At 57.9% G+C, this 57,329-nt stretch carries 50 protein-coding genes and 7 pseudogenes (2 of these 57 only partly in view); 17 read left to right on the top strand and 40 right to left on the bottom strand.

Annotated elements, in window-relative coordinates:
- On the top strand, window positions 1–197 hold the final stretch of the coding sequence (locus RHSP_RS17370) for a hypothetical protein (protein WP_240535456.1). Its footprint begins 751 nt before the window's first position; 197 of the gene's 948 nt are visible here — the last part of the coding sequence; the start codon falls outside the window, past its left edge; it ends in the stop codon at window positions 195–197.
- Window positions 198–810: 613 nt separating this feature from the next.
- Here the strand turns inward: RHSP_RS17370 and ssuD are convergent.
- From ssuD to RHSP_RS17340, 6 genes are all read right to left on the bottom strand, one after another.
- The gene (ssuD, locus tag RHSP_RS17360; protein WP_004119972.1) at window positions 811–1,980 is read right to left on the bottom strand and encodes an FMNH2-dependent alkanesulfonate monooxygenase; all 1,170 of its coding nucleotides are present in this window, start codon (window positions 1,978–1,980) and stop codon (window positions 811–813) included.
- A gap of 213 nt (window positions 1,981–2,193) precedes the next feature.
- Window positions 2,194–2,643, bottom strand: a complete 450-nt coding sequence (locus RHSP_RS35620; protein WP_135488289.1) for an FAD/NAD(P)-binding protein — start codon at window positions 2,641–2,643, stop codon at window positions 2,194–2,196.
- A 586-nt stretch (window positions 2,644–3,229) separates the two neighbouring features.
- On the bottom strand, window positions 3,230–3,373 hold the full coding sequence (locus RHSP_RS35970; RefSeq protein WP_157385366.1) for an FAD/NAD(P)-binding protein: 144 nt from the start codon (window positions 3,371–3,373) through the stop codon (window positions 3,230–3,232).
- A gap of 64 nt (window positions 3,374–3,437) precedes the next feature.
- The gene (locus RHSP_RS17350; protein ID WP_004119965.1) at window positions 3,438–4,700 is read right to left on the bottom strand and encodes an SfnB family sulfur acquisition oxidoreductase; all 1,263 of its coding nucleotides are present in this window, start codon (window positions 4,698–4,700) and stop codon (window positions 3,438–3,440) included.
- Between the two features lie 7 nt (window positions 4,701–4,707).
- A complete protein-coding gene (locus RHSP_RS17345) occupies window positions 4,708–5,976 on the bottom strand; it encodes an SfnB family sulfur acquisition oxidoreductase (RefSeq protein ID WP_004119961.1) in 1,269 nt (422 codons plus the stop codon).
- Between the two features lie 27 nt (window positions 5,977–6,003).
- Window positions 6,004–7,413, bottom strand: a complete 1,410-nt coding sequence (locus tag RHSP_RS17340) for an LLM class flavin-dependent oxidoreductase (protein WP_004119959.1) — start codon at window positions 7,411–7,413, stop codon at window positions 6,004–6,006.
- A gap of 383 nt (window positions 7,414–7,796) precedes the next feature.
- On the opposite strand from RHSP_RS17340, the gene RHSP_RS17335 reads away from it, so the two are divergent.
- The 3 genes from RHSP_RS17335 to RHSP_RS17325 all read left to right on the top strand — a co-directional run bounded on the left by RHSP_RS17335 (window position 7,797) and on the right by RHSP_RS17325 (window position 11,004).
- Window positions 7,797–9,137 (top strand): ABC transporter substrate-binding protein, encoded by a 1,341-nt coding sequence (locus RHSP_RS17335; protein ID WP_004119956.1) that lies wholly within the window; start codon window positions 7,797–7,799, stop codon window positions 9,135–9,137.
- 362 nt (window positions 9,138–9,499) lie between these two features.
- A complete protein-coding gene (locus RHSP_RS17330) occupies window positions 9,500–10,192 on the top strand; it encodes a carbohydrate ABC transporter permease (RefSeq protein WP_004119953.1) in 693 nt (230 codons plus the stop codon).
- On the top strand, window positions 10,189–11,004 hold the full coding sequence (locus RHSP_RS17325; protein WP_004119950.1) for a carbohydrate ABC transporter permease: 816 nt from the start codon (window positions 10,189–10,191) through the stop codon (window positions 11,002–11,004). The genes RHSP_RS17330 and RHSP_RS17325 overlap by 4 nt, the downstream gene beginning before the upstream one ends.
- A gap of 508 nt (window positions 11,005–11,512) precedes the next feature.
- Here the strand turns inward: RHSP_RS17325 and RHSP_RS33755 are convergent.
- The 9 genes from RHSP_RS33755 to msuE all read right to left on the bottom strand — a co-directional run bounded on the left by RHSP_RS33755 (window position 11,513) and on the right by msuE (window position 20,718).
- Window positions 11,513–11,728: a response regulator transcription factor gene (locus tag RHSP_RS33755; RefSeq protein ID WP_240535459.1), complete on the bottom strand. Its 216-nt coding sequence runs from the start codon at window positions 11,726–11,728 to the stop codon at window positions 11,513–11,515.
- A gap of 703 nt (window positions 11,729–12,431) precedes the next feature.
- Window positions 12,432–13,679, bottom strand: a complete 1,248-nt coding sequence (locus tag RHSP_RS17320) for an SfnB family sulfur acquisition oxidoreductase (protein ID WP_004119945.1) — start codon at window positions 13,677–13,679, stop codon at window positions 12,432–12,434.
- Window positions 13,680–13,711: 32 nt separating this feature from the next.
- The gene (locus RHSP_RS17315; RefSeq protein ID WP_004119942.1) at window positions 13,712–14,506 is read right to left on the bottom strand and encodes an ABC transporter ATP-binding protein; all 795 of its coding nucleotides are present in this window, start codon (window positions 14,504–14,506) and stop codon (window positions 13,712–13,714) included.
- Between the two features lie 89 nt (window positions 14,507–14,595).
- Entirely contained in the window at window positions 14,596–15,930 is a 1,335-nt protein-coding gene (locus RHSP_RS17310) for an ABC transporter substrate-binding protein (protein ID WP_004119939.1), read from the bottom strand.
- A 96-nt stretch (window positions 15,931–16,026) separates the two neighbouring features.
- A complete protein-coding gene (locus RHSP_RS17305) occupies window positions 16,027–17,070 on the bottom strand; it encodes a branched-chain amino acid ABC transporter permease (protein ID WP_004119936.1) in 1,044 nt (347 codons plus the stop codon).
- Window position 17,071: 1 nt separating this feature from the next.
- Window positions 17,072–17,968: a branched-chain amino acid ABC transporter permease gene (locus tag RHSP_RS17300; protein WP_004119933.1), complete on the bottom strand. Its 897-nt coding sequence runs from the start codon at window positions 17,966–17,968 to the stop codon at window positions 17,072–17,074.
- On the bottom strand, window positions 17,968–18,879 hold the full coding sequence (locus tag RHSP_RS17295; RefSeq protein WP_004119930.1) for an ABC transporter ATP-binding protein: 912 nt from the start codon (window positions 18,877–18,879) through the stop codon (window positions 17,968–17,970). Before RHSP_RS17295 ends, RHSP_RS17300 begins: the two co-directional genes overlap by 1 nt.
- Window positions 18,880–19,001: 122 nt before the next feature.
- Window positions 19,002–20,111, bottom strand: coding sequence for a dimethylsulfone monooxygenase SfnG (sfnG, locus tag RHSP_RS17290; protein ID WP_004119927.1), 1,110 nt, complete (start codon window positions 20,109–20,111; stop codon window positions 19,002–19,004).
- A 31-nt stretch (window positions 20,112–20,142) separates the two neighbouring features.
- Window positions 20,143–20,718 (bottom strand): FMN reductase, encoded by a 576-nt coding sequence (gene msuE, locus RHSP_RS17285; protein WP_028755187.1) that lies wholly within the window; start codon window positions 20,716–20,718, stop codon window positions 20,143–20,145.
- A gap of 1,038 nt (window positions 20,719–21,756) precedes the next feature.
- Here msuE and RHSP_RS17280 point away from each other — a divergent pair.
- Window positions 21,757–22,806 (top strand): class I SAM-dependent methyltransferase, encoded by a 1,050-nt coding sequence (locus tag RHSP_RS17280; protein ID WP_004119923.1) that lies wholly within the window; start codon window positions 21,757–21,759, stop codon window positions 22,804–22,806.
- Window positions 22,807–23,237: 431 nt separating this feature from the next.
- Here the strand turns inward: RHSP_RS17280 and RHSP_RS17275 are convergent, their stop codons facing one another.
- The 3 genes and pseudogenes from RHSP_RS17275 to RHSP_RS17260 all read right to left on the bottom strand — a co-directional run.
- Complete coding sequence (locus tag RHSP_RS17275; protein WP_004119921.1) at window positions 23,238–23,639, bottom strand: twin-arginine translocation signal domain-containing protein; 402 nt, start codon at window positions 23,637–23,639, stop codon at window positions 23,238–23,240.
- 325 nt (window positions 23,640–23,964) lie between these two features.
- A pseudogene (locus RHSP_RS35965) lies at window positions 23,965–25,382 on the bottom strand (M10 family metallopeptidase C-terminal domain-containing protein); the annotation flags it as partial.
- Window positions 25,383–25,768: 386 nt separating this feature from the next.
- Window positions 25,769–26,197: pseudogene (locus tag RHSP_RS17260) on the bottom strand (beta-barrel domain-containing protein); the annotation flags it as partial.
- Window position 26,198: 1 nt separating this feature from the next.
- On the opposite strand from RHSP_RS17260, the gene RHSP_RS33095 reads away from it, so the two are divergent.
- On the top strand, window positions 26,199–26,879 hold the full coding sequence (locus tag RHSP_RS33095) for an argininosuccinate synthase domain-containing protein (RefSeq protein ID WP_004119915.1): 681 nt from the start codon (window positions 26,199–26,201) through the stop codon (window positions 26,877–26,879).
- Between the two features lie 3 nt (window positions 26,880–26,882).
- Here RHSP_RS33095 and RHSP_RS17250 read toward each other — a convergent pair.
- A pseudogene (locus tag RHSP_RS17250) lies at window positions 26,883–28,028 on the bottom strand (ISAs1 family transposase).
- 519 nt (window positions 28,029–28,547) lie between these two features.
- Here RHSP_RS17250 and RHSP_RS17245 point away from each other — a divergent pair.
- The 5 genes and pseudogenes from RHSP_RS17245 (at window position 28,548) to arsK (ending at window position 31,652) form a co-directional block, all read left to right on the top strand.
- Window positions 28,548–28,826: a hypothetical protein gene (locus RHSP_RS17245; protein WP_004119911.1), complete on the top strand. Its 279-nt coding sequence runs from the start codon at window positions 28,548–28,550 to the stop codon at window positions 28,824–28,826.
- A gap of 279 nt (window positions 28,827–29,105) precedes the next feature.
- A complete protein-coding gene (locus RHSP_RS17240; RefSeq protein ID WP_004119910.1) occupies window positions 29,106–29,456 on the top strand; it encodes a DUF3088 domain-containing protein in 351 nt (116 codons plus the stop codon).
- Between the two features lie 91 nt (window positions 29,457–29,547).
- Window positions 29,548–29,763, top strand: a complete 216-nt coding sequence (locus RHSP_RS17235; protein WP_004119909.1) for a hypothetical protein — start codon at window positions 29,548–29,550, stop codon at window positions 29,761–29,763.
- A gap of 450 nt (window positions 29,764–30,213) precedes the next feature.
- Window positions 30,214–30,420 (top strand): annotated as a pseudogene (locus RHSP_RS33735) (arsenical resistance protein ArsH); the annotation flags it as partial.
- Window positions 30,417–31,652, top strand: a complete 1,236-nt coding sequence (arsK, locus tag RHSP_RS17230) for an arsenite efflux MFS transporter ArsK (protein WP_004119907.1) — start codon at window positions 30,417–30,419, stop codon at window positions 31,650–31,652. The pseudogene RHSP_RS33735 and the gene arsK, both read left to right, overlap by 4 nt.
- A gap of 255 nt (window positions 31,653–31,907) precedes the next feature.
- Here arsK and qatD read toward each other — a convergent pair whose 3' ends face one another.
- The 4 genes from qatD to RHSP_RS17210 all read right to left on the bottom strand — a co-directional run bounded on the left by qatD (window position 31,908) and on the right by RHSP_RS17210 (window position 36,653).
- Window positions 31,908–32,648, bottom strand: coding sequence for a Qat anti-phage system TatD family nuclease QatD (qatD, locus tag RHSP_RS17225; RefSeq protein ID WP_004119906.1), 741 nt, complete (start codon window positions 32,646–32,648; stop codon window positions 31,908–31,910).
- Entirely contained in the window at window positions 32,645–33,880 is a 1,236-nt protein-coding gene (qatC, locus tag RHSP_RS17220; protein WP_240535453.1) for a Qat anti-phage system QueC-like protein QatC, read from the bottom strand. Before qatC ends, qatD begins: the two co-directional genes overlap by 4 nt.
- 35 nt (window positions 33,881–33,915) lie before the next feature.
- Window positions 33,916–34,512: a Qat anti-phage system associated protein QatB gene (gene qatB / locus RHSP_RS17215; RefSeq protein ID WP_240535452.1), complete on the bottom strand. Its 597-nt coding sequence runs from the start codon at window positions 34,510–34,512 to the stop codon at window positions 33,916–33,918.
- 290 nt (window positions 34,513–34,802) lie between these two features.
- The gene (locus RHSP_RS17210) at window positions 34,803–36,653 is read right to left on the bottom strand and encodes a KAP family P-loop NTPase fold protein (protein WP_004119903.1); all 1,851 of its coding nucleotides are present in this window, start codon (window positions 36,651–36,653) and stop codon (window positions 34,803–34,805) included.
- A gap of 152 nt (window positions 36,654–36,805) precedes the next feature.
- Here RHSP_RS17210 and RHSP_RS17205 point away from each other — a divergent pair, with 152 nt between their 5' ends.
- Window positions 36,806–38,437, top strand: coding sequence for an ATP-dependent nuclease (locus tag RHSP_RS17205; RefSeq protein WP_004119902.1), 1,632 nt, complete (start codon window positions 36,806–36,808; stop codon window positions 38,435–38,437).
- Window positions 38,434–39,573: a UvrD-helicase domain-containing protein gene (locus tag RHSP_RS17200; protein ID WP_004119901.1), complete on the top strand. Its 1,140-nt coding sequence runs from the start codon at window positions 38,434–38,436 to the stop codon at window positions 39,571–39,573. Before RHSP_RS17205 ends, RHSP_RS17200 begins: the two co-directional genes overlap by 4 nt.
- Before the next feature lie 85 nt (window positions 39,574–39,658).
- Here the strand turns inward: RHSP_RS17200 and RHSP_RS17195 are convergent, their stop codons facing one another.
- From RHSP_RS17195 to RHSP_RS17135, 13 genes and pseudogenes are all read right to left on the bottom strand, one after another.
- On the bottom strand, window positions 39,659–40,894 hold the full coding sequence (locus tag RHSP_RS17195; protein WP_004119898.1) for a type II toxin-antitoxin system HipA family toxin: 1,236 nt from the start codon (window positions 40,892–40,894) through the stop codon (window positions 39,659–39,661).
- Window positions 40,887–41,477 (bottom strand): helix-turn-helix domain-containing protein, encoded by a 591-nt coding sequence (locus RHSP_RS17190; protein WP_015341966.1) that lies wholly within the window; start codon window positions 41,475–41,477, stop codon window positions 40,887–40,889. The genes RHSP_RS17195 and RHSP_RS17190 overlap by 8 nt, the downstream gene beginning before the upstream one ends.
- A 152-nt stretch (window positions 41,478–41,629) precedes the next feature.
- Window positions 41,630–42,088 carry a hypothetical protein gene (locus RHSP_RS17185; protein ID WP_240535451.1) on the bottom strand — a complete coding sequence of 153 codons (459 nt, stop codon included), beginning with the start codon at window positions 42,086–42,088 and terminating at the stop codon, window positions 41,630–41,632.
- Complete coding sequence (locus RHSP_RS17180; RefSeq protein ID WP_004119892.1) at window positions 42,085–42,705, bottom strand: hypothetical protein; 621 nt, start codon at window positions 42,703–42,705, stop codon at window positions 42,085–42,087. Before RHSP_RS17180 ends, RHSP_RS17185 begins: the two co-directional genes overlap by 4 nt.
- 23 nt (window positions 42,706–42,728) lie before the next feature.
- On the bottom strand, window positions 42,729–43,454 hold the full coding sequence (locus RHSP_RS17175) for a DUF5677 domain-containing protein (RefSeq protein ID WP_240535450.1): 726 nt from the start codon (window positions 43,452–43,454) through the stop codon (window positions 42,729–42,731).
- Window positions 43,455–43,712: 258 nt separating this feature from the next.
- Window positions 43,713–44,702 (bottom strand): hypothetical protein, encoded by a 990-nt coding sequence (locus RHSP_RS17170; protein ID WP_004119888.1) that lies wholly within the window; start codon window positions 44,700–44,702, stop codon window positions 43,713–43,715.
- A gap of 6 nt (window positions 44,703–44,708) precedes the next feature.
- Window positions 44,709–45,212 (bottom strand): hypothetical protein, encoded by a 504-nt coding sequence (locus tag RHSP_RS17165; protein ID WP_004119886.1) that lies wholly within the window; start codon window positions 45,210–45,212, stop codon window positions 44,709–44,711.
- 22 nt (window positions 45,213–45,234) lie between these two features.
- The gene (locus RHSP_RS17160; protein ID WP_004119883.1) at window positions 45,235–46,335 is read right to left on the bottom strand and encodes a helix-turn-helix domain-containing protein; all 1,101 of its coding nucleotides are present in this window, start codon (window positions 46,333–46,335) and stop codon (window positions 45,235–45,237) included.
- A gap of 12 nt (window positions 46,336–46,347) precedes the next feature.
- Window positions 46,348–46,971 (bottom strand): hypothetical protein, encoded by a 624-nt coding sequence (locus RHSP_RS17155; RefSeq protein WP_004119881.1) that lies wholly within the window; start codon window positions 46,969–46,971, stop codon window positions 46,348–46,350.
- Window positions 46,972–47,056: 85 nt separating this feature from the next.
- A pseudogene (locus tag RHSP_RS17150) lies at window positions 47,057–48,133 on the bottom strand (RHE_PE00001 family protein); the annotation flags it as partial.
- Window positions 48,134–48,393: 260 nt separating this feature from the next.
- A complete protein-coding gene (locus RHSP_RS17145; protein WP_004119876.1) occupies window positions 48,394–49,323 on the bottom strand; it encodes a TRADD-N-associated membrane domain-containing protein in 930 nt (309 codons plus the stop codon).
- A gap of 71 nt (window positions 49,324–49,394) precedes the next feature.
- A complete protein-coding gene (locus RHSP_RS17140; RefSeq protein ID WP_004119873.1) occupies window positions 49,395–50,321 on the bottom strand; it encodes a hypothetical protein in 927 nt (308 codons plus the stop codon).
- On the bottom strand, window positions 50,318–50,695 hold the full coding sequence (locus tag RHSP_RS17135) for a Rap1a/Tai family immunity protein (protein ID WP_004119872.1): 378 nt from the start codon (window positions 50,693–50,695) through the stop codon (window positions 50,318–50,320). Before RHSP_RS17135 ends, RHSP_RS17140 begins: the two co-directional genes overlap by 4 nt.
- Window positions 50,696–51,205: 510 nt before the next feature.
- Here RHSP_RS17135 and RHSP_RS34690 point away from each other — a divergent pair.
- From RHSP_RS34690 to RHSP_RS17115, 4 genes and pseudogenes are all read left to right on the top strand, one after another.
- Window positions 51,206–51,565, top strand: coding sequence for a hypothetical protein (locus tag RHSP_RS34690; RefSeq protein ID WP_028755196.1), 360 nt, complete (start codon window positions 51,206–51,208; stop codon window positions 51,563–51,565).
- 592 nt (window positions 51,566–52,157) lie between these two features.
- The gene (locus RHSP_RS17125) at window positions 52,158–53,075 is read left to right on the top strand and encodes a recombinase family protein (protein WP_004119867.1); all 918 of its coding nucleotides are present in this window, start codon (window positions 52,158–52,160) and stop codon (window positions 53,073–53,075) included.
- Window positions 53,076–53,360: 285 nt separating this feature from the next.
- Window positions 53,361–53,813 (top strand): annotated as a pseudogene (locus RHSP_RS17120) (Fic family protein); the annotation flags it as partial.
- A 140-nt stretch (window positions 53,814–53,953) separates the two neighbouring features.
- Entirely contained in the window at window positions 53,954–54,157 is a 204-nt protein-coding gene (locus RHSP_RS17115; RefSeq protein WP_004119863.1) for a cold-shock protein, read from the top strand.
- Here RHSP_RS17115 and RHSP_RS35605 read toward each other — a convergent pair.
- The 4 genes and pseudogenes from RHSP_RS35605 to repA form a co-directional block, all read right to left on the bottom strand.
- Window positions 54,106–54,691: pseudogene (locus RHSP_RS35605) on the bottom strand (GNAT family N-acetyltransferase). The gene RHSP_RS17115 and the pseudogene RHSP_RS35605 overlap by 52 nt on opposite strands.
- 114 nt (window positions 54,692–54,805) lie before the next feature.
- Window positions 54,806–56,020 carry a plasmid replication protein RepC gene (gene repC / locus RHSP_RS17110; RefSeq protein ID WP_004119862.1) on the bottom strand — a complete coding sequence of 405 codons (1,215 nt, stop codon included), beginning with the start codon at window positions 56,018–56,020 and terminating at the stop codon, window positions 54,806–54,808.
- 161 nt (window positions 56,021–56,181) lie between these two features.
- Window positions 56,182–57,156 carry a plasmid partitioning protein RepB gene (repB, locus tag RHSP_RS17105; protein WP_004119861.1) on the bottom strand — a complete coding sequence of 325 codons (975 nt, stop codon included), beginning with the start codon at window positions 57,154–57,156 and terminating at the stop codon, window positions 56,182–56,184.
- Window positions 57,157–57,215: 59 nt separating this feature from the next.
- Window positions 57,216–57,329: the 3' portion of a plasmid partitioning protein RepA gene (repA, locus tag RHSP_RS17100; protein ID WP_028755142.1), read on the bottom strand. The gene runs 1,107 nt beyond the window's last position; 114 of the gene's 1,221 nt are visible here — the last part of the coding sequence; the start codon falls outside the window, past its right edge — the gene reads right to left on this strand; it ends in the stop codon at window positions 57,216–57,218.

Here is a 57,329-nt window from a genome sequence, read left to right as displayed (position 1 = left end):
AGGCAATCGCGGAGCGCCTTCCCGACCTGATCATGAACTACGAGGGCATTCGGCCGGTCTCCCCTACTTTTTACCGGGATGTGGTCACCACCTGCGCCCGCGCCTGCCAAACCCCTCAAGCGAATGTCCGGGAGATGACAGAATTCGCGAAACGGTATGAACGGCACTGGATTGATTGCGCGTGGCTACCGGATTGAATTTTCTGGTAGCACGTGAGCTCTGATGTTTGAGCGCGTTCGAACATACCAGCCTGGTTTCTTTGCACCCCTCCTTCCATAGGGAAAATGGAAGGTGCCGCTTTAACTCATCGTTTTCCGCGACCGTACAGCTCGATGTCAGCGACGGCGTCAGTCTTCCTTGCCTGGATGTTATCGCCATTTCCGTCAGCAAGGCGCTTTTGTGGCATACGGTCGAGGCCCGGTCTGGCAATCGAATCTACGACCTGGCCTGCCTTGGAGAAGAGGCAGCCCGGCTAGCGGCTGATCTCTACAGCTTCTTGAACCATCACCTCTTCGAATTGATCGGCTCAGACGTCGGTCATTTGAGCGAGGTGGACACGAGACTACAGTCTGTTGTCGAGGGTAGCCCGCAGGCAATATTTAGCGCAAGCCGACCTTTCCCATGCGATTTGGGGCGTTAGAGTCAATCACTCTTCTGAAACGGCCGTCTCCTCCTAAATAACGAGGTCTAATGAAAGATCCCAACGGGGCCCGTGGATCGACTTCTCCGCCCGCGTCGGTTTCTGGTTCGGCTCCCAGCGGCAGCCATTGTGCGCTCCTTCCAGACAGGAGGAGCTCGCCGGTAAATTCTTCAGGAGGCGGATGCGATCTTCACGTTTCCGCCATGTCCGCCTCCCCCAAAGACCCGGTGTTCGCCGAATGCGGAGCGGATCTGCCCATGAGGGCCGGGCAGGCCTATTTCGGGGAAGAGCAACTCGCAAACCCGGTAGGCTTCTTCCAGGTGCGGATAGCCGGAGGCGATGACGGTATCGATCCCGAGCTCCTGATATTCCCGGAGACGTTCCGCGATGGTCTTCGGAGATCCGACCAGTGCGGTCCCCGCACCCGTGCGGACGAGACCAATCCCCGCCCAGAGATTGGGAGAGACTTCGAGCTTTTCGCGGCGTCCCTGATGCAGGGCGACCATGCGCGCCTGGCCGACCGAATCCGAGCTCTTCGCGAACACTTCCTGCGCTGCGGCAATCGTTTCGTCGGAAAGCTTGGAAATCAGCCGGTCGGCCGCGGCCCAGGCCTCTTCATCGGTCTCGCGAACGATGAAGTGAAGACGGATGCCGAAGCTGACGTGCTTGCCCTTCGCCGCGGCGGCCTGGCGGACCTTGGCAATCTTCTCTGCCACTTGCGCCGGCGGTTCGCCCCAGGTCAGGTACTTGTCGGTGATACCGCCGGAAAACGCAATTGCAGCGTCGGACGATCCGCCGAAATAGAGCGGAGGGCGCGGTTCCTGTATAGGCGGCAGGCCAAGTCTCGCATCGATGGCCTTGATATACTTGCCGTCGAGGTTGGCCTTTCCGGTCTCGACCAGCGAGTTGAACACCTGGAAGAACTCGCCCGCATGATCGTAGCGTTCGTCATGCGGCAGGAAAATGCCGTCACCGGCGAGCTCCTGGGCACTGCCGCCGACCACGATGTTAATCAGCAGGCGGCCATTGGAAACGCGGTCGAGCGTCGCGGCAAGGCGCGCATAATAAGCCGGCGATGCCGTACCCGGCCGAATGGCCACCAGAAATTTCAGTCGCTCGGTATGGGCGGCGAGATCGGCGGCCAGAATGAAGGATTCTTCGCACGCCGCCCCCGTTGGGATAAGCACGCCGGAATATCCCAGCCGGTCGGCAGCCTTCGCGATTTCGCGGAAATAGGCGGGATCCGCCGGGCGGCTGAGATCGTCCGACCCCAGATACGCACCGTCACCGGACGAAGGGATGAACCAAAGAAAGTCGAGAGGCCTATCGATTACCGTCATTCCCATTCCTGTCAAAAGCGGCAGAACCGTTACAGATTTTCTCGATATTATTAAATTCTATAGTTTTCATAAGCAATTTTCTTCCAACTATCGTGCGGCTTTCGAAAAGATCGGTTCTCTTGCGGCGGTCTTAGTGACCGAAGTGATCAGTAAGTGTCTGTCTGATACGGTTCGCACCGAACACGGCGTGTTCGGTGACCTGGGGCAGACCCATCAGTTCACCAGAGGTTCCTCGGCCAAGGGGCCGGCAATGAGCACATTAGACACGGCTTCACTCCCTCGAGAGATCGAATGTGCTTTACCATTGCAGGCGATACCGAGCCACGTCGGGCAGGGCTGCAGGAGGCCGGCGACGCTAAGGTCGCGTAAAAAGTCCTGGCTCTCGAGAATAGCGCCATGCCCCGGCCCTGTTGTCACGACGATGGCCTCGACCATGATTTCCCGACTATCTCGCCTGTGCCGTTGTCGTAGGCTCACCTTGAAGCTGGAGCCGGTTCTCTCAACCGCCGCTACTGAAGCGGCGAGGATCTCAAGTTTGCCGCTGGAGAGCTCATCATTGATGACATCCTCCACCTGCGGCGGATGCGGAAGCGGTGGACGTCCCAGAACGGCCTGACATGGCGGGCGATCGGCCGGCGTTCGGCCATCGGCAAAGCGGCCCACACTTCTTGTCCCTGCAAGCGAACAGCATCGAGCACACAGTGCCAGGACAGTCCCTTGGCCTCAGCCTTCCTGTCCGCTGTGCGCACGTGCCGCAAGAGGCGGCTCGCCGTCATTGCGGGTTCCGTCACGAGATCGCCCAGCGCCTCCTGTCCGGCCGGCTGTGCCCGCGCGAACGAAGACCGCGCCGAGAGATGGATGATGTGGCCATAACGTCCGCGACGCTTCAGCGATGCCACGACGTCTGCCCGGTCCGTCCGTTCCCGATAATCAGCACATGGTCGGTCGCCGCGATGGGGCCAGCGCACCAGCGACCGTGACATCCATGACGAGTTTGCCGTCTCCGCGCAACGGCACGAGGACGTGGGCAAAGCCGGCGGCGGATGGCTGACGGCAAGGACCAGGAAATCGGCTCGAATCTCGGATCAGTCGGCAGCCTGCAAGCGATATTCCTGACCGTCTCGGCCAACTGTCTGGATTGTGGCTCGGCAGTGCACGATCCGACCCTCTGCGATCAAGGGGCGCAGTCGGGCAGCCACATAGTCACCGAAAACGGAACGCCAGGGATAAGGCAGGCCATCTCGACCGATCAGTCTTTCGTCGGCAACCTCGGTCGAACACTCTGCGAGCAGTTCAGGAAATCGTCGGGTCGCTCCGGAAAGAGTGTCATCTTACCTGCGGAGACGTTTATCCGGTGCGCAGGGTCGTTTGTACCATAGGCCAGACCCGTCACCGATATCAGAGCGCCAAGGCGATCTCATTCGGATCTCCACAGAATTCGATAGGTAATCTGAAAATCAGAGGGCGCCATGCCGCGGGGGCAGGATGCCATTCAGATAGAAGTTTCCGATATGGTGATATTTCCAGCGCACCGGATCATGCAGGGAATGCGTGCGGGCATTACGCCAAAAGCGGTCGAGCCCATAGCCTTCGAGCGTCGAGCGCGCACCACCGAACTCGATAAGCTTGGTGGCGGCAAGCTGTGCCACTTCCGTCCCGAGCGCCTTAACCTCCGCGACAGCAACGGATGCCTGCGCTACGCTCGCCGCCGTCGGTTCTGCGATGGCGCGGTCGATGATCCGCCCCGCCCTTTTGAGCAGCGCGTCGGCCGCATGCACTCTGATCGCGACGTCGCCGACGCCATGTATGGTGTGCGGATCCTCATAACCGTGCTCGATCGTCAGTTCAAAAAATGGCCGTGCATGGGCACGAACGTAGGAAATCGTCTCCGCGAGCGCCCCGCGCGCGATGCCGACTTGCACAGCAGCATGGATTATCTGCGCAAAAGGACCCATCGGCGTCGGCTGTTCGAAGCTTCCATCATGGTCAACGATCTGAAACGGCGCCACCTCGACGTCGTCGAAGGTGACGGTCCCGCTCCCTGTCGAACGCTGCCCGAAGGACGACCAGTCGTCGACGAAGCCGAGCCCCGGAGCAGCCCGGTCCATGAAGACCAAATGGACGCGGCCATTCGGTCCCTTCGCCACAGCGACGACGATATGGGCGAACAGTGAGCCGGTCGCGTAAAACTTCTGGCCGTTCAGATAGAGTTTTCCGTCGCGCTCGGCGAAATGCGTCTTAAAGTCGACCGGCGTCTTCGTGCCGATCTCTGTGAAGGCGTTGCCAAGACGGTCACCCTGCAGCACGCCCCGGAAATAGTGCTGCTTCTGCTCCTCGCTGCCGGTCAGTCGCAGCGCCTCTACCATGTAGAAATGATTTTGCGGGATCTGCCCGATTGAAGAGTCCGCAGCCGAGATGATGGCGGTGACCTCGGCCAGCGTCACCGCAGAGACGCCGGCGCCGCCATATTCCTTCGGGATGGTGATTGCCCAGAGACCGCTTTGCGAGAAGCGGTCGATCTCCGCAAGCGGAAGGCGTCGTTCGCGGTCGCGCTGAGCGGCACCGACCGCGAATTCAAGCGCAAGGTCCGTCGCGATCTGGATGGCCTCCGCATCATCGCGGATGACATGGGCCAGGCCCCCGCGCGCGGCTATGCGCGGCGCGGGACGGCCGGCGGTGAGCGCTGCATCCCGGTGCAGCTTGCGATCATTTGTGCTCATCTTGGGGTCAGTTCCAGGCGTGGCGCGGCGGGTGGACGCGGTTCAGATAATAATTGCCGACATGGTAGAACTTCCAGCGCACTGGATCATGCAGCGTATGGACGCGGGCATTGCGCCAGTGGCGGTCAAGTCCGTGCTCGGCGAGGGTCGAGCGGGTTCCTGCAAGTTCGAACAGCTTGTTCGTTGACAGGATCGCAATCTCCGTCGTCAGAACCTTGGACTCGCCTGTCTTGATCGTTGCTTCCGAGACCGTCTCCAGCGTCGGATTGGCGCGCGCCACATCGATGGCGTGCCCGGCGATCTCTAGCAGCGCTTCGGCCGCATGCAGCTTGATCTTCAGGTCGCCGATCTGGGCAATGGTGAAGAGGTCTTCGCCGGCGGTCGCCTTGCCGCTGTCGATCCAAGGCCGGCTATACTTGCTGACGAACTCGATCGTATCGTCGATCGTGCCCCGGGCGATGCCGACATCGATCGCCGACTGGATGATCTGCGAGACAGGGCCGCCGACTGTCGGATGGTCGAAAGAGGTGACCTTCAGCGCCCGAGCCTTAGGCACGCGCACGTTTTCGATCTTAACCGAACCCGACGCGGTGGTGCGCTGACCGAAGCTCGACCAGTTGTTGGTGACGGTGAGACCGGGGGCGTCGCGGTCGGCAAAGACGAGATAGCCCTGGCCAGTCTCGTCGACGCCGACGATCGGCACGATATGGGCAAGGAGCGCGCCAGTCGTGTAGAATTTCTCTCCGTTGACGACCACGTCGTCGCCATCATGAACGACCTTGGTCTCGAAATCGGCGACGGTCTTGCTCTTCAGTTCGGAGAAGGCGTTGCCGTAACGGATCCCTTCGAGCGCCCAGCCGAAGAACAGTTTCTTCTGCCCTTCCGTGCCGTCGAGATCGACGGTCGCGACGATCGCCAGATGGTTCTGAGTGATCTGCGCGATGGCCGGATCGGCCGCAGCGATGATGGCGATCACCTTTGCGAGCGTGGCATAGGAGACTTCCGGACCGCCATAAGCTTTCGGCACGTTGATGCTCCAGAGACCGCTTTGCGAATACGCGTCGAGCTCGGCGATCGGAAGCAGTCCCTCCCGGTCACGCAGCGCCGCCCCGACCTTGAAGCTCGCGGCCAGCTTCTCGGCTATCTGGATAGCCTCCTCTTCGCTCCTGATCACATGCGCCGGCTTGACCGGGCGCGGACGGGGCGACAATGGGTCTGTTGAATTGACGCGCGGATGGACGCTGTGATCAATCTTGGTCTCGGTGATGCTTCCCATAAGGAAAAACCTCGTCGGTTAAGGACCTCAGCTGGCATTGGCCAGCGTAATTGCCTGGTTGCGTTTGAAGGATTCGATGTCGCGGTAACGGTCGGCCGGATGGGCCTTGGGCAAATGGGGTCCCTCGCCGAACAGCTTCTCCCGCAGCGTTCCGGGGCGATAGCCGGTCGGATAGACCCCGCGCTTCTGTAGTTCCGGCACCAGATAGCCGACGATATCCTCAAAGGTCTCGGGAGTTACGGCATAGGCGAGGTTGAAGCCGTCAACGTCGGTCTCCTCAACCCAGGCCTGCAGCTCGTCGGCTATGGTGGAGGGCGATCCCACGACCACCGGTCCCATACCGCCGATACCGCCCCATTCGGCGAGCTCCCTGATCGTCCAGCGCTTATTCGGATCGCCTTCCGAAAGGCTCTCGATCGCCGAGTGGATGGCGTTGGTCTCGACCTTGCGCACGAGGTCGTCCGGTGCGTAGCGCGAAAAGTCGACGCCTGTCCAGCCGGACATGAAAACCAGCGAGCCATCATAGGAAACGTAATCGAGATAGTCGCGGAATTTGGCGCGCGCCTTCTCGTCGGTTTCGTCCACGATGACGGTCATCAGATTGTAGATGCGGAACTTCGACGCATCGCGCCCGACGGTCGCCGCCCGCAGCCGGACATCACGCACATAGTTCTTCAGAATGGTCCTGGTCTGTGCCGCAACGAAGACGCATTCTGCATGCTCCGCCGCGAATTGCTTGCCCGGCCCGGAAGCACCGGCCTGATAGAGCACCGGGGTACGCTGCGGCGACGGCTCGGTCAGGGCGTAGCCCGGCACTTCGAAGAAGCGGCCCTTATGGCCGATCTCGTGCACCTTCGACGGATCGGTAAAGATGCGTTTCTCGCGGTCGCGCAGTACGGCACCTTCTTCCCAGGAACCCTCAAGGAGCTTGTAGATGACCTCGAGATATTCGCTCGCCACTTCGTAGCGGTTATCATGCGCACGCAATCCGCCTTGTCCAATGTTCTTGGCACCGCTCTCCAGATAGGAGGTCACGATATTCCAGCCGACGCGCCCCTTTGTCAGGTGGTCGGCGGTGGCCAGACGCCGTGCGAAGGGATAGGGGTGCTCAAACGAGATCGAGGCGGTGATGCCGATGCCGAGATGTTCGGTGGCTAGCGCAATCGGGACCGCGAGTTGGATCGGATCATTAACCGGAATCTGCGCCGCCTGTTGGATGGCGTGGTAGTTGTTGCCCTTGTAGACGTCGTAGTAGCCGATCACGTCAGCGATGAAGATGCCATCGAAGACCCCCTTTTCGAGCGTCCTCGCAAGACCTTGCCAGTAGTCCAGATCCTTGTATTTCCAGGATCTGTCCCGGGGATGCGCCCAAAGCCCGGGCGACTGGTGACCCACGCAGTTCATGTCGAAGGCGTTGAAATGTATCTGCTTGGTCATTCCTCGATCCCATCCGAATTTCAGGCTTGGCCCCGAAGCATCCAGACACTGCACATATTTAACAGTTATTATATGTTTTTTATAGACTATTTCGTGGAATTTTTTTCTCGGAGTTTGATGGGCAGTGAATGGCTCTCGTCTCGGTTATCGCGCTGATCGGCCTTATTTGACAGCATCCGCTCGTGCGTCGCCACTTCGGCTCTAGCCGCTCGAAGCGTCGCGCCGAAAAGAAATTCTATGTTTTTTGTGTACTTTAAATTCCTGTTGGTTAACGGCAGGAGTTATCTGGCGAATGATCCCCCAAAGGCCGACGCGGGTGCCACACGGAATACCGCTCCGTGGTCATTCCTGCGGCCCGCACCATCGCAACCGAGGATCAATTCATGTCCGACCCCATCATCGACCAAGCATATCGCCGCCGCACGGTCTTGAAGACCATGCTGGCATCAGGAGCGCTTCCTCTTCTCTCATCGGGCGTCTTGTCCTCCGCCCTGGCCGCAGGCAATCGGTTCGCCGGACACACCCTCAATCTCCTGATCATTCAGCCGCATGTCGTCACAGGCAAGAAGATCTCCGAGGATTTCGAGAAGCTTACGGGTGCGAGGGTCAACGTAACCGCCGTTCCCTACGACCAGGTCAGCGTCAAGGCGACCCTCGACTTTCAATCTGGAGCCGGTGAATTCGACGTCATCGACTATTTCTATACCTACAAGGGCCAGTTGGCCGAGGACGGCGTGATCGAGGACGTCACTGACTTGATCGAGAAAGACAAGGCGGAAATCCAACCCGACGACTTCATCCAGACGATCTATGACCAGTACACGCTGCATGAAGGCCGTCGCTATGGCCTGCCTTATGACGGCGACAGCCACCTTCTGTTCTACAACAAGGAACTCTTCGATCGTTATGGCCTCAAGCCAGCAACGACCTGGGACGAATACAATGAAAACGCCAAGATCATCACCGACGCGGAATCCAAGAACGGTATCTACGGTGCTGCAGTCCTGGGCGCGAAGATCCCGGTGATCATCCTGTCGACCTATGCCAACCGCCTCACCGGCTTTGGCGGCAACTTCCTGAAAGCAGACGGCACCTCGGCCCTCGACAGCGCCGAAGCCGTGGAGGCGCTGAAGTCGCTCCTCGCATCCGCACCGCATGCATTGCCGACGCCGCTCGAGACGCGCTTCGAGGAAGGTCTACCCGCCTTCCTCAGCGGTAAGGCCGCCCAGATCGACTTTTGGACTGACCTCGGCGGCTACGCCCAGGATCCCAAGGGCTCGAAGATCGTCGACAAGTGGGGCGTCACCCGCATTCCAGTCGGTGGCGCCAACAAGACACCGCGTCTTGCCTTCAACGCCGGTTTCGGCTTCGCAATCACCAGCGGGTCGAAGAACAAGGACGTCGCCTGGGAACTGATCAAGCTCGCGACCAGCAAGGGCTACCACGAACAACTGCTCACGCTGACCGGCTCCGGTATCGATCCCGACCGTCACTCCGGCCTTAACTCCGAAAAGTTCAAGGCCTTCCAGCCGCTCGTCCAGCCGCTGCTGGCAGACGGTGCACTTGAAAACAGCCTCGCCTGGCCCACGGCCGTTTATGCCCCGAAGCTGGAAAACGCGCTGACCGATGAACTCTCCCTCGCCCTTGCCGGGACCAAAAGTGCCGAACAGGCGATCGCCGATGCCCATAAGTCCTGGACGAACATCATCGAAGCCAATGGCTGATCATTGAGCCCCGGCCCACCTGCGGACGTCGTACACCAGTCCCAAAGGCGTGGCTCGCGGCCGAGGGGGCACGCCTTTCCAGAGAAGAACGACGAAGACCACAGGCACGATGACATGACTGCGATCGATTTCCCCCCCGCTCGAAGACGCGCCGCCTCAACGACGGCAGATCACGGTATTTCGGCACACCGGGTCATCGGTTGGCTGTGGATCTCTCCGATCTTGCTCGGGCTCGCCTCGACCCTGGTCTATCCCACACTCTCTTGGTGGCCCTTGCGCTCAGCAAAAGCACGCTCGGGAAACCCTTCCGCAGCTTTGTCGGATTGCGACATGTGCGGGACGTCCTCCAGGATCCGCTGTTTGTGACCTCTCTGACCAAGAGCATCGCCTATGCTTTCATCACGGCGAGTACCCAGCTGGCTATCGGCTTTTTGATCGCCTTGCTCTTCAGCCAGCTCCTGAAGGCCGGACGGTTCCTGGTAAGCCTGATCCTGCTGCCGCTCATGACGCCGCCGGTGATGGTGGGAGTCGCATGGAAGTTGATCCTCGCGCCGGCCGGAGGGCTCCTGAACGGGGTGCTCCTGAACCTTGGCATTGTCGACGCGCCCGTAAGCTTCCTGGGCGATCCTGTCTTTGCCTGGTTCGCGATCGCGGTTGCCGATGTCTGGCAATGGACGCCCTTCGTCGTCATCCTTAGCTTCGCCGCCCTTTCGACCATTCCCGAAGGCGTCCACGAGGCATCGATCATTGATGGAGCATCACCTCTGCAACGCTTCTGGCACATCACGCTTCCGCTCGTGGCGGCGCCGCTCTCCTCAATCTATCTCCTGAAGCTCATTCTCTCCTTCAAGGTCTTCGACCTCGTCTATGTCCTGACGTTCGGCGGTCCGGGCTTTGCCACTACGACGACCGGCTTCTCCATCTATCGCCGCGCATTGGAACAGTTCGATGTCGCCCGCGCCGCCGCCGAGACCCTGATCTATAGTCTGGTAATTGGCGCAGTGCTCTGGCCCGTCATCCGCATTCACCAGCATCTCGAGAGGAAAGACGCATGAAGATCAACCGCTCCGACATTCTGCTCGTTGCCGCGACCGCGCCGATCTTCATCTTCTTCACTCTGCCGATCGCGTATCTCATCTCGGTTTCTTTCAAGACCAAAGACGACGTGCTGAGCGGGCACTTCCTGCCGACAAGCCCGACGCTCGACAATTGGCCGGCCGCCTTCGAGGCTGCCTGTCTTTCAGGATTCATAGCCAACTCCGTTGCCGTATCGCTGCTCGCCGGCGCCCTGACGTTGCTGCTCACCCTCCCCGCCGCCTACGCCGTGCTGCGACTCGGCATCGGTGGCAAGTGGCTCGGTGATCTCACTCTGTCGAGCTACATGGCGCCACCGATCGTGGCTCTGATTCCCCTGTTCTATCTTCTCAAGGCAACCGGGCTCCTCAACACGCATGCCGGACTTGTGATGCTCTACGGCTTTGCCAATATTCCCGTCGCCTTCTGGCTTCTCACGCCTTTTCTCCGGCGCATGCCGCTGGAGATTGAACAGGCGGCAGCAGTCGACGGAGCCGGCCCCTTCCGGATCCTTGTCCATATCGTCGTGCCGATCATTGTGCCAGGCATCGTGGCGACGCTGATCATTGTCTCGGTCCTCGCCTATAACGAGTTCCTCTTTGCCTCCGCCTTCACCTTTTCCGACGAGACGCGCACGCTTCCCGTCGGCATCTCGCTCTTCCAGGGGGATCGGCTGGTCAATTTCGGACAGATGGCGGCTGCTTCTCTCGCGGGCATCGCACCAGTCTATCTGGTGGCACTCTTCCTGCAGCGTTATCTCGTTGCAGGTCTTGCCCATGGCGGCCTCAAATGACGACTGGACACGGTGCAAGCACGAGAATTCCGAGGAGTGGGCGGGATTGTTCCTCCGAGCCGTCACCCTCGCTAGAGAAGCTCGGGCGCATCCATACCCGCCTCAGTCTTATGACAAAGGGAGTGAACTGCTTCGTCGCCAGATCCGAGGCGAGCATCTCGCATGCGTACCGGCGTGTTCTTTTCGCATACCTAAACCGCTTCCCGTGACAGTGATCCGCCCCCCGCGCAAGATCTCTTATTTAGCTTCGAACGAGTTCAGCAATATTGACCTCAAGCCCAACTTGATAGCCGCAAGATAGTTTCATAAGTCGGGGAGACCTGCCCATTTCTCGATTCGATAAGGCAGAAGTTAATATACCCGCCCCCCGCCGGAGGGGGTTTAAGGCGAGCTCCGCCTGCGTTCTGAGCTTCTGACCTGCTGGTGCGATGGGAAGATATTTCTCGTTCATCGACCCTCTACTCGAATTCCGGTTAGTCCTGCACTTCCCGATGCGAATTACAGATTCCTAATGCCATCCAATGATTCCGAGCTCAACAGCTTTCAATGCAGCAGCCATTCTGCTGCTGCAGTTTAGCTTTCGCATGGCATTCCTAAGATGAAAATTTACCGTGTGCTCCGATATGCTCAATGTCTTCCCGATCGCCCACGATGATTTACCTTTCGCAGTCCATGCGAGGCATGCTTTTTCGCGGTTTGAGATGGCTGGATATTCCGTGTTCATGGCCGAGTTTTGCATCGTGCGGTTCCTAGGTGGAGTCTTGAGCCGGCGAGAGGTTCGGAAGGGACAATGCGCTTGTCACCGTGATCGATCCCAAAGCGAGACTCAAGAACCGTGCCAAATCGTCAACTGTGGCGCCAAATGCGCTAGAACCTCAGTGGCGGGGCCGGTAAGTGTCAATAAAAATCGGTTTCGATGGCGAGATGAGCAATCTCTGAACCGACTCACGACAGCGACTGTCGGTTGAACCGGCCGCCTGACCAAAGTACCCCCTTAAAAAGGAGAGCCTTTCGTGTCGAAGGGCCGGATGTCGCAGCGAAAGCGCTGGCGATCTCGCAACAGCCGGCGGCCGTCATCATTCATATCACCGCCGCCAAGCCTGACGGGGCAGCCGCCGGCAACTGTTTAGGCAAGCCGAGGTTGGCATGGAGCGTCTCTTCTCCGCCTTCGGTGCGGATACACGCCCCGCTCCTGCAAAAGCGGCACGACCTTTCCGACGAATTCGTCAAAGCCGCCAGGAGGTAAATGCGGCGCGAAGACGAATCCATGCGCGCCATCGGCTGCTCCGGCTTTTGATAATGCAGATCATATTGGCTTATTCGTCAACGCCTCCGACATATGTTTGGCAGAGGCCGCATTTGGTTCACTTTGCCACGAACCTTGAGGTCTCTCACGCCGTGACGGCGCAAGAGACTTTTGCGGATCGTCAACTCCACGCATGCAGCGGGGGATTTTCGCCATTCAGGAAATATCTTCCAAGAATGGCGTATTTCCAGCGCACGGGGTCATGGAGCGTATGGGTGCGCGCATTGCGCCAATGGCGATCGAGGTTGTGCTCGGCGAGTGTTGAGCGAGTGCCTGCGAGTTCGAACAGCTTGTTGGTCGCAGCAATCGCGATTTCGGTCGATAGGATCTTGGCCTCGGCCGTGACGATCTGCGCTTCGGCGACCGTCTCCGCATTGGGGTTCAGTACGGCGCGGTCGATTGCATAGCCGGCTTTTTCCAAAAGCGCTTGCGCGGCATGCAGGCGCAGCGTCAGGTCGCCGACGGCCTGGATTGTATAGGGATCCTCCCAGGCATGATCCTGGCCGCTATCCACCCATGCCCGGCTCTTGGTGCGCACGAAGGCGACCGTCTCGTCAATGGCGGCCTGTGCGATACCGGTGTCGACGGCAACCTGGATGATCTGGAAGATCGCACCATCTGCGCTCGGCACTTCATAGCCCTTGTATCCAGGCACGAGATGGGTCTTCGGCACCTTGACGTTGTCGAGCAGCACGGTGCCGGACAGCGTCGTGCGCTGCCCGAACGAGGACCAGTCATCGATGACGGTGAGCCCCCGCGCATCCCGCTCGGCAATCGCATACCAGGCCCGCCCTTCGTCATCGAGCGCGACGATCGGCACAAGATGCGCGAGCAGAGCGCCGGAGGAATAGAACTTGCGCCCGTTGACGACAACGTGGTCGCCGGCATCGCTGAAGCGCGTTTCGAAATCGACCGCCCGTTTGGAACCGAATTCCGAAAAAGCGTTGCCGAAACGGGTGCCTTTCAGCACCTCGGCAAACAGGAGTTTCTGCTGGGCGACATCCGATACAGTCCGGATGGCAGCGACGACCCCCAGATGGTTCTGGGCGATCTGACCGATCGATGAATCCGCCGCCGATATGATTTCGATGACCTTTGCAAGCGTGGCGTACGAAACCTCCGGGCCGCCGAAGGCCTTTGGCACATTGATCGACCATAGGCCGCTTTGCGAAAAGGCATCCAACTCGGCGACGGGCCAAATGCGTTCGCGATCGCGCTTGGCGGAGTCCTTCACGAATTCGGCCGCAAGCCGGCGGGCAACAGCGATTGCCTCGGCATCGTCCTTGATGACATGGGCGGGCTCAGCCGGACGAGGAACCGCCGGCACAGCCTTGACGGCATTTTCGGTATTGACCTGTGAGAGCGTCATGATGGATTCTCCTGGTTGACGATGGCGGCCGATCAGGCCTGTGGGAGGCTTGTTGTGGCGGGTATGGATGCCGGTGTGGATTTCTGACCGAGATAAAATGCCTTGACGTCGTCGCGTCCGCGCAACTCGGCCGCATCTCCCGAAAGCACTGCAGCGCCGTTTTCGAGGACTGTCGCGCGGTCGGCATAACGCAGGGCGATCGCCGAATTCTGTTCGGCAACGAGAATGGAAAGACCGCCTTCAACATTCAGCCGCCGCAACGTCCGGAAAATGTCCTGCACGACGATCGGCGCCAGCCCCATGGACGGTTCGTCGAGCACCAAAAGCTTTGGACGCGACATCAGCGCACGGCCGATCGCCGCCATTTGCTGTTCACCGCCCGAGGTAAGACCGGCCAGCGCGCGGCGCTTCTCCTTTAGTCGGGGAAAAATCGTGTATATTCTCTCCAGATCGGCGGCGATCTCGGAGCGCGAGCCGCTCCGTCCAAGGCCGCCGGAAACGAGATTTTCCTCGATGGTCAAATTGCGGAAGCAATGCCGGCCCTCAAGGACCTGCACGAGGCCGGCGCGCACCAATTCGGCCGGCGTTGCAGTGGTGACGTCGCGGCCCTCGTACAGGACGCCGCCGGCGGTAATCTCGCCGCGCTCGGCTGGAAGCAGGTTCGAAATCGCCTTGAGCGTCGTCGTCTTGCCGGCGCCATTGGCACCCAGCAGCGCCAGAATCTCGCCGCGGCGCAGTGTGAAGCTGACACCGTGAAGCGCCGTGATTGCTCCATTGTAGGTCGCTTTGATCCCGTCCACGCTCAGCAGAACGTCTTTTCCAGCCATGGTCCACCCAATCTCAGTGTGGTTTCGTATGCGAGCCGGGCACCGGCAGACAGCAGCAGGACCGCGCTGCCGATGCCCAGCCACCGGGCTCAGTTCGTCACGGCCTGTGCGTCTTCGGACGTGCGCAACTTGATGCCCTTTTCCTTGGCGTAGGCTTCCGAGGATTTCTCGATGATCGGCCGGAGCAGTGCCCAGTCCGGCGCAATCCAATCGGAGACGACGTTCCACTTCTTGCCGTCCCACTGCTGGAAGGTCACGTAGCCGTTGCCCTCGTGATTGTCCCAGGTGACGTTTATGGAATGGAACAGGCCCTTGGCGCCGAGCGCCTCGACGCGAGCCGGATCAAGCTGCAGGTGCTCGAAGCCCCAGCGGACCTCGTCGCCCGTCAGAGTCCGATGTCCGAACTTTTCCTGGGCAATACGGATCGCCTCGACGTTCAGGATACCGTTGACGATACCGAGATTATGATAGACGGAGCCGATGCGCTTCTTGTCTTCCAGATTGCCCTTGCCGTTGTCATAGAGCGTCTTCACGATCTCCTGGACGATCGGATATTCCGTGCCGGAGGCTTGGGTCGTGATGGCGGTATATCCCTTCGCGGCGTCGCCGGCCGGGATCACGTCCTCTTCCGAGTTCGACCAGACATTGCCGATGATATGGTCGGCAGGAAAGCCGGTCTTGGCCGCGGTTTTCAGGGCGACCGGGTTCATGACACCCCAGCCGCGCAGGACGACGTAATCCGGCTTGGCGCGGCGGATCGTCAGCCATTGCGCCTGTTGCTCATTGCCGGGATGCGGCACCTCGATCTGCTGCAGTTCGAAGCCATATTTCTGCGACAAGAGTTCATAGATCGGGATCGTTTCCTTGCCGTAGGGCGAGCCGTGATACAGCACGACGATCTTCTTGCCCTTCAGCTTGTCGAGACCGCCGAGCTTCGAGGCGATGTAGTTCACGATGCCCGAGGTCTCGCTATAGGGATTGAGCAGCAGCGGAAAGACATAGGGGAAAACGCGGCCATCAGTGGAATCCGTGCGACCATGGTTGATGGTGATCAACGGCACCTTGTCCTGCGTGATGCGGTCGATCATGGCATAGGCGATACCGACGGAAAGCGGGTTCCAGGCGGCAATATTCGGATTGCTCTTGAGACGCTCGTAGGCCTCGACGCCGCGTTCAACCTCGTATTGCGTTTCCGCTTCCGACCAGGTGAGCTTGACGCCGTTGACGCCGCCATTCCGCGTGTTGATGAGGTTCAGATAATCGATAAAACCACCGAAGAAACCTGTGCCGCCGGCCGCATAGGGCCCGACGCGATAGCTCTGCAGCGGGAAATATTGTTCATCGGCATGGGCGGCCGGTATCGCGGCCGAGACGGCTAGTCCAGCCGCAATGACAGCGGCCTTCAATTTCGCAAGCATGGTCATGTTTGGATACACTCCGGGTATTGTCCGGTGTGATGGCCGGAACTGGGTTGAATGAGCGATGGGTTTGATGTTTGCGGAGCTTGTGCCCCGGCTTGGTCAGGCCGGCCTGTCGATGGCAGAGCCCAACCGCCTTCGGATCTTGCCCCAAAGCGAGGAAAGCCCGTCCGGTTCCAGGATCAGAAACAGAATGATCAAGGCGCCGAGCACGATGCGCTGGCTCATGTCGAGCACGCCGGAATCGAAAACATCACCGAGCAGGAACGAGCCCAATCGAGATAGCACGAGCGGGAAGACGACGATCAGGGCGGCGCCGAGAAAGGCGCCCCGCGTCGAGGCAAGCCCGCCGATGATGATGATGAAAAGGATTTGGAACGATCGGTCGAGATTGAAGCCGGCCGGCTCGACGGTCCTCAGGTAAGCAAAGGCCCAAAGCGCTCCCGCAACCGCGATGATGAAAGAGGAGATCGCAAAGGCCAGCAACTTGGTTCTCAGTACGGGCACGCCGATGATGCGCGCCGCGATCTCATTGTCCCGAACGGCGATGAAGTTGCGCCCGGTTTGAGAGGTCGTCAGCCGATGCGCCAGGAAGGTCAGCACCACCACGATCGTAAGTGAAAAGAGATAGCGACCTGCCGGGCCCGTAAACTCGACGCCCGCAAGCGTCAGAGGCGGCGCATCAATGACCCCGGAGGCAGAGTCGTTTGAAAACCAGCTAAACTTGGTGAGAGCCCACTGCACGAAGAACTGCGCGGCGAGCGTCGACACCGCAAGATAAAAGCCCTTCAATCTGAGGCTCGGCAGGCCGAAGACGATGCCGATCACCGCCGCCATAAGGCCGGCCAGCAGGATGCTGACGATCAACGGCAGGCCATCGACGCGCAGATTGAAATTGTAAGCAGCAAAGGCACCGACGGCCATGAAGGCGGCGCTTCCGAGCGAGACCTGGCCTGCATAGCCGGTAAGCAGATTCAGCCCGACGCCGGCAAGGCTGAGCGCCAGGAACGGCAAAAGGATCGCCTCGAACAAATAGGTCGAACCGACAAAGGGAACCACGAGATAGGCGCCGGCAAGGATGGCAATCGGCGTCATCCAGCGGCTGAAAAGCCGTGTGGGATGATGATCGGTGGTAACGACGGCCATATCAGACCCTTTCCACGAGCTTTTGCCCAAACAGGCCGGAGGGGCGGATGAGCAGGAAGGCGAGTGCTGCGACATAGGCAATCCAACCTTCGATGCCGCCGCCGAAATATTCGCCGATATAGACTTCCGCGAGCTTCTCTGTCGCGCCGATTAGCAGGCCGCCGACGATCGCACCCAGAATGGAATCAAAGCCGCCAAGCACGAGAACGGGCAGCGCTTTCAGCACCACCAGCGACAGGGAGAACTGCACGCCGAGCCGCGCGCCCCATAGCAGGCCAGCCACCAGCGCCACGACACCGGCAGCCGCCCAGACCGTTGCCCAAATCCAGGGCAGTTTCAGTCCGACTGCAAGCGCAGCGAACTGATCGTCCGCTACAGCCCGGCATGCCAGCCCAATTCGGGTGTAGCGGAAGAAGGCGGACAGCGCCGCCACCATCGCAGCAGCGACTGCCGCCGCAAAAAGATCGAACTGGCTGATGAACACGCCGCCAATGTCGAATGGAACATCCTCGATCCCGAGCTCCAGACCGTGGACCTGCGTGCCCCAGATGAGTTGAGCCGCCCCCTCGATGATATAGGAGAGCCCGAGCGTCGCCATGAAAAGCGTAATCGGCGGCTTGTTGGTCAATGGTCGCAGCACGGTACGCTCGATGGCAATGCCGATCAGCACCATGACAGCGAATGTAATGACGAGCGCCAAGGCAAAGGGAACGCCACGCTCAAGAAGGCTGACAAAGGTCAGCGCGGCAAACAGCAACATTGCCCCTTGAGCGAAATTAAGCACGCCCGACGTCTTGTAGATCAGCACGAAACCGATTGCGACGAGCGAATACATAACGCCCGACAGCAGGCCGCCAACCAGCACTTCGATCAGAAACGGCCAGTCGAAATCTGCCATCAGATGCCCTCCCCATCCTCGTTTTCCGCAACGACGCCGAGATAGGCGTCGATGACGCGCTCGTCGGCACGAATTTCGTCCGGGCTGCCGTCGGCGATCTTGCGGCCGTAATCGAGGACCGCGATCCGGTCGGAAAGCTGCATGACCACGCCGATATCGTGTTCGATGAGGATCACCGTCGTGTCATACAGATCTCGGGCAGACCGGATGACGTCGGCCATGTCGTTCTTTTCGCTCGCCGTCATCCCCGCCATAGGCTCGTCTAGAAGCAGGATCTTCGGTTCCGCCACCAGGGCGCGGGCGAGCTCGACGCGTTTTTGCAGTCCGTAGGGCAGCGTGCCTACGAGACGATGGCTGACCTGGCCCAGATGCAGGAACTCGAGAATACGGGCCGCCCGCTCGCGTGCATCCGCCTCTTCGCGGCGCGCGCGGCCAAGCCCGAGGATCTGTTCGGCAAAGGTCGAGCACACGGTATAGGCTCGACCGGCGATGACGTTATCAGTGACACTCAAGCCCTTGAACAAGGCGAGGTTCTGGAACGTGCGCGCAACGCCAAGCGATGCCAATCGCTCCGTCGGCACATGACGATAGGTGTTGGAGCCGATACGAACATGGCCATGGTTCGAGCGATAGACACCGCTGATGACGTTGATCAGCGAACTCTTGCCTGCGCCATTTGGACCGATAATCGCCCGGATCTCCCCCGGCTCAACAGAAAGGTCTACATTGACCAAGGCAGCGACGCCACCGAATGACAGGCTGATGCCATGCAAAGAGAGAGCATGGGTCTCTTCGTCATGCTGCGGGATGCCGCCGGTCTTGCCCGGTGGCAACGCGCGGGCAATCTGGTCGCCGGAGTCCCGCAGCGTACCGGGATCCAGCACGTCAAGGGAATAGGTCGCGGCAGGCATTCAGTGTCCTCCATTCGGCTCGGGCGCGGCTTGAACATGGCACGCCAATCCCGTCGGCGTGGACCAATCGGCCCACGCACCCATCATGTTTCACTTTACGAGGTATTTTGCTGCAGCGAGGCCTATTCGGCCGCCACTGGCTGCGTGCTGGCGGCCTCTTCGAGCTCACGAACCAGCGGAATCACATGCTTGCCGAAATACTCGACCTCCTCCTGGAAATGCAGGAAGCCCAGCAGAATCAGATCCGCACCCGCCTGCTTCAGCGCCACAACCCGCTCGGCAACCTGCCGTGGCGTGCCGATGAGGTTCGAGCGGAAGCCATCATTATATTGAACGAGGTCTTCGAAAGAAGATTTCGCCCAGTTTCCTTCGCCTTCCGGCGACGCCTTGCCGGCGTTCTTAACTTCATGCCCGAAAGCATTGACCGCCTCGGGATTGGCCTTCTCGATGATCTCGGCAAGCACTGCCTTGGCTTCTTCCTCGGTTTCGCGCACGATTGCGAAGGCGTTCACCCCGATCCGCACTGAATGGCCATTCTCCTTGGCCTTCGATTGGATGTCGTCAACCTGCTTGCGGATCTCGGCCGGCGTATTGCCGTTGGTGAAGTACCAGTCCGACACACGCGCCGCCATGTCGCGAGCTGCGCGTGAGGAGCCGCCCTGGAAGATTTCCGGCTGCGGATCGATCGGCTTCGGCTTCAGCGAATAATTGTTGAAGCGATAGAAATCGCCGCGGAAGGTGAAATTATCCTCGGTCCAGATACCGCGAAGCGCACGGATGAACTCCTCCGAGCGGCGATAGCGCTCGTCATGATCAAGCCAGTGCTCGCCAATGGCGGCAAATTCACCGCGGAACCAGCCGCTGACAATATTGACTGCGACGCGCCCGTTGGTCAGGTGATTGATGGTGGCAATCTGCTTGGCGGCAACGGCCGGATTCCAAGGACCAGGCAGGATCGCTGCGATCACCTTCAATGTCGTCGTCGATTCAAGAAGGGCCTGACTGAACGAAACGGACTCATGCTGAAATTCCGCTCCATAGCCTGCCGTGAAACGGATCTGGCTTAGGGCATAGTCGAAACCGCTCGCTTCGGCGATCTGCGCAAGCTTTCTGTTGTATTCGATCGTCCAGCTTGTGCGCTGTTCGATATTCGAAATCACCAGTCCTCCCGAGACATTCGGCACCCAATAGGCAAATTTGACCGGATCGTTTGAGGCATTGGAAAAAGTCATGTAAGGCTCCCTCTGGAATTTCGTTCTATGGCTAAGCTGCCAATCCGCTGTGTTTTGCCGAGGCCGCGATCGCTCCGATGTCGAGCGCCGGCGTGATTTCAGAAACCTCTTCGACGGCTCGATCCACGCGCTCGAGGACGGCAGGATTCCTGAGCTCGTGATCGGTAAAGTCGGCCTCAAGCGCATAGATCGAGGTCGGGACGGTCAGCGCATTGAAGAAGCCGAAGAGCGGCCGCAATTGGTGCTCAAGCATCAGGCCATGCAACGGCGTGCCGCCGGTTGCGGCGAGGACGACGCGCTTGCCCGTCAGCGCTCGATGATCGACAAGGTCAAACAGATGCTTCAGCGCGCCGCTGTAGGACGCCCGATAAACGGGTGATCCGGCGATGATGATATCGGCTCCTTCCACCGCGGCAATGACCGCCCTGCCCTCGGTATCGAGCTGATCAGCTCTGAGCGCCCGAAAGAGCACCGGTGCTGCATCGACAAGCTCGATGCACTGCACGTGGCCACCAACGCGCTGCCGCAGGCGATCGGCGGCGACCTTCACCAAGGACGCCGTGCGGGACGGTCTTTTGACATTGCCACTCAGCGCGAGGATGTTCATGATGACCACGAGTCCCGATTGATTAGATAATTTACCCTATATATTTAGTAGCTTTTAGAAAGGCGAAGATGTTCTAATCTTCCGAGCAAAATGGATTGAATTACTGTTTTGAGCGATGGCTTATCGGAAGAATTTTCTCAAACGCAATCTGTCGTGCATGGCACGATGGGTGCTGAAGAACTGACGCCGAAGTGCGGGGACTGATCGACATACGAGCTCTGAGGGCAGTCATTTTCTTAAGCGCCTTACAAACTTTATATTGGCCGTTGATCGCCCGGCGTCCAACCCAGTGCACGCGTTGGGGAGGCCGATGGGGATTATGGCTGGTCGCCCCAGTGAGCGAAATCGCAACCAGCCTGTCCGTCTGCACCTTTGAATCGCGAAATCAGGTTGGGAAAGAAAAACGAATTCTTCGGCCGCTTATGATTCTAAGTTAGACATGACCTCTGGTTGTGACTGCCGCAGACATACGACAGCCTTGCGTGCGAGCAGTGATGCCGGAATTAGATCAGTGTTGGCCATTCTCAGTTCCTCGGCTTTCAGACCCGCAGCTTGCATCGAGATCCGGGCGTTCGTTAATACCGTCTTCGCCCATTTGTTGTCGCCCCTCCCAAAACTTCCTCTTCATCGTGGCACTGATCGGGGGCGGATTGCGACACGACATGTCCGCAACCCTACACCCCCCCGATGAAACATCCGCAATCTCGGACGGTTGCGGGGGCGACCTGATTGGCACGAGTAGTGCTCAGAAGAAGCCGGGGGGCTAAACCCAAGAGCGCGACGGAGGTACCATCGGCGGCATTATTCGCTGAAAACGGATGGCGATTAAACCGCCCAGTTTGCGCACCGCAAGCGTCTACGCGTTACTGTCGTGCGAGAAGGCCATGCAGTTAGAGGGATGCGCAGGTTCTAGATGAGCGTCTACGCAAAGCGTAGGCGGTGCATACATCCGAAATCGAGGGCATCGAGTTCATCTGTTTCCGACCCCTTGAACCACAAGCGGCGCATGAGGCCGCCACAAATCACGAGGAATTTCACATGACAGAAATCAACGAAACAACGCTCAATGAACTCGTGAGCCGCGTCCTTGACGACCTTGGCGGAGCGCTCAGCGTGCCGCTGGTACGGATTGGAGATGCTCTCGGGCTATACAGGACGCTGAAGGCAGTCGGGCCGGTGAAGGCCGACGAACTTGCCGATGCCTCGGGATGCGCACCTCGTTATGTGCGGGAGTGGCTGGCGGCACAGGCAGCCTCAGGTTATGTGCATCATGAGCGAGGATTGTTCTCGCTGACGCCGGAGCAGGCCTTCGTGTTTGCCGAGCCGGACAGCGCGGTCAATCTCGTTGGCGCGTTCGATATCGCTGCTGCGATGGTCGAAAACCAGCCGAAGGTGCAGTCCGCCTTCAAAACCGGCCGAGGCGTTGCCTGGGGAGATCAGGCTGGCTGCATGTTCTGCGCCGTCGCGCGACTATTCCGCCCAGGTTATATTAATTCCCTTGTGCAGGACTGGCTGCCGGCACTCCACGGTGTAATCGATAGATTGGAAACGGGCGCGAAGGTGGCGGACGTCGGATGTGGGCACGGGCTATCCACGATCCTTCTGGCGCAGGCGTTTCCCAATTCCCGCTTTGTGGGCTACGACTTCCATGCAGGCTCGATTGCCGCTGCGATCGCGCACGCCCAGGCACACGGGTTGACGAACCTGCACTTCGAGGTTGGCCGGGCGCAGGATTTCGACGGCGGAGATTTCGATTTGATCACCTGCTTCGACTGTTTGCACGACATGGGCGACCCGAAAGCCGCTGCGGCTCATATCCGAAAGGCGTTAAAAAAAGGCGGGGTCTGGATGGTGGTCGAACCAACGGCCGGAGATACCCTGGAGGAGAATATCAATCCGGTTGGACGGCTCTACTACTCAGCCTCGACGATGATCTGCGTTCCGACCTCGCTTGCCCAGGAGACAGGGCTCGCGCTCGGTGCGCAAGCTGGAGAGCGGCGATTGGCCGAGGTGATCCGCTCAGGCGGCTTCACTCATATCCGGCGTGCAGCCCAGACGCCCCTCAACATGGTGCTCGAAGCAACCTGACGAGAATGAGTGACGCATCGGTCCGGCCAGATGGGGCAGGCGCTCTGCGCGTGACGTCGGAAAGCGGGTAGCCGCCCTTGAAATTTGGTCGCGTCTGCTGGGTACAGGAGAAATCGCGCGCTTGCGATAAACTTAGGCCGGGTTCGAGTGCGATCCGGAACGCTGTCCTGCGGCTGTTTGGCGACGCCTTGTACCGGCGGACCTATGAGCAGCTCACACGCCCCTTCTGAAAGGCGGCCGAACAACCAAAGTCCCTAGCCCTTGGGTGCCCTCACCCGCAGATCGATCTCTCAACCTGGGATTTGATGGTGCGCCAGTTTGGTGGAGCAAAGCCTGCCGCTATTAGCCAGTGTCTACGCGCGAGTCAGGCGGTCACCTGTCGACATCGATTTTCGAGACGAGTTCTGTCGTCAGTCATTGGTCTTGCCCCCTTAATACATCACGATGTTGAGTGTGACGTCGACAGGCGAAGCCGCCTTGAGCTGGGTGCTCCCGCGCGCAACCAGCAGGCCATCCGCACGCTCCAAGCGCGCGACGATCTGCAGCGTTCTCGAAGCAGCCGAGCTTGCGGGCAGGGACAAGGAAAAGGCTATCGCCTTTGACCCGCCGTCGCTTCTGATGCGCGTTTCCGTGGCGCGACGTCGCGCATTATTTTGAATGGCACGGTCCTCGAGATAAATCTCAAGACGACCCTTCGGTATCACCGCGCCGCCCTCGAACGTGACCGTGCCGCGAATATCCGACGATTGAGCAGCGACTGGTCCGGCGACCGCCGCAACAGCCGCAGCCCCAACGGCCTGTAATACTGTGCGGCGGTCGGTCCGGTGCTTCATCGCACACTCTCCATGATTGCCTCGCAAGGCCCTGCGGTAGCGAGATTGCCGCTCAGCTAAGGGCTCGAAAAGATAAACCACTGCAAATGTAGTATCGGAAGGGGCGCCTGCAAGCGCCCCTCCTGGTATCGAGTTAGATGACAATGAAGTCGGCTGCCGAAAGCCTCAGATTTGGGGTCAGCTGCGCAACCTGAATGGCCGCAAGCTCTCCGCCTCCGTCGACGTCATATGACAACGCGCCGCTATCGGTGTTGTAGATGATGCGGTCGCCTGCGTTATGAGCGATGCCCTCCGCGCTCCCGTGGAACGCGCCCAAGGCGAGAGCGCCGTCTCCACCGCCGCTCTCAAAGACGAGACTGTCCAGCAGGATCATGTCGTTGATCACCCTGAAGTCCTTGATCCGCTCGACATTACCGTTCCCAAGCTCAGGCGAGAAGCGGAATGTATCCTGACCCTCGCCGCCGGTCAGCGTGTCCTCGCCAGCTCCGCCACAGAGGATGTTGCCATCGTTGCCAGGCAATTCGTCGGCGTAGATGATGTGTTCGACGTTGGCGATTTGCGGAATTTTCAGGTTCTTGGACAGGAGGATGACGGTGTCGTTCCCGCCGTTGGCCTTCTCGTGAATGACGTCGTCCGGGGAATCGACGAAATAGATATCGTCGCCGCCGTTGCCAGCCATGCGGTCGGCGCCGCCGCGGCCGTCGAGGACGTTGGCGCCGTCGTTGCCGATCAGGACATCGTCATGGCTGCTGCCGATGCCGTTCTCGACGTAATAGTCGGTCGCATCCGCGTTGTGTCCAGCGAAGATCGAAACATTGTTGCTGCAACCGTTGACGCTGGAGAAATGTCCGGCGCGCAAGTCGAGGATCGTACCCGCCGTCGAGCCGGAGAAATCGATCGTGTCGGTCCCGCCGGTATCATGGATCGCGAAGCCGATGTCATGCTGCTTGCCAGAGGAGGTCAGCTGGTAGCTACGCTGTGGGCTCCCGAAGCCGTAGATATTGTTCTCTGTGTTGAGGTCGATGTGCTGGTAGGTGCGCACTCCATTCGCGTCAACGGTTGAAAAAAGGCGGCGAATGAAGGCCTCGATGTCGGCCATAAGCGGCGTCGACGCAAACCAGAGGCTGGTTTCGCCGACAGCGTTGCTATCGAAATAGGACATGACGCTGTATTGCCACCGATCATATATCCAGGTCGCATCGTTCCGATAGGTGATCGGCTCGCGCCGTCGGGACCGCTGTAATTGTAGTCTCCAGGATGATTCAGACCGAATTGATGGCCGAATTCATGCATGAAGGCTTGGAAGACATAGCCGCCGACATCGGTCTTGTGGGCTTCCTTGTCGTCGAAACCCTGGCCGATGCTGACATGGTGACCGTTCGAATAGGCCATGCCATCGTCCTCCTCGCCAAGTTCGGGGCTGACAACCTCAATCTGGTCCGTGGTGCCGTCGAACGGCGCGTCGTCGATGATTTCGAATTTCAGGGGTGTGACAGACGCCCACATCTCTAAGGCGCCGATCGCGGCGGCCTTGTATTCCGGGTGGTTGTTGAGTTCGTAGAGATTGATCCTCACCGTTCCCGCAGCGATCTCGGGCGTCAGCCAACTGGGCAATGACCCAAGATGGTCGATAAAGGACTCATAATCCTCGCTCTTGCCATATGGGTTGTCGGGCGTCTGGTCGTTAATCCACCAGTCGTCGCTCGTCTGGCTTGGTTTTCCGGTCTGGCTTGGATGCGGCATCTTGGGATTCCTCTCTCTTCGATTGTGCGCAGTTACGGCTGTACCGTTCTGCAGGGGTCAAGACTTCCGGTACCAGTTTGGAGGACGCACAGTAGAGAAGGATTGACCTCACCATAAACCGCCCGATCGCTTAGGTTTTCTGTACCGTTGCTACTCAGAGGCCAATAACCGATGTTCATGATCCATTCGTCCTTAGCGCAGGATTTTGAACTGCTCCTGTCCTAACCCCAATTACATATGAGCCACAGCCTGCACGTGAGGCGCTGCGAACCCCCATACGCCGACGAAGCATTCCCCCGGAACGCATCGTTCTTAAAAACCGCTGCCCCGCCCGAGGCGCCCACCTCATTCGCCGATACCTACTCGCCGCTCCAGCCACGCGCTGCTCAATCCTCCCGAAACGCATGCTGCATCTGGTCGGTGAGCGGCTTTGTCAGGTAGGAGATGACGGTACGGTCGGCGATCTTGATGAAGACCTCGGCGGGCATGCCGGGGTAGAGCGAAAGGCCCTTGAGCTTGGCGAGGCTTTCCGGATCGGGGTGGATGCGCAGCGGATAATAGGTGGCCCCGGTGCGCTCATCGGTTACGAGGTCGGGAGCGACCGTCACGACCTCCGCCTCGACGTCGGGCGTGGTGCGCTGGTTAAAGGCGCTGAAGCGGATCTCGACCAACTGCCCGACGTGGATCTGGTCGATGTCACGGGTGGCCACCCGGGCTTCGACGGTCAGATCATCTGCCTCCGGTACGACGAGCATCAGCGTCTCGCCTGCCATGACGACGCCGTTGATGGTGTGGACTGCGAGCTGGTAGAGCCGCATGTGGAATCTCGTATCCACCGAGGATGGGATTCTCGCTTTTGTTCGCGGCGCATCAAAAGGGCAAGGAGCGCAATATTGGACCCAATCCCAGATAGGTCAGTTCTTTTCCTCGGGTGCTAAGCAAATTGCGGTTGTTCAGGCACCCCAGACCATCAGGACCAAAGGTTACGGTGCTGTGTCGCTCACCGCGTCGGAAATCTATCGCGTGGACTCCGATAACTTCGGCAGTCCGTATGAATGCTCGGTGATTTGCCGGCAGCAGAAGGCCGCCGCCCTCTCCAAGTTCGGACTGACTTTTGTGACGGATCGCACGTGGAGCGGGGACGAAAACCTCTGGTGCCGGGAATTTGAGTCTGGACCTTTGGACGATCCCGAGAACTTTTCTATCCCGGAAGAGGCGTTTGATTGGACCCGTAACATTGCCGCGCAGCAGCCGGTAGAGATCAAACTGGGGTTTATCGACGGAAATCTCGTGTCAATTGATGACCATGACGTTGCACTGATCGACACAATCCCGCTCCTAAATAAAACAGTTGGTAAATTCGGACACGGCCGCTTTGTCGGGCTCGAACACATTTCAACCGGTGAAAAGGTTCTCGAGGTCCGCGAGGCGCCCGCGGCGGCCATCATCATGGACGCGCTGCGGCACCTCGAAACCACGGCTCTGAATCCGGGTTAACAGTCATGCTCGGATGATTTCGGCCATGTATTGTGGGTTTCTGCCTGCTTTGTTTCGTCTGAGTTTGATACTGCGCTTGTCGTTATGGCTTCGAACCATGTTGATGGCGAAGTGTCGGACGACGGCCATGTTGGCTGGTCCATGCCCGGTTCGAGATCGGGCGGCATCCTCGTTGAAGGTGACGTCGAGTACCCAATGGAGGGAGTTCTCGATGGCCCAATGGCCACGTATGGCCTCGGCGAACTGGAGCGCGGTCATCGACCGTGAGGAGATATAGAAGCGGACCTGGCTGCTTTGCCTGGACTTTTCATAGACTTGTGCTTGCACCTTGACGATGGTGGCGATGGACGGGAAGCGGTATTCGCCGGGAAAGCGCCTGTCGCCGGAGAGCCAGTCGATTTGAGTGGAGACGGTGACCCGCCGCTCTTCGACCCGGCCATGGCCCTTGTCGACTTCGGTCACGGTTGAGGTGAGGTTTGCCGGAGCGTCGGCAAAGAAGCGCTCGATCTCACCCATCAGGCCGGGCTGATTGGCCTTGGCCGCCAGGAGGTAATCAGCGCCTGCATCGAGCACCGCCTAGGCGGTTTTGGCATTGCAGGCAATGGCGTCGATGGTCACGAGCGCGCCTTTCAGGCGATCTTTTTCGGCCAACCGTTCCAGCAGCAAGGGGATGGTGTCCTGCTCACAGCTTGTCGTTGCCACTGCCTCTTGTCCAAGAACCAGCCGTTCACGGGTGGCGAAAGCCGAGACGAGATGCAGCGCCGCCCGGCCGTTGGCCCGGTCATGACTGCCGCGCGAGGTCTTTCCGTCAATCGCCACCAGCGCCGGAGCATCGGGTCGAAGCGTCGCCGCCCAGGATATGAAGCAGTTCGAAAACAGGTCCGGATCGATCCGGTTGAGCAGAATGCGCAGCCAGCGCGAACCCGGTATGCCATGGTGATAGGGAAGAAACCGACGTAAAAACGCCAGGTTATCCTCTCCCCATTCGACGATCTCGTCAAAATCGTCGCATGCGCCGATCGTCCCGCAAACGACCAGAAGAAGCACCTCGGGTAACGGATGGGCGACCCGCCATTGCTCCCGCTCATCCTCAACGAGACTAAAATGGTCCAGCAAAACCCGCAGCCGCGGGCGATCGTCTTCAAACATGTCGGCCTCCAAATCACCGACACTCTTGAATCACACCCAAACCGTTCAGGGAAGAAACGTTAACCCGAGTTCAGAGCCGTGCCTCGAAACCGCTTCCCTTGACGTCGGATCAATCGTGTTGAAGCAAGGGCTGGAGCAAGCCTGGTCCCAGGAGGCGGTTTCAGGTGCATGGGGCAGTACTATTCACAGGATGTGCGATCGGGCCATAGCATCCGCACTCGAGGGCGTCAGCGGAAGCGTCAGCTACATAGTCGACAACACGCGCTTTCTACCTCGGTCCATCATAGCCAGCACGCCTAAATACATTACGGACCGCCACCTGTGGGAACACCAACCCGTCAGGGGTTCCGTGGAGCTGCAGCAAGGCTGCGGCGGAATAGAGCCTGGTCCGAAGGACGTGCCTGTGAAATCACGTGGCACCGATGGGAAAACAAATGAAGAACGATTTACGCCGTGCTATGCCTATTCACGGCACCTCGTTTCATAGGTGATGCAGGGATAGACAAGCAGGATGCTGTGATGCTGAAAACCGATACCCGCCAAGCGAATTGGCGCCGTGCCAATCCAGGCAAATACGATGCTCACCTTGCTGTGCAGCGAGCGGTGAAGGCAGGCGAGCTAGAAAAGCAAATATGCGAGGTTTGCGGGATCGAAGCGGTCGATGCCCATCATGATCAATACGATGAGCCTTTAAGGGTGCGGTGGTTATGCCGACGGCATCACACCCGGCTTCACCACTACGGCGAAGATATGTTTCCGATCAGGGACTTGATCACTGGCAGCGACTGCAGAAACTGACACGCAGTCCAATAACTGTCCGTACGGGGCAAAATGACCTGGTCATAAATTATCTTGGCAGGCTTTCGAACAGAGGAGATATTTCGGACAGCCTATTCGGCCTAAATTGACCCATACCGCACCTTTGCCTAATCTTTCAATTTCGTTGCGGAGGTGTGGCGAACTGGAAAAAGCCTGTCCGACAAACGGACGTTTTGCGGGCCGTGCAAGAGGCTGCCGCGCACTTGAAGATTGGCAAGCCCGCGCTCTACAATGCACTGAAATCGGAAAGGAAATGAAATGGCGAACCGCGACCGACTGTTCTTGCTGCGCCCGGGCTTTGACGATTCTGCCTATCCAGGTCAGCAGTTTTATTGCTGGCACTGCGCCCTTCTGGAGGGGGTGCTGGCCTCGTTCCCGGATTTGGCGATGAAGCTTAATGTCGAGCGCATAGAATGGCCGAGACCCAGACAAAGCGTCATCGCCCTTGTTGGAGAGCAAAACCAGTCCTTGCCCTTGCTGGTACTAGCGGAGGGAGACAGCTCGCCTCATCAAACAGGGGTTTATGAGGGGCGCATCTTCATCGCAGAGAAAGACAAGATCCTTGCCGCGCTATCGGATCGGCACTGCTTTCCGCTCCCACATCCATAACCAGTGAAAAGCGGTTCTTCACTCGTTCTCAAAAGCCGGACAGAATCACCACTTCGGTGTCGTGACGCCTAAAGGGAGAGGACATGAACGGATGAGACTGGTACGCCTGACCTTGAATGCCGCAGTCTTGGTGCTCGGCCTTGGCGCAATCTTCTTTATGATCGGCGCCACACTTGAATTTCTGAGGATCGATGTGGGCATGGCCGACGTGTTCCGTAGCACCATCTATTCATCGATTTGCACGATCCTGTTGGCATTCGCCGCCGTCTGCCTGGACAAAGCCAACCAAGCATTGTTGCGGAAATAGATGCTCTGAGGCGTGGGTGGGGCCATGGCCCCTGCTCGCGATGAGGTCTCGGAAGATAGCCAATCGGTTAAAGAGGAACCTGCTGGCAAATCACTTAGACCTGAGCCCGAGGCTGGCATACGCAGCCCCCTCCATCCATACCAATGGTCTTGCAGCGACGGTAAATGACTTGCAAATCGCGCATAATTAGGTTGATCAGGGGTTGTAGGAAAGCACTACCGGTGTGGCGGATATCCAAGTTCAACTGTGCGCATATCCTTGGTGGCAAGGCGGCCATCACTTGACGCGGAGAAAGATAATCGCGACATTTCAGAGATGACTATATTCAACCTCCTCGCTGTGAGAGTTCAGATCCGGACCGGCACCTTTGGTGCCAGTACGCGCTGCATCTGTCCTTCGCCTTGTCAGCAAGGCGGTCGACGCCGGTTGGGGCGAGCGGGAGGTTGCCGCAGCACTCGAAAGGCTTTCCAGGAATTCGATGCCAAGGGCCGGATGAAGCCATCCTCCTATTATGACCGTGTCGTCGATGTCTGCGAGGAGCTGGCAAAGTTCACCTGGCTGACGCGTGATGCGTCCGGCTACCTGACAGACCGCTACAGCGAGCGGAAAGAGGAGGCCGAAAAACTCGAACAGCGCGTGAGCCTCAAATCCATATGACGATGATCAGCACCGAACGACCGCCCGTCGCGGCTATCCTTGCCCTCGGTCTCACGCAGATCATCGGGTACGGATCGCTCTATTACAGCTTCAGCATCCTCGCACCGGGCATAGCGCGGGATCTGAAATGGTCGTCGAAATGGATTTTTGGCGCGTTGTCGGCCGGTCTCCTGATCGGCGGCTTGGCGGCCCCAGCCATGGGCAAGTGGATCGACCGCTTTGGTGCCGGTCGCGTCATGACAGCCGGCTCGGCGATTGCCGCCGCCGCCCTTGTGGCTTGTGCGTTTGCCTCTGGCAAGATTGCCTTCGTCGCCGCCCTGATCGCGCTTGAGACGGCTTCCAATCTCGTGCAGTACGGTGCGGCCTTCGCGCTTCTCGTTCAGATCAGACCAAAGGTCGCCCAGCGCAGCATTACCTACCTGACGCTGATCGCCGGCTTCGCCTCGACGATCTTCTGGCCGATCACGACGGCGCTCAACGCGCATATGTCGTGGCAGAATGTCTATCTGGTCTTCGCTGCGCTCAATGTCGCTGTCTGCCTGCCGATCCATGCGTGGCTGTCGTCCAGCGTCACCAGAAGCCGCAAGCGTGCATCGGCCGAGCCTGCAAAGCATGTCGAGCCAAGTCTCTCTCCGTCGATCCGCTCGCCAGCCTTCATGCTAATGGTAACAGGCTTTGCGCTGGAGAGCTTTGTCAATGCCGCGCTCCTCGTCCACATGGTCCCGGTTCTGTCGGGACTTGGGCTCGGAGCGATGGCGCTCATGGTAGGCACGCTGTTCGGCCCGTCGCAGGTGCTGAGCCGGTTCATCAACATGGTCTTCGGAGGCGGCCTACCGCAGCTGGTGCTGGCGCTGATCTCCGCCGTGCTGTTGCCGGCCGCGCTGGTCATCCTGATTGTCACCGCCCCCTCCGTGCCAGGCGCACTGGTGTTCGCCGTGGTCTTTGGCCTCGGCTCGGGCTTGAGCAGCATCGTGCAGGGAACCTTGCCGTTGGCGCTCTTCGGCAGTGAGGGTTACGGCCAACGACAGGGACAGGTATTGGCCATCCGTCTGGTGGTCTCGTCGACGGCGCCCTTTATCCTGGCATTCCTGATGACGAACGTCGGGGTGTTCTGGTCACTAACGGTTGCCGCCACTGTCGGCGCGATTGCCGTATTTGCGTTCGTCGCAATCAGCCGGCTGGCGCACCTGCCTGACCCTTCGCATCTCGCTCTTAACCGTGCCGAGACCTGATCTTTTCAACAGCCTTTGCGAAGGATCGAAGACAGTCCGCTCAACAGATCTCGAGATGTCCTCGACGGTGCCGCAAGGATCGCCATATCGCCAACCTCGCACGCCTTGAACCAATTCGAACTACCGACCGGAACGAAATTTTGCAAGGTACTGAAAACACATTCATTTCGCGATAAATCGAATGGCCCATGGTTTTGACGCAACGCATATTTTAGGAGGATGCTCTCGACAAGCGATCGCGCCCCTTATGCGCGGTTAGCTTTCGGCTCGACCATAGCCCAATTGTCGTAAGTTCTCCGCCACCCGCCCTTCGACCGAAAGCGCATCTTCCGACCACAGTTCTGCGATCGCGTTCAATACGCGGTCGAGCTCCCATGGTAGAACAGACCTGCCCTCGATTTGTGTGAATGGTCCGTCAGATTCGGTTAACAGGCGATCACGGGGGATCATTTTGACGATATCCCGGCCCTTCTGACCATGGATCATCCCTGGTCCCACGCTGAACCAACAGCCCATGGAGACGGCGCGATCCAGCTCTCGCTTTGTCCCCGAAAACCAATGAAGGATTGGTGTTCCTGCGCCTTTGTGCGCTTCGAGTGCGTCCATTACTTGCGTGGCCGCCCGCCGACTATGAATAGTCATTACACGACCGCCCGCCTGGTCGCATAGATCTAAAATGCGATGAAACACCCGCTTTTGGGTTTCCCAGTGGGGTCGCAACTCGGGTGAGCCGTCTAACCCGATCTCCCCTACGTATGTGGCTGATGGCAGGAGTTTTTCAAATAAGGGAAGTTCGCCATGGCGTTCATGTGCAATCTGTGGGTGCAGCCCGAGCGCCGTTCTGATCCGCTTTGCCTTATGTGAAAGAGCAAGCGTACCTTCCCAAGCCGAGGGCGTGTTAGTGACAGAGAGAACATAGATATTCCGGCTCACGCAGGACTGCGTGACCGCAACAGGATCCGGGTACAGATCAAGATGGCAATGGAAGTCAATCACTTAACACCATATAGTCGATGCAGCTCACCGAGTTCGTTTAACCCTCGATCTAGCATGCCGCGGACACCGTTACGATCACCAATATCCGGAGGCGACAAGGTGTGGCCAAGCCACCGATCGAGGCCGTCAGCTTTCACCGAAGCCAACGCTATGGCAACGGAACGAACATCATCGAACGACGCGTGGTCTTCATCATCCTTTCCCAAGGGCTCGTAGACGTAATCCGTCGTATCGCGCTTCGCGTCCCATGCGACGAATGCTGCCCGTCTCACTTGACAGGGAACGCAGCGACCGCAGTGCCGGTAATTGAACCGCTGAAAGCGCCCACAGCTGGTCGAATGCGCGGCCTCGGTCTGAAGGAAAATCTGGTCCTTGCATTCGATAAGCATCTCGCCCTTCGTTTTTTGGGCGTAGGGATTTTCGATCTTCACGTTGAGGCTTGCGGCATCGAGGATCTTCTGGAATCGCGTTAGGAAGACAGGGTGCGCCGTGCGCGTGCTCAGGCTTCCAAGCCGGGAACCGGTGAGCGGCGGATTGATCGCAATGAACCCATTTTCGCAAACGTAGAGCGGGGCGGTGTTGCCTTTTGCGTATTTCTCCAGCGATGTAGCTACGACCACGCCAAAGGTCAAAAAGATCAGAGAGCGCGCTCGCTGTGACGTTTCCTGCACGGTGGGGGAAGTCGCAACGTGATTGAGCTGCAGGTGCTTCGTCAGACCAATTTCCTGTGCGAAATCCCGTTGCTTCAGACCGTCCCCTCGAACGTTCTGGCTGACTGCCACCGGCTTCAATCCATCACGAGTCAGATCGATTGCGCCAACGAGACTGTCCAATCCGCCGGACAACAACACGACGCAGTCTTCTTTCAGCACCGAAATCTTCTTCGGCGGAGCGGGTAAAACGCCGCCGTCATGAAACCGAAGCTTCCAGCGGTCCGTTGTCAGGAACGCGAGCGCCTGCCGAAATTCGTTGGCCATCGTATTCCAGAAAGCTCGGTCGGAAACGGCGACATCGAGTTCAATCTCTCTAGTCCAGCCATCGGCGCTGTCATCCCGCAGTACCGAAAAGTCGGCGGTGATGATTGAAAGTGCGATCGAAAGCAGATCCCATGCCCGTCGATGGGGGTTCAGCCCCTTTCGCCGAAGCTCTGCCTTGACGGCTTCACCCGCACTTGCCTCCGAGGGGATGCGTGGCTGACCATACAGGACAACACGCAGATCGCCTTCTTCCAATGGAAGCTCGAACGATCCAGGTCCACAAACGAGCCTCATTCTGCGTATCCCTCGAAAACCTGAAAGGTATCCCGTAGTGCATCTCTAACCACCGCGGCGATACGGTTCGAGTTTACGCTCTTGCCCGCCGCTCTGAGTTTGCGAAAGGAAGCAGCTACGGTCTGCTTGATGTAGTCACGCACCTGTTTCAGGCGACTGAGAGCCACTGTGGCGGTGGGCGCTTTCTCGATGATTGTTTTTCCGACATCGAGTTCGAACCGACGAGCAACATCCATTGCGGTGAAACGCTCGATGGCGAATTCACGCTGTTCCGGTGTCAGGGCAGCCAAATCGGCATCAGGGTACTTCACCAAGAGATCCGAAAGCGAGTCCTTGATGGCGGTTCGTTCAGCCTCGGCGTCCTGAGTGCCGTCGACCGGCCGAACCGCTTCGACGACAGCATCCATCACCTCGTTCGCGGTGCGGCCCGCAAGAAGCGCCGGATCCAGTGCACTGCCTGCGGGCTGTTGCCCCATAGTTTCGAGGATGCCGCCGAGTGCACTGGCTGTGGAAGCGGTCCCACCAAATCTGCTGGTGGTCGTCCTCGATCCGCCGTAGCCGTTACGCACGTAGTTTCCCAAGCTGCGGCGCATATCACTTAAGTTTCCGGCCTTCGCAAATTCGCCAAGGCTTCGGCGGGTACCAGCGAACCGGTGACCGGGCGCGAGAGGGGCCGCTGGTGGCGGCACGTTAGGCGCAACGGGTTTGTTGGGAGCGGCATCTACCGGCTCCTGCTCCGGCGGATTTAGATCTGGAGCGGGGTCTGGCGGCGCGTCCGGTGGTTGATCACCGGAAGGCGGATCTTCCGCCGGTGGCGCGGGGGTCCACGCGGGCACCATGTGGACGCCTCCCTTGGGTCCGTTACTTGATTGAGATGTCCCCATTATTGTTCGGCCTTCTCAATCGCTCTTTTGACCACCAGCGGCACGCCCGTGCGCTTCCATTTCTCGAAAACGCCGTCCGCCCAAGGTTGGTCTCCGATTTTCGGAACGATCCCCGGAGTAATCTGCGCCGGTGGACGATCGTTCAGAAATGCCGCCAATCGTAGTCCTTGCTGAGGATCGGCTTTCGCAACCGCGAGGCAGGCTTCCAGGATAGCTGGAACTCCCCATTCTTGTTCTTGATGAGCACGGTCCAGGAGACGATCCATAATGATCGAGGTTTCTACGCGCGACACGCGTGCCAATTTGTCGACCAGGGCCGCAGCCATTTCAGGGTGGGTGAGCATTGCGGTCAATATTTCGGCCGCTTCGGTCGTTAAACGGTCACCGGGCGTTATGAGCGGCGCGTGCTCGCGGCTCACATACAAAGCGCCCAACAACTTCGCATCGTGTAGCGGCGGAGGCAAAGCCAGCCATTCCCTCGAGAAAGGAGCATCCCAGGGCGCGGCAAGGTTTAGGTCTTTTCCCTCTGTGGCCGCTTCTTCCCAATCCTTCAGGAATCTGGGTTTGCCGTCATCGTCTTGGCTAACGGCCTTCAATAGTTCGGCGTAAGCCAACGGGCTACCGAGACGTTCGAACAGGAGAAGCTTGGCGAGGACCGCCTCATCCACGCCGACGCCCTGAGCATTGGAGATCGCCATGCGGATAGAAAGTGCATTCAGGAAACGCTTGATCAGTCGGGGATTACCGACGATGCCCGAGGCAGTCGTCATGATAGGCGCAAGCCTTTCAGCCGTATCAAAACGTCCGATAAGATCTGCCGGTATGTTCTCGTGCAGTCCCGTTACATATGCCTTGTCGACGCGCGCGCCCTGCCACGTCTTTCGCAACTGATCGATTATCCCAACCCGCAGTTTTTCCTTTACGTCGTCCTTCAAGTCGCTGTTTTCGATGTAGAGCAACATCATGTACGCGCGGACTTCCTGCGTTCCCAAGGGAGGAACGCGGATAGGCACCTGGATCAATTTGTCGAAGTAGCTCGTTACAAGTAGATCGTCGGGAACGCCTTCGAAATGCTTGCGGACGGCGTGTTTGATCATGTCGTTGTCGGCCGCGATGACGAATGCCGTATTTTTCAGAAACAGGAACAGCCGTATGGCCTCAAGGGTCGAGATCGTCGTCTCGGGGAGGCAACGGTCAAGGTCGTCGATCAACACGACAAGAGTTACCCCAAGCTCCTCAAGGGTCTCCTCGAAATTATCCCTGAGGGCTTGGATTTCCTTAGGTGGTGAGGTTTCCTCTGCCGGATTGAGAAGCCCGGAGGCAGCACTTGCCACCTCACCCGCTTTCGATTTGGCGTCTTCGATTAGTTTTTGGTCGACGGAACCACCTAGAAACCGCTGCCCCAGCCCCCACACTTCGCCGATGAGCCCAGTTGGAGGAAGTCCCATCGACACCGCTATCGCCGAACCGGCAGCGAGCTTCATTGCACGCAGCCAGTTCACGCGCTTGATGAGCGCCTTGGCCTTGTCTACTCCTCTTTCGCGCGCTCTTGCTTCCTGCTCTAGCTTCGTCGCGATGACGTCCATCAATGCGGCGCGAGCGTCGTCATAACCTTGGTAAAGCCAAGCATTGAATTCGACGAAGACGAAGTCCTTCTCGCCTTCTTTCCTCTCTCGGTTAGCGAGGGATGCTTGGGTCAGTTTTATCATGGAGGATTTTCCAATGCCCCATGATCCCGAGACACCGATTGAAATTGGGCGCCCCCGCGCCTGGACGATGATTTCCGCTACGGTGTCGGCCACTCCCGAAAAATTAAGGAAGTCTTTTTCAGTCTCATTATCTGCCCACATTCAAGGCCTCCCCCGTCGCACCTGTCGATAGTAAAACCATCGCACCGAGACGTCGCACCGATGATTCGCGTCACCCTACATTTGCAACGTATTGTTCGCGCCGAAGCTGTGTCAATTTGGAAATTCTTGCCTCGCTGGAAATAGGGAAGTCGATGTACATCGAGAAGGTCAAGATAAAGAACTTCAAGTGTTTCGAAGGCTGGTTCGCAGCCGATTTCAATCGGGGCGTCAACATCATCGTCGGCAACAACGAAGCCGGAAAATCCACGCTGCTCGAAGCTATCCATCTATGCCTGACGGGTATGCTGAACGGGAAATACCTGCGCAACGAATTATCTCCCTATCTTTTTAACCGGAAGGTCGAGCGGGCGTATCTGGACAGCATCGCCGCGAAACAACCTCTCGATCCGCCGGAGATCCAGATCGAGCTGTTTTTCGGCGGTGATAGCGACGCGTTGGAAGACCTGCGCGGAAACGGGAATTCCGAGAAAAACGACAAGGCTCGCGGCCTTCTCTTCTCGATCGAGTTCGACAAGAAATATGACGGTGCCTATACCGAGTTGCTGAAGAACAGGGAGATCAACTCGATACCCTTGGAATTCTATCAGGTGCAATGGTCGGAATTCTCCCGCCAACCGGCGATGCCTCGCACCATTCCCATTAAATCGGCCCTCATCGATTCAACAAGCACGCGTGTGCAGAGCGGTTCGGATATGTACATCTCCCGCATCGTCAGAGAGTTTTTGGACGACAAGGAACGTGTTGCGATATCCCAAGCCCACCGCAAGCTGAAAGACGCCTTCAAGGCCGACGGCAATGTCGGCGCCATTAATGAAAGATTGGCGGAAGCGGCGAAGATCAGCCGAAAAAAGGTCAGCATCTCGGTCGATATGTCGTCTCATAATGCCTGGGAAAACAGCCTCATGACTTATATCGAGGATGTGCCCTTCCACTATATCGGCAAGGGCGAGCAGTGCATCGTCAAAACGCGACTCGCGCTGAGCAGCAAAAAGAACAGCGAAGCGACCGTATTGCTGATCGAGGAACCGGAAAACCACCTCTCGCACTCGAAGCTCAACCAGCTCATCAGCGATATCAGCACCGACAATAGCGGCAAGCAGGTCATCATCACCACGCATAGCAGCTTCGTCGCGAACAAACTAGGACTGGACCACCTGATCCTGTTACGGGAAGCGAAGGTCACACGGATCGAGGATCTGGACGCGAGCGACTTCTTCCATAAGCTGCCTGGCTATGACACGCTGCGTCTCGTGTTGTCGCAGAAGTCGATCCTTGTAGAGGGCGATGCGGACGAGCTGGTCGTCCAACGGGCCTACATGGATACCAACGGGGGAAAATTGCCGATCGACGACGAGATCGATGTCATCTCGGTCGGGCTTTCGTTCCTGCGTTTTCTCGAACTGGCGACGGCGCTGAAAATCCCCGTCGTGGTCGCAACCGACAACGACGGGGATACTGCTGCGCTTGAAAAGAAGTACGCCAAATACAAGGACGTCGATCATATCACAATCTGCTATGATCCTGTGGTGGATAAGGGCGACCTGGTCCTCGGCGGCAAGCCTTTCAACTATAACACCCTTGAGCCGAAACTGGTCAAATCCAATAGCGTCGAGACCTTCAACACGCTGTTCGGTACCAAGCATGATCTCGATAACCTTCATCGTTATATGAAGAACAACAAGACCGAATGCGCGCTGGCGATTTTCTCGGCGAAGACGAAAATCAGTTATCCGAAATATATTCTGGATGCGATCGCCAAATGATGGGGCCGAATAAGCTCGTCATTGCTGCGGCAGGCTCGGGGAAGACCACCTACCTCGTCAGGCAGGCGCTTGCCGTTGAACAAAAACGGGTCCTCATCACCACCTACACGGAATCGAACGAAAAAGAGATCCGGCGCAAATTTTTCGAAATCAATGGCTCGGTTCCGGGCAACGTGCATATCCAGACCTGGTTCAGTCTGCTGATCGAGCACGGCATCAAGCCCTTTCAAGGCAAGCTGTTCGATTGGGATGTCGCTGGCATGCTTCTAGTTTCGCAGAGATCCGGTTTGCGCGGGCGCGACCGGCAAGGCCGTCCCATGTATTGGGGTGAGGAAGATTTCAGACGCTGCTACTTCGACCGTCGAAATCGCGTCTATTCAGACAAATTGTCGAGGCTGATGATACGGTGCAACGAGGCATCGGACGGCGCTGTCATCGAGCGGCTTTCCCGTATCTATCACTTTATTTTCGTAGATGAGGTGCAGGATCTGGCAGGCCACGACCTCGACATTTTGGCGGCGCTCTTCCAAAGCCCCGTCAACGTCGTCATGGTGGGTGATCCCCGTCAGGTCACCTATGTGACCCATCTGGAGGCTCGCCTTAAGAAGTACAGGGATGGCGGCATTGCCGACTTCATTCGGGCGGAACTTCCCCGAAAGGTTACCTGCGATATTGATGTGACCAGCCTCATGACATCGCACCGAAATAGCACCGCTATCTGTGAACTATCGTCGAAGCTCTATCCAAAGTTGGCGGCTGCGACTGCATGTAAATGCGTCGACTGCAGGCAGCCGGTCCCTGGTGATGCGGGTCTCCACATCGTCCGACGTAACGATCTGCCACGCTATCTCAAGACCGGACGACCGGTACAGCTGCGATGGAGTTCCGCCGTTAAGGTCGCATCTGTAGAACTGCCGTCGCTTACATTCGGACGATCCAAGGGACTCGGTTTTGACCGCGTCATTATCTATCCGACGAATGAAATGATGGACTGGCTGAAGAGCGCCCAATCGGCGTTGAAAGCCGAAACCCGTGCAAAACTCTATGTTGCCCTAACCCGCGCAAGGCATACGGTAGCGGTGGTCCATGACCTTGCCGATGGTGAAGTCGTTCCAGGATTCACATTGTTCCAGTAGCGAAAATCTCCGGAAAATGCACCCTATATAGATCTATGATTTCATCCTTGGCGGTGGGGCATCATCTTCCGATGATGACCTTTTTCTAGGTAGCTTCGTTGAATTCCCGATACAGCTCGATTGTGGGCAGATGTGCATCGATAGTCTCGCGCACCTTCGCGGCCATCGGCAGGTTGTTTTTCTCGTTTTTCCACACATCCATAAACCGTCCGACCGTCTCGCGTGCTGTGTCGAGGACCAGCTTTTCGGACAGCGCCGACTTGGCGGCCAGATGTGCAAGCTCGTCCTTCGATAGCTCCGCCATTCTTTTCGTGCGTGAAAAGTTAAGCGCGGCCGTATCCTCTCCCTCGATATAGGGGATTGTCGATAGCAGGTCGTAAGCCGGCGAGAGCGCAGGGGTACGGCGATCGGGGTAGATCAGCGACCAGTTCTTCAGATGCATGTCGCCATTGCCGATCAGTGTGCTGAAGACCAACCGGCGGATGAACTCCGCCACGTCGGCCGTGCTCGTCTCGATGCCGAGGACGCGGGCGATCATCCGGTAATTGCCCTTGCTGTACTTGTCATCCGGCTTCACGCCAAACACCTGCGCAAAATCCTCGATATGCACCGGACCCTCCGGCGTACGGTCGAAACGCCTAATGGCGAGCGCCTGCCCGTGCAGTTCTCCTACCCCCTGTGGCAGGCCGCTCACCGCATCCAGCTCGACCAGCTGGATCTCCGGCACGTCCATGCCCATCATCGCGGCGATGGTCATCATGGAGAATTCGTTCTCCGGCACGCCGCTATACTGCTGGGAGGGCAGCTTCACGATCCATGATCCACCGGTACCCTCGGCCGGAATAGTCAGGCCGCCTCCCTTCGTGGTGTTCTTGAAGGCCGAGAATTTCAGCTGCACACCGGCCAACGAAAAGCGCAATGCATTCGGTCGCGCTTCGACAGAAGCCTGCTCGTCATCGGGCGGCAGGTCATCACCCACGGTGGGATGGACCGTCACTGCACCGGGCAGATCACGACCGAGCATCCAGAGCAGGAAGAATTCCCGCGTCTGTTTTACGCCAGCACGCTCGGCGAGGTATTTTCGCAGCGGCCCTTCCGGCAACAGGTTCGAGAAGAAGGGTGGGACCACCATGTTATATGGGCGGAACTTCGTAATCAGGGCGCCGAACGGGTCCTTGAAGGACAAGCTGAGTGTCGGCCGCTTTTCGTTTTCGATATAGTCCTCGTTGAATGCGAAGATGGTGCGCCCGTCCTGCAGGTTCGTCAGGGTCGCGACCGGTTCTCCGTTTAGCCTGACATCGAGTACCGTGACCTTAGGCATCATCGTCCTCCTCATCCAGCGCGTAGGCCGAGCGCGGGATTGCGTCATCCCGGTCGCGATGCACCGCGGCGTTGCGCAGTTGCCTTATCTCGCGAACGATCGCACCCATTTCCTGACGTGACATCTTGTCGGTCTGAGAATTTTCAAGGCGGTTGGCTGCCCGCCTGAGGATGTCCAGCTCGTCGGGAGTCAGTGGCAGATGGCGTAGGAGGCCCAGGCTATCCTTGAACGCGTCCGCGTCGGCACTCGTCCCGACCCCATACCCGTACTGCGCAGACGATCGCTCGAGACGCGCGACCAGTTTGCGTTGGTCAGATGTGAGGACGTCATTCGACGCCGAACTACTTTCGAGGATGTTGCGGATCGCCGGCATCAGCTTCTTCGGCGCAAGGACGATCTCGAGGTCGAGCGCGCGCGCCACATCCACCAAGCTGCCGAGCCCAGGCTCCATTGTACCCCGCTCGATCTGGGAAATATGGCTCTGCGTCAGGCCCGAACGAGCGCTCAGCTCACGCTGGCTTACTTTCTGTCCTTCCCGGGCAGCGCGTAACTGCTGTGTTATATGCTCTGTTTTATATGCCACGATCATTATCCTGTATCGCATGATGGGAGATATACAGGATAATATATAGACAATTCCGTAAGGCAGCGCAACTCTGATATACAGATCTGTATCACTGAACAATTTTATATATAATCATATGTCAATCAGCCATGATGACTCATCATACCGGCCTAGCTTCTGTAGCCGCCCATGAGGGCGCGCAACATATCGGCCTGTGCAGACCCTGCCGGCATCGTATCCACTGTGAAAGGGACATTGATATAGGCCTGCCCGTCAGGTTGCGGCTGCGCATGCACGCCGAATTCCTCAAAAAGCCGGTAACCGACCGCCCCGACATCGATCAGCGCATCATAGCTCGGCCACTCACCACGCGTATCCCATAGGCCGCGCAGCTGCTCCACCAGCCGGCCGATCGCCCTGACCAAAGCCTGATCCTCGGTCGGCAATTCTGGCGCCACCTCGCAGAGGTTGTCGGATTCGTTCATCCCGTCCAGATGGCCGAACAGGTAGGATGCGATCCGCAAGGGCTCAAGAATGACAATACCGACTTCCTGAAAGACCCGCACCACATTGCCATGCAGGCGATAGGACCGGATGGCATCGTGCGCCCTGCCGCGGCAATCCTTCAACCGAACGGCCAAATTGTCGCGGAAACGGGCTTCCTCGTTGACCGCGAACCCCGCCGACAAACGGCAGACCGCATATTCACCCCGGCAGGCTTCGGCGAAGTGCTGCTCGTGATCGCTGATGAAATGCCCGGTCGGCGGACGAAAATGGATGCCGGGAATTGGTCCTCGCGAAAGGCGATTTCTTCGACATGTGCGCATTCATGGGCGATGATGGCAATGGCCGTGCGGAAATCCTCTTCATCGCGATCGGCCCCCTCGAGCACAATCGGGCATACCGGACCCGCGGACAAAACGATATGTGTCTTCACGGCGTCGCCACGCATGACCACGACACTCTTTCCGACGCCGGCCAGGCCCTCGTCATTGGTGCGGCTCAACGGCGCCAGCCCTTCGACGCCCCGATCGAGGTCGCGCAGCGCCTCGTCGTAATCGACCGCTACGGTCACACCGTCGAGCGCGCTGATATCGATATATTCCCCGACCTCGCGCAGAATGTGGAACATCTGCTGCCCGAGGCATTCGGCGCCGTACTGGTTGGTGATGCCCTGTACCGTCACCTGAATCTGCGGAAGCGTGGAGGCAGGCACCTCTTGTCGCGGCGTGTCGCTCGTATCCATATTAGCCCCTCTCTCCCCTCACCTCATGCGGTTTCACCCAGCTGCGCCTGCCCGCCGGCGGCAAGCACCTTATAGCGGGCATGCAGGTTATAGAATGCTTCGTCGCCCACCATGGTGAGTATCATGCGCACAAGGCTGAAGACGCACAGCAAAACGGAGAGGCCGAGTATGTTCAGCGTCTCCTGCAGCTCGTCTTCCTCCAGCAGAGGATCGAGGCTGAACAATGCGGTCCCGTCCGGCAGGAACGAACGATGCCGTAATAGCGAGCTGTAGGTGACATGTGCCGTGTCGGCCGAGATCTCACGATACATGTGCGCCATGCGCGGGAACTGGCTGTCCTTGCTCAGGTCACTCGGCTTGAGCTGCGCGCCCTTCTTGTCATTCAGGAATTCCTGCAGCAGCTTATGCGAGCCGGCATCAAGGTCCGTCTGCATGTCCTTTAACGCCTTGGCTCTCGACCATTTACTCGTGGCTTCGTCATCCTTGAGCGCCTGCAAATAGTCAGGCTTGCGGCACGCTGCATCCATATGGATCGCGCATTCGACGACCTTGCGGCAGGTACTGCGCACATCGAGCACCTTGTCATGCTCAGCGAGCAACAATGCCGTGTCGAACAATGTCAGGGCACGGGCGAACAGCGCGAATTTCACGAACAGCAGTTCGGGCTCTTCGCCTTCCGGCGCATCGAAGCTGTCCACGTCCGCGAGCTTCGCCGAGCCATGCGGAAATCCCTCATCCATTGCAGCCATGCTTCATTTATCTGGGGCTGATCATCATTCATGCGATTCTTCCTGGTTGCCACCGGTACATGTGGAGTCAAATAGCTATCCGGAGGATAATCCCACCGCCAAATGGTTCGGCGGAATGCGATGCGACTATGCGATAATCAGGAAGTCGGCAGCCGTCAGCGCCAAACCTTTGTCGAGAGAGGCGAACTGGACCGCAGCAGCCTTTTCCGTACCGTCAGCCTGGTACTGGAGAGCACCCGTGTCTTTATATGGCCGTTCCTACATCGTGGCGAACGTGAACGGAATGCGGAAGCCGCAATTGCCGTGCTCATCCCATTGGAAGAAGAAGCCACCCTCGCCCAGCACATCGATGATGATCTCGCCGATCGGTGCGAATTCGCTTCGATCTTCCCATTGCCCGTACCTGGCCCACAGTTCTCTTAGCGCGGTGCGCAGCCTTTCGAAAAACGGCGCGAACCAATGCCCTCCCAGCGCCCTGCGAACCGCAGGCACATCGTCTATCGTCAAGCCGTGACCGTCCATATGGCCGAGCAGATAACTGCCGCTCGTCATCAGGTTCTGGTAATACCGCAGGACCTCGGAGAGTATTCGGTCATGGTCGTGATCGGTGCGATAGCGTCGGATACATTCGTTTGCCCGGTTCATCGTCTCCTCGAGATGGGTGATGAATGCATTGGTGTAATCCTGCAGAGGATCTCGGCCGAACGGGGCTGCGATGCGGCAAGCCGCATACTCATCCCAGCAGGCGTTTTCGGCCTGCCCTTCGCAGGCATCTGCGGCATCATCGTAGATTTTTTTCAGCAGCGTATCGGGGAACGCCTTGTCAGTCGTCATGGCGAGTTCGACATGTGCGCATTCATGAGCGAGCAGATGCAGGGAATGGGCATAGTGCTCATCTTTCTCGTCCGGCAGTGAATAGATATAGGCAGCGTTCAGTACCAAATGCGATTTGAGAATACCGTCACGGATGACGCTCGGCGCCATCGCAACGCCTTCGACCAGCTCGGAGCTGGGCGTTAGGCGGTGGTCCGTCTCATATCCTCTATCGAGTGCGAGAAGCGCTTCCTTGTAATCGACGGCGATGGTGATGCCGTCCAGCCGCTCGAGATTGATGTAACGGCTCAACTCCCGCACATAATCGCCGACGCAATAGGCGAGCTTCTCGCCTGCTTTTTCTTCCATGCCTTGGACTGAAATACCAATGCTGGGCACGGTGATCGGTCGCTCTTCCTCGGTGGTCTCCGTCATGCTTCCTCACTCTGACTGCAAATGCGTCTTGGCCCAGACCAGCGCGCTCAACGCCCCTGCCCTTGCCTCTTCCACGGATGCGAATTCCTTGTTGCCGCTGCGGGTCGCACCGTTCTTGCGGTTCGTCACCACCACGCCAAAGCCTGCATTTTTAGGGAATACCGTCAGATTATACCCTTCGGTGTTGATGTAATCATTGCCCTTGGCCGAACGTTTCCATGAGCGCTCGGCCCATGTCCTACGGCGTTTGGCGAGGCTCCTTAATCCCCTCTCCCGTTCTTTCGGACGGACATAGTCCTCTTCCATATGTTCGGCACAGACGCAGTCAACGGCCAATGCTTCCGTGGTCTGGCCGTGCTCCATATAATGGACGTAGCGGATGGTGACGCTTTCGCACATTTCGCAAAGCTGGGAAGGCTCACCCAAATCCTCGATCCCGACACATGACCATCCCTTTTTGGGCACCCCAGCTTCGGACCATTTGCCATGACTCGTGTGATCCCTGGTCATCGCGTCCACTCAATCTTGACGTCTATTTCACGATACTGAGCTTTGAGCGTCGGACTTCACCACCCTCATTGTCGGTACCGTGCTGGGGCAGAATACAAAATAAAAGTCGTTCGACCTCAGTCATTGGAAGCGATAGCTCATCGGCAACGTCCACGAGACTTTTCCGCTCCGCCCAAAGCTGGGATAAAACCTTCCCCCATAGCACAGACGTTTCCCTGGGGATGCCATCAGGCTCGCTCGTGCGATAACCGCGTTTCCCAAGCTCGATACATATGGAACGGTATTGCCATTCGGAGAGCATGGGTCTGGTAAGATGTGCCAGTCGGTATGCCAGCGCCATTGCCGAGACGCGCCACCTTTTCTTCGCCCGTAAAATGAGATCAGCCGTTATAAGACGGGGCATTCTGACCCTGACGTCTTCCTCCGGCATTAGAAAGGCGGAAGCGAAGCGGTTTGCCTCCACCTCGGCCGTGCGTGTATCTTCGTCCGCGCCTGAGGTTTGGCCATGCCTGTGCAGGACCAAATGGCCCAGTTCGTGAGCCGCATCAAAAATACTACGCTCCGCCGATTTGAACGAATTCAGAAACACATACGCTTTGTCATTTTGCCAGAACGAGAATGCATCGACATTTGCGGTGGTTTCTTCTAGCCCCAGGACGCGGATGCCTTTGGCCTCCATCAGTTTCATCATGTTTGCGATGGGTTGGTAACTGAGGCCCCAGTGCTGGCGGAGAGCATCGGCGGCAGCTTCAGGTGTCAATTCCGGGTCGAAATGCGGCAAATCCAACGCCGGTAGATTGTATCGATTTTCAAGCCACTCATAGACTTCGACCCCGTTATCGCCGGCCGAAAGGGCAGCGTTTCGTTCTTTCGCGGTCATGCTCGACAGGCTGCGAAAGCTGACGATTTCTGCTGAAAGGAGTGCGGGGTCCTCCTTGAAGAAAAACTGCACGGGATAACCGAGAACCTCTGCGAGCTTCTCAAGTGTTCCAGAATCCGCCTGGTTCTGACCGGTTTCAAGCCGCGTGATTGTGACCGGCGATACGCCGGCCTTTTCTGCGAGTTCCTTCGCTGTCAGCTTCTGCCTTTTCCTGGCGAGGCTGAGTCTCTTTCCATTGAACATGATTGTTCGGCTTTATTTTCGACTGACGACGATATCCAGATCCGGATCGTTGGTCGGTTCATTGATGCCAAAATCGACCGCGTCCAGATCGCCACCCTCAATCAAAAATACGCGATCGATACAGCGAAGGAATTGGCCATTCTTCACCACAGGTAAGCTGAGTTCCATTGCGCCAAACTGATCGACCATCAGGTAATATGTTTTGTGGTCTCCATGAAACTTGACCACGCTGATAGGGAGGTCGATACCGGCAGCTTCAAACATATCGCCACAAGCCACGCGCTCGGAGCCAGCGCCTTTTCGAGACCGCGCTCTAGGATCCGCTTTGCGGCAGGCTTGATTGACATTTACAAAGAGAACTCGAAGCTTGAGGACGTCATTGCGGATGCCTTCCACACCTTCCTCGCTAAAGATCTCCCAATTTCCACCGAGGTTTTCGGCTCGAAGGCCCTTCACTCCGTCCATATACGCGAACATGCCGGCGGCATTGGTGGGATGCAGTGGTGAGGCAGTCGCAGCAGCAGCAAGTGCGTGATGACCTGCCGCGATCAATTTCTCACGCTCAAGTTCCAGACGAGCAAGGTAAAGGTCGCCAATCTCAGGATCAGTGATTGTCTTTGGGCTGATATTTTCCATGCCGCCTACTCATGTTAATGTTCTCTACCTCATTTGTGGAGGAAAAAATTAACATGGTCAAGCTAGAAGAATGTATTCGGCTAATTCACAGGACGCTCCAGGCGCGAAACCTCCCCCGCCCCGTCATCTCGCGCAATCCGAGCTCGCCAACGATCCGCCGCGCCGCCTGCGGCGTGACGCCCAGCGTCGTTACGACCATCTTAGCCGACACCAGCGGTTTCGCCATCACCAGCTCGACCAGCTCCGGCAGTTTTGACGACGTCCGGCGCCCGTCCAGTTTTCGGTCCATCATCGTTTTCACCAGCGTCAGCCGATCATGCTCTTTCAGCCCGATCTCGGCGGCCGCGACCAGTCCATGGGCGATGGCGAGCAGCCGGGTTTCTCGATCGCGATGTCGGCGCCGATCGACGGGAATGGTTTTTAGTCCGAGATTGATGGCTGCGAGATGTGCGGCCGTGGTGACACCGGCCTGGCGGAGGATCGAGGCGGCCAACAGTCGTCCAAGCCAGGGCGCGTGCTGCAGCACCGCAATCTCGTTCCAGGCATCGAGGGCGACAATCGCCTGCAGCACCGCCGGCAGATCATCGGTCTGCCGCAACACGTTGCGCCACTCGCCCAGCCGCGCGTCCTCGTCCCAATCGAGATCGTAGATCATGGGATCTTTTTCTTGCGCGCCGGCCCGTCCGGACCGTGCGTTCTCGATCGCCGCCTCGGACCGGGCCAGCAGCGCATCAATGGCGGCATAATCGACGCCAGGCAGATCTTTGGCGTCGTCAGCATCGTCCCCCTCCCCTATCGGCTCGACAGCGACAGGCCGCTTGGCGGCGGCGCCCGACTCAGCATCATCGGCCCTGACCGATGTCACATCCGAGGTTTGCCTGAGCGTGCGAATGCCGTCGGGCGACAGTGCCCAGACCGGTGGTTGCGCGGCAATGCGTCGCCGGGTGCGCAACGCGTCGCGGGCGATTGTCAGTTCATGGGTGGGTGTGCGAATATCGCGGGTGTCGTCGTGGAGGACGAGGTCTTCGAGGTGAACAAGTTCGCCGTCGATCCACAGCGAGGCGCAGGCGTCGGCAAAGTGCGACCGTTCGATCCACCCCTGTCCGACCGCGGAGCGGGCGATGCGCTCGTCGAGACGCGCCAACTCAATGCCGGCTCGAAAAGTGTGGCTTCTACTTTGTTATTTCAAATGGGAAAACTTCATATGTCTGTTAGGTTTAGCCGATAAATGAAGGGCGATTTTCCGCTAACGATTTCACTGAAACGTCTCTTTGCCAAAACGATTTCAAGATCGAACATCAATGTCGGCTCGCTCGATCGAGGGAGAGCAGTGGTCGGCGTCGTCAAAGGCGTGCCGCGCTTATGCAAAGGTGCGACGTGCAGCTTCATCACGCTGGCAAGCATTACGCGTAGTCGGTCGCGCTACTCGGCGGCTGGCTCGGGTTGCGTTCTGGTGCGCCTTGCCGCTGGCTTCTTTGCCGCTGGGTCCGGAAGGTAAGCGGGCGCGGTCGTGCTGCGTTCCGCTACAATGAATATCAGCCTGTCCACGGCCTTCGCCCTTTCCTTTCCCTCTGGCAAGGACTCGGCAAGATGGATTGCCAAAAGCGTGTCCTGCATTTGCGCCAGACGGGAGAAGAAGAAATTAAGCTGAATCAGGCTTCGGTTATAGAGATAGAAATAGCCTCCGCCGATGAATTGAAGCAGTACACCCGCTAAGGGAACGATATATGCCGTCCCATCGCTTCGGCCCGAGGAGAACGCCCACCACGTACCCCCAATGATCGTCCCGAAACCGGCAACGATGGCGGTCAGGCTGGCAGTGTAACTCCTGCGCGCCTGACTTTTGTTCATGATGTAGTATTCGATCAGCTGACGGAGGTTCGCTTTGATGCCCTGAATAATGTCGTCGTCGGACTTGGCAGCGCTTTCGGTTTGCGGCGCCATCTTGGCATCGCCGCCCGCGCCTCCAGACTGCGCGTCGAGCAAGGGAGTGAAGCTGGATGCCCACGCCCTGAGAAGCTGGTCGTCGCTGTCACGATCTACGATTGCCTTGAGCTTATCACGGTCGATCACGCTGAAAGCGACCATCACGAGCATGAACAGGGCGAAGACGACCCCTATAGTGATGCCCGGCTGAAGGTCGTGCGGCTTATATTCATAGCCTTGCACGAACACGTGGCTTGTTGCCAAATAGAAGACGACATAGAAGCTTCCGGCAATGGTCAAAATGGAAATGATTGCGACCGCCCAGCGAACCTTCGGCGAGTACCGAAGGACTTCAACGATTACGAGGATGACGGTAAGAATAAGCTGATACATGAAGCCCCCGCCGAACAAATTCGCGACAGTCATCTGTACTCTCTCAACCTTTACGAATCGTGCCTATACAACCCTGGCGCGGAATAAATCGAGCGGGCGCGTCGTCACTTCAATGGCGGCAGCGTCATGCCCTTAATGCTATCGGCCACGGTCGGCCGCTTCCGCTTCCCGTCCGCGTAGGGATCTGGCAGAGCCCGTGCGGCCTTCTTCACGGCCTCGATGTCATAGCCGACCGGACGGCCAAGCAGGAACATCTCCACAAATCGGTCAACAAGCGACTGGTCTGCCAAAAGATTGGCTTTGACCGCCTTGCGGAAGGACGCGATATCCGAACCATTGGTCAGGTAGCCCAGATTCCGTGCCTCGGTGAGGTGCTCATCAACCCTCTTCTGAACGCCCTTGCCCATGCAAAATGCACGGACGTAACGCACTAGCGACGTGAACAGCAGCTCCTCGCTATGCATGAGGAGCAGCTTGTCTTTCAGGACTGCTCGGAACGCACCGATAAGCTCGCTCTTCTCGAAGACGTGCCGGTAAAACCGGACCACAGAATCCTCCGCATCGCCTGCCGTAACTTTGTTTTGGGGCGCGGCCAATATGTAGAATGGCGCGCGGGTCGTGACATGAATTTCTTTCACGAGATGAAAGCTGAAACAGGCCAGCGAGATGACGCACAGGTTATTGGCCGTGGCTATGTTGATCGCGCGCAGTCTCTCTGTGATCTCGGCCCAGCTGCAATCCTCGTTCGAGGCGACGATATGAATACCCATGTCCTCATCGCCATGGGTATCGAAATGGATGATCGGCAGCAGGCCGTCTTCAACCACCTTCGCCACATAATCCAAGAATCCCAGAAGATCAGCGGCGCTCTTCGGCTCAAATTTCATGAAGAAGATCTGGTTGGCCTGCAACAAGGGTTCCAAATCTTCGAGGACGCGGAGGGTCACCCCGTGCTCGCTCTCATGCAGGGACGTGATCCAGATCACGGAATTTACGCTCACATGGGATTGGATAGTCGCGGTCTTGGTCATTGGTCGCAAGGCCATGCAGCTTTATAGGGAGCCATCAACGAACGCTCGGCCGGCCAGGTTCCCTTCTCGGGATGCGTCGTCACCCAGTCGCAGCCAATCACGATGGCGCGGGCGACATTGGCGCCCTTCGGGATGCAGAATTTCCCGAGAATGCTCTCCCGAGCGATCCCGAGCATTTGCTCGTCCTTCATGCCCATCTTAACGACGCTATCGAATACAATCTCATCCTCGCGCCATTTCTCCATGAAGCCCATGACGTAATTTCCGGCAAGTGTGATGCTGCTCTTGCAGTCGCGCGCCAAATCCTGGGCCATCATAGCATTGGCGCCGGTCGCAAAAAGGGCGGCTGCAGCCGCCAGTATCATCCGTTTCATGATCTTCCCCAACCCAAGTTGGGGGCAGATTATCGAGTGCAACCGGTAACTGCAACAGGGTCAATTCGCTTGCTTCCCTTGGTTTTTCTTCACGTACCCGTGGCCGTGCGCAGTTGTCCGATGCACCTCGAGCTTGACGCCAAGACCGCCCTGCTCGCGCTGACGCAGTTCAATGGTAAAGAACTTTCGGTACCGTCCTTTGATGGGCGCGGCGATGAAAAGTGCATGTTCCACCGCCGATTGGGATGAAAATCGGAATTGCTAAGTGGTGGCGCAGCCAATGGAAACGGCGCATCTTTCTTTCATCACCGAGCTAGTGCCGGAGCCGCCAAGCCACCGTCCTCATGGGAGTTGATGGCCGCCGGTCTGCAACGCGACCGCATGAGCCGCGACGACGGCAACCGAGCATCTTGAGGAGCAGGTTCGGACGCTGAATCAGGGACGGCGACAAATGTAACTCATCTTATATTTTCCACGCGTCGGGCATTCCGCCCTTAGAAAGGACCTGACATGCATGAAATTTATCAGAACGGAAAGCCGATCGGCCTCACTTTCAGCGACCGCGAGGTGGCCAAAGCCATAGCCCGCGACATGCAGAGGGAGGGCGCCAAAAACGTCGAAATGCGGCCGTTTAAGCGCCGAAATCACTGGTATAATTGGCGCGCAAACGGGCGCAACGTGGCGTCTTATCTCGCCTCGTTACGCCCTGCCGCGCCACTTAGGAGGCCTTGTGATCCCGATAGAGCAATACTTATCTGGTCAGAGGCGGTACAAAATCTGATCGTTCCAGAAACCATCGAGGCTACACAACTCCCCACGCCCGGAACCTCCCCTCCCTACCATCTGCATATCAATGAAATTCTTAGCTAAAAGCGACACCCACGTACCCCTTTTATCCGGGAATGTTGGCCGTTTCCATCTCGTTACCCATATGAATTAACGTTGTTCTTTTCCAGAACAGAAGCTATTTAAGCCATTGCTTCCGTCACTCGGGACGGCGCCGTGGATGGGCAATCACTTCCGATAAGTAATGCGTATCGATAGGTGATGGTTTTTGGCGGCAAGAGATAGCGTATTTGTCCGTGAGAATTGGCGGAAAAGCCGCAAATCCGGGCCCCTTGAGGGCTTTTCATTTTGGGTCGCTGGAAATTCTGCCTGATTGAGCGGAAATAACGCGTGCTGAACCGGTCGAGCTCTTCCCCTCCCCGACCGCCTCTCGGCGTCAGAACCTCATCAAAAAGCCGGAGCCGGAGCGACCTCTTCCGAAATAGCCGATTTCCCTGCGTTTTCGCCATAGATGCCCGCTGACGTGCGTTCTCGGGCGGCGATGGGTCGATGCCTGCCTCACGTCATAGAACGCTCTCTATCGCCTCCCATTTTTGTCATAAAACACGCTTGCAAATCCCCATTTTCTCATGCATTCATTATCTGTACAAAGGCCATCAAAAAAGAGCCAGAACGAATGCCCCAGGTTGCAATCGCCAGCTCCCCCTCTCCGCGGCCCCGGCTGATCGGATACGCCCGGGTTTCGACTGACGATCAGCTCAACGATGCCCAGGTCGATGAGTTGCGCGCCGCCGGCTGCGATCGCATTCATCAGGAGCACGGATCCGGGTTATCCCGCACAAGACCGGTGCTCACCAAAGTGCTGAAGGATCTCACCTCTGGCGACGTGCTAGTCGTCGTTCGTCTCGATCGCTTGGCCCGATCAGTCAGCCATCTGCTTCACGTGATTGAAGACCTCGAAAAGCGCGGAGTTCATTTCCGCTCGCTGCGCGATCCGATCGATACGTCCACGCCGCAGGGAATGTTTTCCTTGCAGGTGCTCGGCGCCGTCGCCCAGCTTGAGCGCGCCCTGATCGCCGAACGAACCAAAGCTGGCATCAAGGCTGCGAAAGCCAGAGGGAAGCTTCCCGGAAATCCCGGTCTGCGCGAGCGCCGACCGGAGGCGATCAAGGCGGTGTCGAAAGCACGCGAGAAACTTTATCTCGACGAACTGATTTCGTCGGCACAGACCTGGCTGCCGACCGTGAGGCAGCTCAGGCCACAGCATAGTTGGGACAACGTCGTGCGCGTCCTTAACCGTCGCGGTCATCACTGGACGGTCCAACGATTACGCCGCGCGGTGCATCGGATGGTTCGTGAGAAGCTTGCAGAGCCAGAGCTGCTGGCCCGCTCACCGCGCCGCGCGCCCGAAGATCATTTGATGAAGTTGGTCGCCGCGATCACCATCGCCGACCCCAGTTTGTCGCTGCGCGACATTGCCGCGCAACTGGATCAGATGGGGGAACGGCCGGCGCGTGGTGGCAGGAGGTGGCAGCCCTCTTCCGTTAGGGCGCTGTTGGACGAGGCACATCGCTTCGGGTTAGTTCGTCCTTGACTAGCTGATTCATAAGGGAGCGCCCGCGCTTTTTGCCCCGCGAGCTTCCTTTCCCGGCGGAGATCTCCTTCCAATCCGTGCTTGCCACGACCTGTTCGGCCAACCCCGCCAAGGTGGATTTCCTCCTCCACCTGACGCCCGTCCGGTTCAATGGTGTAGCCGGTCATCATTGTTCCTTCTGCCAACGACCGAGGTGGTTTCTCGTCTCGAACCCGCATGATGGTATGCCGGCTCGTCACGATCTTTCTTCAGCGCGGCGACCTGCTGGGCTGCTTGTTCGGCCCTCAAAAGTCGCTCGCGCAAAACATCGGGCAACCGAGCCTGATCTCGCTTGCATATACGATCAAAAGGAGCCGCAAGGCTTATTACGGAGAGCTCGAAACAAATCAGCGTAAGCTCGATATAATCGAAAGGCTCATCTACTCTACTTCTTGCAAACCATTCTCGATGCGCAGCAGACGACTCTCACGCGCGTTGCGTTTTATATCCGCAAGGCAAAGTTCTATGAACGGTTCCGCGACCAGTTCAACAATCGCCAAGGCGATCTCCCGCATGTTCCGCGAAGGGATTGAAGGCTTCAAAGGTGGCCTGAGCGCGGAAAATTACATCTCGATCACAGGGGCTTCCCGGGCAACGGCGACTCGAGACCTTCATGATATGGTGGAGAAGGGGGCAATGAACCGCAGCGGTGAACGCCGACATACGCGTTACACCTTAAACCTGCCGGAGCCAGAGTGATAGAAACAACGGCTGGGGCACGGCCTTTCGTCCACTCTATCCAAAGAGCGCGACATCACTCGGCGGAAGCAGACTGGCTTGATTCTTGCTGTGGCTGGTCGTTAGTTTGCTGCCTAAACTGCGAAGACACGAGGATTGTTATGCCAACTGGCAAGGTTAAGTTCTTCAACGCCGATAAAGGCTTTGGTTTCATCACGCCGGAAAGCGGAGGAGGCGACGTTTTCGTGCATGTCACCGCCCTGCAATATGGCGATTATCTCAGAGAGGGACAGTCCGTTTCCTACGATCTCGGTCAGGATCGGAAGACCGGCAAGTTAAAGGCGGAAAACGTCAGACCGCTCTGAGGCCAATTGACCGGAGCGGCGGCAACGGGCTCAAAAGCGCCTCGGGGCCACCTGCTCTTAAATTGCGAGATCTCGGCCTGTGCCAAAGGCGCAGCGCCCAACTTCTTGGCCCGGTCGAAGGGTGTCACATCCAGAAGCGGAACGTCTATGAGACTAGCATAGCCCTCAAACCCCATCTTGGTGCAATAGCAAGACTCATGATGTTATCGGCACGTACGGTCGCATTGATGAATTTCGAACACGAGTTCTTCGGCTGTTGTCCGAGTTGCGGTAAAAAGAGCTGTCGACGCTGGATATCTTTGGGTTCGCGCGTGCAAATGTAGGGATGTCGACAAAACGGTGGATCGCCGTACAGGCTTAACAACTGACAGCCGACAAGCAGCCGATCGTAACTTGCGATCAATAAACCACTCCGCGAACCCCGCGGCCGAAAGCAGCGTCTCCAGCGCCGTTGTTCCGCCGGCGCGGATGTCCGGATGATTTCGTTCAGAAGGCTACACAGCTCTTTGCATCCGAGGTTACGGCCCTTCGAATATGCTGTTTTCAGCGACCCCACTTTAGATTGATAGCTTATCGGCGATACTCGGGAGACCACAAGCCAGGATCTCACCTTGCTGCGGTCTCCAAACAGCATCAGCTTTTTGCAGCTCATGATGCTCTCCGGCCTGGCGAACCATTCGTTCGCATCAGCGCCATCAACATCGGCCCAAGTGAAAACTCTCCGCGTTCTGCCTTGCGGGTGAGGTCACGCAAATAACCGCCCGCATTGTTGATGTGCCCTGCCCTTTCGAGGATGCAGGCCATCACGGCCGCAGCATTCTCGGCACCGAGTGCCTCACAGGCATTCTGGTAGGCACTCGGACTGACGGCCAGCATCGATCGCACGACCACCGCGGCTGACATGAGATCGCGCCAACTCCCGACCGCCCCGCCCGGCCCGTAATTCGAAATCTCAGGGCAGGCCTGCAAGACCATTCCCAGTGGAAAAGCCTTTATCGGCTCTCGCATTCGCCCAATGTCTGGGTTCGATTTCGCCCCCTGCTCTGTTTCAGAGCGAGGTTCAAATTCATTGCTGGATTCGGGTTTTGAATTCTGTATGTGACGTCCAATTTGGACATCATTGGTATCTGTTTTTTGAGAATCTTCCTGAAATTCCAGTTGGTTGATGATCTCTTCACGCAACATTCGCATTTCGTCGAGGACGGATTCAATATCTTTGAGGGTTGGGGAGCGGGGGATGCCTGCGAGCAGCTGCACGTAGTAGCCCTCCAGCTTTTCCCAATCGCCAGAAGCGCCCTCTTCTATCGCAGCCGTCAGCAGCTTACGAACGTCACGACGGCAGATCGTCAGTGCTTCCTTGGCGCTGCGGAAGTGCCGGCGCTCGGCTGCTATCTGCTGTGCGAGCTGCGCAAGCTCTTCGGCGCGAGCAAGCAGCGGCGCGAGGCTGAAGCCGAACGCATCTTCGATCTGGCCGCCATTGTCCTTTCGGGCGTATCGTTTGCCATTAGCACTGTCTTTGCGCTGGATCAGTCCAGCATCGACGAGTGCAGCAAGGTGGCGGCGCAATGTCGTGCCAGCAATACCATGCGCTCGAACGGAAAGCTGTTCATTTGATGGGAACACCACCAGGCCGCGCTCTTCCGAAAGCTCATTGTCGGGATAGAAGGTCAAGAGCGCATCAAGAACGGCAAGGGCGCGGTCCTGAATGCCGAGCACTGCCCTCGCCTCCGAGGCATCGCGAAAGATCTTCCATTTGTCGGCCGTCTTACCTGGCCGCATCTCAGCCGTTTTCATTTGCCCTCTTACCTGGGCAAGCGATATCGGCCGCCGCCCGAAGGGCGTCGTCACACTTCCAATCTGCATTTTTTCTCTCACCTTAATTGAGGCAAAAGAGATCCGCCCGCCAAATCGACGGTTACGACTCTTGACAGGGATTCGTGGAAATGCGATTCTCAATCTTGCTTAGGGAATACGAGAAGGGCTTCCACGACTTGGTCGTTTGGGGGCCTTTTTCTTTTGCGGCTTCAGTCTCCTTTGCTTCCCTCCTTCAGGAATTGCTCGTAGAGCGCATCCAAATTGCGGGAAAGATATTCTCCGAAACGGCCAGCATTCTTCGCCTTCATCGAGAGCGAGAAAGCTTTGCCCGTATTCTTGATTTCGGCCTGCACTGCCTTGTCCCGGGGCTGCCACTTCGCCTTTTGAGTCGAAACCTCCGCCTTCCTCACGGGCCGCGCTGTTCTGTTGAGCGCCTTGTACAGAGATGAAAAGCGTTCATCGGACGGCAATGCGTCGAAGCCGTCCGTGCTCAAAACTTCTGACACTTTGCCGCTATTGGCGAATTTTCCGACTAGAAGTGAAAGCTCTATCCAGCGCTCTCGGCCCACACCGGGAGCCGACCCGATTTTTTCTATGACGTTAGCCGAGATGCGCTCTGCCACCGTCATCATCTTCGAGACCGAAGCCGCATTCGCGGACAATGCCAAGGAAATCACCTCTCGGCCGTAACCAAGATCATCCAGGCGCTTGGCAAATAACGCCCTTTCGATAAAAGAGAGATTCGCGCGCGCGGAATTTTCCTGCCCTTGAGCAATGACATGGGAACGGTCGTCGATTGCCTTGACAATAGCCCGGACTTTTCTGCCGAGGTCCCTTGCTGCCCTTACCCGTCTGTGGCCGAAGACAACCTGATAAAGACCATCGACCTTTGTATGGGGCCGCACGAGAATAGGCGTATCCTGCCCACGTACCCTAATTGCCTCTAGCAGATCTTGATACTCGCCGTCGTCGTCTGATATCCGATCCTTTACGAAGGAGCCTTCAATTTGTGCCGGATCAAGTTCGATAATTGCCTCGCCTTCGAGATATTTGTCAGCCTGCTTTGCCAGCTCGTCCAGCGAACGCACGAGAGATTTGCCTGCGCCTCGCATTGGATATGCAGGTGCCGTGCCGCTATCTTCATGCAGGTCAGCAAGTCCCTCGAGCAGATTTTTCCGTGCCATCTCATTTGCTCCGAGCAGCCGTTAGCTGCTTGTTTTTCCGCATAAAACGTTCGTTTTTGTCAGCTGACAAATCGACGTCCCCATGACTCGTGAACGAGGCCGGCAATTTCAGCATTCACTGCATCCAACGATTCCATCGCACGGTCATACGTGCCTCTATTCATGGATGCCCG

The organism is Rhizobium freirei PRF 81 (assembly GCF_000359745.1).
Classification (GTDB): domain Bacteria; phylum Pseudomonadota; class Alphaproteobacteria; order Rhizobiales; family Rhizobiaceae; genus Rhizobium; species Rhizobium freirei.
Note: the sequence above shows the minus strand (reverse complement) of the source record. Positions and strands in the feature narration are given on the sequence as shown.

Excerpts from the sequence above, each read along its gene's own strand:
- ssuD (WP_004119972.1), bottom strand. The coding sequence starts at position 1,980 with ATGACGGTAATCGATAGGCCTCTCGACTTTCTTTGGTTCATCCCTTCG.
- RHSP_RS17350 (WP_004119965.1), bottom strand. The coding sequence starts at position 4,700 with ATGAGCACAAATGATCGCAAGCTGCACCGGGATGCAGCGCTCACCGCC.
- RHSP_RS17345 (WP_004119961.1), bottom strand. The coding sequence starts at position 5,976 with ATGGGAAGCATCACCGAGACCAAGATTGATCACAGCGTCCATCCGCGC.
- RHSP_RS17340 (WP_004119959.1), bottom strand. The coding sequence starts at position 7,413 with ATGACCAAGCAGATACATTTCAACGCCTTCGACATGAACTGCGTGGGT.
- RHSP_RS17335 (WP_004119956.1), top strand. The coding sequence starts at position 7,797 with ATGTCCGACCCCATCATCGACCAAGCATATCGCCGCCGCACGGTCTTG.
- RHSP_RS17325 (WP_004119950.1), top strand. The coding sequence starts at position 10,189 with ATGAAGATCAACCGCTCCGACATTCTGCTCGTTGCCGCGACCGCGCCG.
- RHSP_RS33755 (WP_240535459.1), bottom strand. The coding sequence starts at position 11,728 with ATGAACACGGAATATCCAGCCATCTCAAACCGCGAAAAAGCATGCCTC.
- RHSP_RS17320 (WP_004119945.1), bottom strand. The coding sequence starts at position 13,679 with ATGACGCTCTCACAGGTCAATACCGAAAATGCCGTCAAGGCTGTGCCG.
- RHSP_RS17315 (WP_004119942.1), bottom strand. The coding sequence starts at position 14,506 with ATGGCTGGAAAAGACGTTCTGCTGAGCGTGGACGGGATCAAAGCGACC.
- RHSP_RS17310 (WP_004119939.1), bottom strand. The coding sequence starts at position 15,930 with ATGACCATGCTTGCGAAATTGAAGGCCGCTGTCATTGCGGCTGGACTA.
- RHSP_RS17305 (WP_004119936.1), bottom strand. The coding sequence starts at position 17,070 with ATGGCCGTCGTTACCACCGATCATCATCCCACACGGCTTTTCAGCCGC.
- RHSP_RS17300 (WP_004119933.1), bottom strand. The coding sequence starts at position 17,968 with ATGGCAGATTTCGACTGGCCGTTTCTGATCGAAGTGCTGGTTGGCGGC.
- RHSP_RS17295 (WP_004119930.1), bottom strand. The coding sequence starts at position 18,879 with ATGCCTGCCGCGACCTATTCCCTTGACGTGCTGGATCCCGGTACGCTG.
- sfnG (WP_004119927.1), bottom strand. The coding sequence starts at position 20,111 with ATGACTTTTTCCAATGCCTCAAACGATCCGGTCAAATTTGCCTATTGG.
- msuE (WP_028755187.1), bottom strand. The coding sequence starts at position 20,718 with ATGAACATCCTCGCGCTGAGTGGCAATGTCAAAAGACCGTCCCGCACG.
- RHSP_RS17280 (WP_004119923.1), top strand. The coding sequence starts at position 21,757 with ATGACAGAAATCAACGAAACAACGCTCAATGAACTCGTGAGCCGCGTC.
- RHSP_RS17275 (WP_004119921.1), bottom strand. The coding sequence starts at position 23,639 with ATGAAGCACCGGACCGACCGCCGCACAGTATTACAGGCCGTTGGGGCT.
- RHSP_RS33095 (WP_004119915.1), top strand. The coding sequence starts at position 26,199 with ATGTGGAATCTCGTATCCACCGAGGATGGGATTCTCGCTTTTGTTCGC.
- RHSP_RS17245 (WP_004119911.1), top strand. The coding sequence starts at position 28,548 with ATGCTGAAAACCGATACCCGCCAAGCGAATTGGCGCCGTGCCAATCCA.
- RHSP_RS17240 (WP_004119910.1), top strand. The coding sequence starts at position 29,106 with ATGGCGAACCGCGACCGACTGTTCTTGCTGCGCCCGGGCTTTGACGAT.
- RHSP_RS17235 (WP_004119909.1), top strand. The coding sequence starts at position 29,548 with ATGAGACTGGTACGCCTGACCTTGAATGCCGCAGTCTTGGTGCTCGGC.
- arsK (WP_004119907.1), top strand. The coding sequence starts at position 30,417 with ATGACGATGATCAGCACCGAACGACCGCCCGTCGCGGCTATCCTTGCC.
- qatB (WP_240535452.1), bottom strand. The coding sequence starts at position 34,512 with ATGCGCCGCAGCTTGGGAAACTACGTGCGTAACGGCTACGGCGGATCG.
- RHSP_RS17210 (WP_004119903.1), bottom strand. The coding sequence starts at position 36,653 with ATGTGGGCAGATAATGAGACTGAAAAAGACTTCCTTAATTTTTCGGGA.
- RHSP_RS17205 (WP_004119902.1), top strand. The coding sequence starts at position 36,806 with ATGTACATCGAGAAGGTCAAGATAAAGAACTTCAAGTGTTTCGAAGGC.
- RHSP_RS17200 (WP_004119901.1), top strand. The coding sequence starts at position 38,434 with ATGATGGGGCCGAATAAGCTCGTCATTGCTGCGGCAGGCTCGGGGAAG.
- RHSP_RS17195 (WP_004119898.1), bottom strand. The coding sequence starts at position 40,894 with ATGCCTAAGGTCACGGTACTCGATGTCAGGCTAAACGGAGAACCGGTC.
- RHSP_RS17180 (WP_004119892.1), bottom strand. The coding sequence starts at position 42,705 with ATGGATACGAGCGACACGCCGCGACAAGAGGTGCCTGCCTCCACGCTT.
- RHSP_RS17175 (WP_240535450.1), bottom strand. The coding sequence starts at position 43,454 with ATGGCTGCAATGGATGAGGGATTTCCGCATGGCTCGGCGAAGCTCGCG.
- RHSP_RS17170 (WP_004119888.1), bottom strand. The coding sequence starts at position 44,702 with ATGACGGAGACCACCGAGGAAGAGCGACCGATCACCGTGCCCAGCATT.
- RHSP_RS17165 (WP_004119886.1), bottom strand. The coding sequence starts at position 45,212 with ATGACCAGGGATCACACGAGTCATGGCAAATGGTCCGAAGCTGGGGTG.
- RHSP_RS17160 (WP_004119883.1), bottom strand. The coding sequence starts at position 46,335 with ATGTTCAATGGAAAGAGACTCAGCCTCGCCAGGAAAAGGCAGAAGCTG.
- RHSP_RS17155 (WP_004119881.1), bottom strand. The coding sequence starts at position 46,971 with ATGGAAAATATCAGCCCAAAGACAATCACTGATCCTGAGATTGGCGAC.
- RHSP_RS17145 (WP_004119876.1), bottom strand. The coding sequence starts at position 49,323 with ATGACTGTCGCGAATTTGTTCGGCGGGGGCTTCATGTATCAGCTTATT.
- RHSP_RS17140 (WP_004119873.1), bottom strand. The coding sequence starts at position 50,321 with ATGACCAAGACCGCGACTATCCAATCCCATGTGAGCGTAAATTCCGTG.
- RHSP_RS17135 (WP_004119872.1), bottom strand. The coding sequence starts at position 50,695 with ATGAAACGGATGATACTGGCGGCTGCAGCCGCCCTTTTTGCGACCGGC.
- RHSP_RS34690 (WP_028755196.1), top strand. The coding sequence starts at position 51,206 with ATGCATGAAATTTATCAGAACGGAAAGCCGATCGGCCTCACTTTCAGC.
- RHSP_RS17125 (WP_004119867.1), top strand. The coding sequence starts at position 52,158 with ATGCCCCAGGTTGCAATCGCCAGCTCCCCCTCTCCGCGGCCCCGGCTG.
- RHSP_RS17115 (WP_004119863.1), top strand. The coding sequence starts at position 53,954 with ATGCCAACTGGCAAGGTTAAGTTCTTCAACGCCGATAAAGGCTTTGGT.
- repC (WP_004119862.1), bottom strand. The coding sequence starts at position 56,020 with ATGCAGATTGGAAGTGTGACGACGCCCTTCGGGCGGCGGCCGATATCG.
- repB (WP_004119861.1), bottom strand. The coding sequence starts at position 57,156 with ATGGCACGGAAAAATCTGCTCGAGGGACTTGCTGACCTGCATGAAGAT.